Below are 56,937 nucleotides of genomic sequence, written 5' to 3'. Positions count from 1 at the left end.
TACAGGGCGCCGGTTACGGGGCAGCGCCACAGGCGCCCTCCCCCGGCTGCGGCCTGAGATTGGTCCTCCCGAACTAGGGCGGCGTCATTGTGTGCGGGCCCATTGGCCGAGTCCTCCTCCACGGGGACGAGAGGCTCGCCGGCCCGCCCCACCCAAGCAATGCGGCGGGCTGGAACGCCGGCGACCAGTGCGTGCGCGGGCACATCCCTGGTGACGACCGCGCCGGCGGCCACGGTGGCCCACGCCCCGATGCGCACCGGCGCCACACACACGGCGCGCGCTCCGATCGAGGCGCCGTCCTGAACCGTGACTCCCACCGGCTCCCAATCGGAGGCGGACTTCAGCGTGCCGTCGGGGTTGACGGCACGGGGGAAGTGATCGTTGGTGAAGGTGACGGCGGGGCCGACGAACACGCCATCGCCAAGACGGGCAGGCTCATAGACCAGCGCATAGTTCTGCACCTTGCAGTTACGCCCCATGTGCACGCCCTCACCGATGTAGGCGCCCCGACCGATGATGCAGCCCTCGCCGAGCACCGCGCGCTCGCGGACCTGGGCCAGATGCCAGATTGATGAGCCGTCGCCGATGGTCGCATCGGGCGAGACGTCGGCTGAGGGGGCTATCCGGGTGGGACCGGCCTGAGTCATGGAGGCTCCTCACTGGCCTGCGGCATGCTGACGGGCGCCACCCTGCCGGGCGCCATCTCACTGCCATCCTAAGCCAGGCTTGTGCGAGAATGCGGTGATGGCATCCACTGGAGGCTCCCAAGATCAGCCGCACATTCCGGTTGACCCGATAACGGACGCCTGGCTCGTTGTGCCCCTTTACAACGAGGCCTTGGTGGTCCGTGGTGTCATTGAGGAGGCCCGGCGGGTCTTCCCTCTGGTCGTGGCCGTCGACGACGGCTCCAAAGACGACTCTGCCGCGCAGGCCCAGGCGGGTGGCGCCGTCGTAGTCCGTCATCCGCTGAACCTGGGACAGGGGGCGGCGCTGCAGACCGGCATCACCTACGTGCTCGAGCGCACCACCGCTGATTATCTGGTCACCTTCGACGCCGACGGTCAGCACTCCGCCGGCGACGCCGCCGCCATGGTACGCGCGGCACAGCAGGAGAATCTGGCCTTCGTGTTGGGTTCCCGCTTCTTGGCGGGGCCCTCCCCTGTGGGCCGGCTCAAGCGGATCGTGCTGAAAACCGCGGCGGCGGCGGCCTCGCATACCACCGGCATGCATCTGACCGACGCACATAACGGCCTGCGGGTCATCCGTCGCGACGCGGCTGAGCAGTTGGAGCTGCGGCAGAATCGGATGGCGCACGCCTCCGAGATCATCCGCCAACTCGGTGCCACCGGGTTGCCGTGGCGCGAGTTCCCCGTACGTATCGCCTACACCGAGTATTCCAAGAGTAAGGGCCAATCCCTGTGGAACTCGATCAACATCCTGGTCGATCTGCTGTTCTCGTAGGCGAGCGGTCATACTTGATGTCATGAGCTCACAGATCATCATCCAGGTTCTCCTCATTGCCGCAGTTGCGGCCATGGGATGGATGATGCTGCGGTCTCCGGGCGGTGCGCGTCATCAGGCGGGTCGTCGGCTCCTGACCCTGGCCTTCGTCGTCTTCGCCATCGCCGCGATTCTGGCACCATCGCTGCTGACCCGCTTGGCGCACCTGGTGGGGGTGGGCCGCGGCACCGACCTGCTGCTGTACGCACTGGTGGTGGCATTCCTGTTCCAGATTCTGTCCTCCTTCCGCCGCAATGCCGCCCGTGAGCGGCAGATCACCCGGTTGGCGCGGCGGGTGGCGCTGGACGACGCCCCGCCGCCGGCGCTCTGAGGCCCGGAGCACATGTGGGGCTAGAGGAGCACATACGTGGCCAACCTCGGCCACGGCAGCGTCCTTCCCGATTCGGGTTCAACCCCGCCGGACGGCGCGCACCGCGATCTCCTCACGGGCCCTGAGCCCCGCCGACACCGCCCAGCGCACGGGCGCCTGCCACAGGGCCGGATGGCTCGAGTTCACGTAGCGACGCGCCGAGGCGTGGTGGGCGCGAATCATGCGCTCGGGCCGGCTCTTCCAACTGGCCCCCTGCGTGTGGACGACGACGGCGTCAGGAACCTGCAGGTTCAGCCAGCCGGCCCGGCCCACGCGCGCCCCGAGGTCGACGTCCTCGAAGAACATGAAATAGTCCTCGTCGAAACCGCCCAGTCGCCTCCAGGCGGCGGCGGGCAGCAGAATGCAGGCGCCGGACAGCCAACCGACCGCATGGGTCGCATCCTCGTTGGTGCCGTGGTAGGCGGCCGAGAAGGGGTTCCCGGGCCACACCCTCCCGAGTACGGCGTGTCCGGCCCCGCCGAGCAGCGACGGCAGGGCGCGTCCTGACGGGTAGACGCTGCCGTCCGGGTTCAGAAGCCGCGGTCCCAGGCAGCCGGCGTGAGGCTCGGCGCAGCCCGCCGCGATCAGCTCATCCAGGCTCCCCGGGCGCCAGACGATGTCCGGATTGGCGACCACGAGCCAGTCCTCAGCCAGGTCACGAGCGGCGAGGTTGGCACCCGCCCCATAGCCCCGGTTGGTGCCGTCACCGACCACGCGCGCCCCATAGCGCTCGGCGAGCCGGTTCACCCGTTCGTGCTCGGTGCCGTTGTCGGCGATGACGACGACCGGCGTCCTGGCGGTAGCACTACTCAGGGACTCAAGGAAGGTGTCGAGTTCCTCACCGGGGTTGTAGGCGACCGTGACGACGCGCACCGTTCCCGGCGGCGTGCCGGCGGAGTTGCTGGACGGGGTGAGTTCTGTATCGGTCACGCGTGGGAGACTACACGCGCCGCCCCTCCGAGGCTGCGCGCGCCCGGCGTCAAGATGGCTTAAGGTGGGGCGACGACAATCGTCTGAGATCCCTCCGTGCGGAGGATGAAGGATCGCAGCTTCTCACAGACGGGTTCTTTATGATCATGGCCGTGTCATCCCACGCCAAAACCAAGTCGCGCGCCCGCCACTCCGCCAAGGATCTCTCGCGGCGGGCCGCGCGCAGATCTCTGCTGGCCGGGTTCGCCGTGGTGCTGTTTCTTGTCTCCGGCGTCGTGATCGCCTGGCACGACCTTCAATCCCAGGTGAACACGATCAACATCGATGGCTTCCTCGACGAGGATCGCGCCCGGCGGGTGACGGACAGCTACGAGGGCAAGCCTGTCAACATCCTCATCCTGGGGACCGACTCCCGCGTGGGCGCGAATAACGTCGATGGTTCCGAAGGCAGCGAGGAGGTGGCGGTGGCCCGTTCGGACACGGCCATGCTCCTCCACCTGCCGGCGGACCGCTCCCGCATCGAAATCATCTCGATCCCACGCGACCTGCTGGTGGACATCCCTTCCTGCAAGACCGCCGACGGCGGCAGCACCGAGGCCATGTCCGACACCCCGTTCAACACCGCCTTCGCCAACGGGGCCGGCGCCGACGCGGACGCCGCCGCAGTGGCCGCGGGTGTGGCCTGCACCATCGCCACCGTGGAGGACCTCACGGGGCTGTACATAGACGAACACCTGGTGGTGGACTTCAACGGTCTGACCACGACGGTGGACGCACTCGGCGGCGTGACCCTCTACGTGGATGAGGACATAGACGATACCGAGTTCACCGGCCTGGTGCTGAGCCAGGGCTGCCAGCACCTGAATGGCACCGCCGCCTTGCAGTACGCGCGTGTGCGCCACGGCGTCGGCGATGGCTCGGACCGCCAGCGCATACCGCGTCAACAGAATCTGGTATCCGCCATGCTGCGGACCGCCAAGTCGAAGAACTATCTGACCGATGCCGACGCCCTGTACAGCTTCGCGCGTGCCGCCCTGGGCTCCCTGACGGCGTCCCCGGGACTCGGCGACCTCACCAAGCTGTCCGGGCTGGCGCTATCAATCGGCAACGTCAGCGCCGAGCAGACGACCCTGATCACCATGCCCAACCAGGAGGCGCCCTGGGACCTGAACCGAGCGATCCCCACTGACGCGGCCAATGATGTATGGGAGGCGATCAAGAACGACACCCCCATTGCAGAGGTCATGCAGAATGCGGCCACCCAGGAGGAGACCGACGCGACCTCCGGGTCCAGCACGGACGGTGCCGAGAACCAGGCGCTAGACGACCAGCCGCAGTCCGGGAGTGACCAGCCCGATGCCGCCTCCGGCGATAAGACACCCACCATGCAGGCGACCACGGAGGATCCCGCCGCCCAGTGTCGTTGAGACGAGCACAACGCGTAGACCGAGTAAACGGACAGGAGGCCAGACACCGGTGAGCCCCGCGAACGACGGCGATCTCCCCCCGTCATTCAATCCCGGCGATGGCAGGCGCGATCGCCGCGCCGGCGCCCAGAGCGGCGCGACGCCGCGGCCCCCGATACCGCCGCGACCGGCCTCCGCGGCATCCAGCGGTCGATCCGCCGGTCATCCACCCGCTGCCACCCCCGCCGGCAGTGCCAAGCCCCGCGCGCACGGCACCGGCCCGAAGAGCCGTGCGCGCGCAGGCTCCTCGGCGGTTCCATTGGCCTCCGGCAGGCCCCGACCTGTTCGCAATCCCGACGCTACACGGGTCATGCCCTCCGGCGCCGCCCCTTCGGCGCGCAGCCGCAACGTGTCGCGCCCACACACGGCGGCCAGGTCGTTCCGATACTCTCCCTCGCCGTCGTTGAATCGGCACACGCAGCCCTCGCCGCCATCGCCCCCCAAGCGCGAGAGGCGCCGTCACCCGCTGCGCTGGCTCGCTGCGGCGCTGGCGATCCTGCTGGCGCTGGCGGGCGCACGGGTGGTGTGGCTCGTCAACGACGTCAATTCCAAGCTCCAGCGCGTTGAGGCGCTCTCCGGAGCGGAGGACACGCCCGGTGAGACCTGGTTGATCGTCGGCTCCGACTCCCGGGCGGACGGCGCCGTCGCTGATGACACCGAGGGGGCCCGTTCCGACTCGATCATGCTGCTGCATCGCGCCCCCGGCGGACAGGCGTCCCTGACGTCGCTACCCCGCGACACCTATGTGGAGATCCCCGGCTACGGCGGTAACAAGATCAACGCCGCCTACTCCTACGGCGGCCCAACCCTGCTGGTTTCCACGGTGGAGCAGCTGACCGGCCTGACCGTTGACCATTACGTCGAGGTCGGCATGGGCGGGGTGTCATCCCTGGTGGACGCCGTCGGCGGCATCAACCTATGCCTGGATTACGACGTCGACGACGCCGACTCGGGACTGGTTTGGAACACCTCCCAGGGAGTGTGCCAGGAGGTCGATGGCACCAAGGCACTGGCGTACTCGCGTATGCGCAAGTCCGACCCTACTGGCGATATCGGACGCGCCCTGCGGCAACGAGCGGTGATCTCCGCCGTCGTGTCCAAGGCGGTGTCCCCCTCCACGCTGCTGAATCTCTCGCAGCAGAACCTGCTCGTCGACGCCGGCACGCAGGCACTGACCGTCGACGAAGACGCCTCCATGTTCGACCTGGGGAAGATGCTGTTCGCCTTCCGCTCCGCGTCTAGGGCCGGCCTGACCGGGGCGCCGCCGATCGCAAGCCTGGATTACGAACCGGGCGGCATCGGTGCGGCCGTCCTACTCGAGGAGACGACCGCCCCCGGCTTCTTCACCAAACTGCGCGACGGCACGCTTTCCACCACCGACTTCGACCAGCCCTGATTGCGTTACGCCCCGCGCCATCCCGGGGTCGGGAAGGCGCGGGGCGTAACGCGCCTGCCAGGCAGGCGCTGAGGACACTCCGGGATCACCGGAAGTGGGGCCGGTCGGGGTCCGCCTGCCAGGCGGAGAAGGAGGAGGCGACGATGTCATCCAGGTCGTACTCGGCCTCCCAGCCCAGCACCTCGCGGATACGGGTGGCGTCACCGATAAGCTGCGGCGGGTCACCGGGGCGGCGGCCGAGTTCCTCCGGCTGCACCTCGCGGCCCGTGGCGGCGGCGACCGCGGTAATGACCCTGGAAACCACCTCGCGCACCGAGGAGCCGGTACCGGTGCCAACGTTGAAAACGTGCTGCTCCAACTCCTCCGGTCCCGACAGGCGATCAAGGGCGGCGATGTGGGCGCCGGCCAGGTCGCGCACATGGATGTAGTCGCGGATGCAGGTTCCGTCCGGGGTCGGATAGTCGGTGCCGAAGATCTTCGGCGACTCCCCTCGTGCCAGTCGGTCCAGCACCATGGGAATGAGGTTCAAGGTGGCCATGTCCCCCAGGTCGTCCCAACCCGCGCCGGCGACGTTGAAGTACCGCAGACCCGCCCAACGCAGTCCCCAGGCGCGCTCGCAGTCGGCCATCATCCACTCGCCGATCAGCTTGGTCTCCCCGTAGGGATTGATCGGGCGGCAGTCGATGTCCTCGGGCACGACTTCCACCGGAGGCATGCCGTAAACCGCCGCGGAGGAGGAGAAGATCATCTGCTCCACGCGGGCGTTCTCCATGGCCGCCAGCATGTTGGCCAGGCCACCCACATTCTGCTGGTAGTACCAGGCTGGACGAGCCACGGACTCCCCCACCTGCTTCCGAGCAGCGAAGTGGATGACGGCCTTGACATCCCTCCGCTCCATCAGATCGGTTAAGACTTCGGTGGCGCGCGCGGCGGCGACGTCGAGCTCAACAAGCTCTGCGCCCTCCACGCGCCCAGGGGTGCCGTAGGACAGGTCGTCCACAACGACGACCTCGTCTCCACGCTCTAGCAGCAGACGAACAACATGGGCGCCGATGTATCCGGCGCCGCCCGCAACGAGGATGCTCATGCCGCGATCGTACCGGCGAGCACACACACCTGGATATACCCATCCGGATGGGACCTGAGGCAGCGCCGGCACGCGAATGCGGGCTCGACGCAGCGGACCACCGAACAGACGGGGCCGCCGCCGAGATCACGGCCGGGCGGCGAACTCCCGCCGCAGGACCTCCCCCTTGGCGCGGGCCGTTTCAGCCAGGTCGACCTGGAAGGACCGCATGCCGGCACGCAGCCGCTCGGCCTCGTCCCCCTCCCCTGCACCGAGGATACGGGCGGCCAGCAGACCGGCATTTCGGGCACCGCCGACGGACACGGTGGCCACCGGCACACCGGCGGGCATCTGCACGATCGACAGCAGTGAATCCATGCCGTCCAGGTACTTGAGCGGCACCGGCACACCGATCACCGGAAGTTCAGTGACCGCGGCGAGCATGCCCGGCAGATGGGCGGCGCCGCCGGCACCGGCAATGATGACCCGCAGACCGCGCCCGGCAGCGGCGCGCCCGTAGGCGAGCATCTCGTCGGGCATACGATGGGCGGAGACGACGTCGATCTCATAGACGACCCCGAGCGCATCCAGGGCATCTGCGGCTGCACGCATGGTCGGCCAGTCCGAGTCCGACCCCATGACGATACCGACGACTGGCTGTTGACCCTGCTGGTTGCTCATGGGGCTGCTCCTACGTTGAATCGGCCACTTGATCCGCCGCCGTTCACGACAATCGCCACGCGGCCGGCGGCGCAAGCCTATGTCCTCCGCATTTTCTCTGTCTTCCCTCTGACAGCGCAACGGCCCGGAACGACGCGCCGCCGGCTTGCTCACGCCTCATCACGCAGAACGGCTACGACGCCGCGCGCCCGCTCGCGCGCAACGGCGATCCCCTCAGGATCCGTGGCCGCAGTCGTCAGGTTGACGTGCCCGAGTTTGCGACCGGGCCGCCACTGCTTGCCATACAGGTGGATACGGGCCTCCGGCTCGAGGGCGAGGGCACGGGCCACGGCGTCGTCGGCCGGGCTCCGGTCCCCGCCCAGGTAGTTGACCATGACGGTTGTGGGGGCGGTCGGCAGAGTCGCCCCCAGCGGCAGGTCGAGAACGGCGCGCAGGTGCTGGGCGAACTGACTGGTGATGGCGCCGTCCTGAGTCCAGTGACCCGAGTTGTGCGGGCGCATTGCCAGTTCATTGATGAACAGACGCGTGCCTTCAGGGCCTTCGACTGCGAACAACTCCACGGCCAGAACTCCGGTTACGTCCGTCCGTTCGGCGATGGTGCGGCCGATGTCCTCGGCCCTTCGGGCGGCGACCGGATCCAGCCCTGGCGCCGGAGCCACGGTCTCCACGCAGATGCCGCCGGACTGCACGGACTCGATCACCGGCCAGGCGGCGACCTGACCGGAGGGGCTGCGCGCCAGCAGCACGGCGAGTTCACGGGTGAAGGGCACCGCCTCCTCAACCAGCAGACTGGTCACAGCACCGCCGCCCAGGCTGCCTCCGCCGCCAGCACCCGTGGTGGCGCATCCGGCGCGGGCGGCCGCGGTGGCCTCCAACCAGGCCTCGGCCTCGCCGCCCTCCAAGTCAGCGGCAGAGCGGGCCATAAGCACACCGTGCCCGTCGTAGCCGCCGCGGGGCGTCTTGAGCACCACGGGCCAGCCGCGCTCGGCGGCGAAATCACGCACTTGCACACGCATATCCCGAGCACTCCCCGAGATCTCCGCCCAGGCCGGCTGCGGCAGTCCGGCGGCGTCCATGGCGCGACGCATGGCGAGCTTGTCGCGCGCCAGCAGCAGCGCCTCGGGGGCGGGACGCACCGGGATGCCCTCGGAGCGCAACTGACTCAGCAACGCCGAGTCCTGATGCTCATGCTCGAAAGTGACCGCCGCGGCCCCCGCCACCAGGGCACGTACGGCGTCGGCGTCGTCGGCACTCCCCACCGGAGCGTCAACGGTCACCTGAGCGGCCGAGCCGTCTGCCGCCTCGACGAGAGTGCGCAGGTGGATGTCCAGGGCGGAAGCCTCCTCCTGCATCATCCGGGCCAGTTGGCCCCCTCCAATAACGGCTAGAACAGGTGCGCTCACGCCTCCAGCCTAACGGCGCCTCCGGCGGATCGCGGCGCCGGTCCGGCTACCGGTCGGCTGAGGCTCCGTCGGGGCACCACCATGGCGACCGGTCTCGATGCGCTAAAAGTGCCGGTCTCGGCGTGTAACAAGTGGCGGTCTCGGTGCGGTTGGGCGGCCGTGCCCTTACGCTGGCTCCGTGTCTGAGCCCACCGCCCCCCGCGCGTCCGCGTCCGTACCGGCCGGCGATCCGCGCCCGCCCACCGCCGGCTCCCACCACCCCGGCACACGACCCGGCCCCCTGCCGCACTGGGCCGCAGTGCTGTTGGTGTGGCTCGCGGCGACACTGGCGTCACTACTGATCCTGCGCCTGGGGGCGCGCGACACCGGGGCGACGGTCTGGGCGCCGGCGTCGCCGTCTTGGATGCAGCAGGCGTCCTTCTGGGACTCCGGCTGGTACAACACGATCGCGCGCGAGGGATACCCGATACAGCTGCCGACCGACGCCAACGGCACCGTGCAGCAGAATGCCTGGGCATTCATGCCGTTGCTGCCGGCCCTGGCCTCGGCCCTGGCTTGGACGGGATGGTCCTTCTATGCGCGCGCCACACTCGTGTCCCTGGTGGCTTCGGCTCTGTCCGCACTGGTACTGGACCGCTGGCTGGCCTCGCGCGTCGATCCGCGAACCTCCCTGTGGGCGGTGGCACTGGTCTGGTGCTCTCCTTGCGCCGTCGTGCTGCAGCTGCCCTACGCGGAGTCACTCGGCCTGTTGGCGGTGGCACTGGTCCTCCTGCTGGCCGAACGTGGCCGGTTCCTGGCGGCCATACCGGCCGCGATCGCCGCGGCCTTCGCCCGCCCACTCGGTGTGCCGCTGACGGCGGCATTGGGACTGTGGTGGCTGTGGGAGATGCGGCGTGCCCGTCCCGGAGCAGCCCCGGAGACGGGCGCCTCCCCGGTCCGCGGCGAACGCCTGCATCTGCTGGGACTGACGGCGGTGGCCGCCGCCGGTGCCCTGGCCTGGCCAGCACTCGCCTGGGCGGTCACCGGCCGGGCCGATGCCTACACCGCCACCGAGACCTCATGGCGGGGCGGCGAACTGACGCCACTGCTGCCCTGGCTGACGCGCAGCGGGTGGTGGGTGGGCGACCACCTGGGCCCACTGCTGTTGGCCGGAGTCCTGGCGACCGGCGCCCTGGCCCTGTCGGCCCCGGCGCTGCGCCGACTCGGCGCACCCGCGTGGCTTTGGTGTGTCGGGTACGCCCTGTACCTTTTGGCCTTCTTCGACCCGACGACGTCGGTGCTGCGTCTGCTGCTGCCCCTCGCCCCGGCGGCATGGGCACTGGCAGCCCGAACCACGCCGCGCCAGCGAATGATGCTGCTCGCGGCCGGGATCGTAGGTCAGGTGTTCTGGATCAGCTGGGTGTGGGACGGTCACGCCCCGATCACCTGGGTGCCGTAGCCCGCATGTCCCACACCCGCCACCAACCGAGTGATGCCAGACACGTTGTCAGTGAGCATCCAGAAGCGGCTCCTATGATCACGCCTGTGACAGAAGCGAGTTCTGAGGTTTCGGCCGGCCGTGCACACACTCCCGTGGAAGAGCCCGCCGATACCGCACAGACTCTCGGGGAGCGACTGCTCGCCTGGCTGCGGGAGCTGACGCAGTTCGGACTGGTGGGCGCCCTGGCGTACGTCATCGACTCCGGTCTTTTCAATCTGCTTCAGCACGGCCCCACGGGGGTGCTCTCCGGGCATCCCAATACCGCCAACATCATCTCCGCCTGTGTGGCCACCTGCTTCTCCTGGGTGGCGAATCGTTCTTGGACCTATCGGGACCGTACCCGTGAGAGCATCGCCCGGGAGGCCTTCCTGTTCGCCTTCGCGAATGCCGGCGGCATTCTGATCACCCAGTTCTGTCTACTGTTCACCCACCACATCCTGGGGCTGAGCGGCACCCTGGCGGACAACATCTCCGCATACGTGGTCGGCTTCGGTCTGGGCACGGCCTTCCGTTTCCTGTTCTACCACTACGTGGTATTCACCGGCGACGCCGCTTCCCGCTCCCACTGAGCGACCCCGGCCGCGGGAGTCATCACGCACCCTCGCCAGCAGCCCGGCTCACATACACGTGCCCGATTCCACAGCCCAGATGCGGCGCTCGTCTCGGCGGCCACCCCCGGTTTGTTCCTACGCTGAGGTCGTGACTGCACTGATCCCGGTTGCCGCTTTGCCCCCCTCCGCGTCCGCAGCGGCGCTGCCCGTCATGCCCGCCCCCGGACTCGGCCCCGAATGGCTCGATGCCGCCAACCTCATCACCAAGATCGTCGAGTGGTTCGGCCCCTGGGCCATCGTCGGGGTGATGCTCGTCATCTTCGCCGAGACCGGACTACTGGTCGGCTTCTTCCTGCCGGGCGACTCCCTGCTATTCACGCTGGGATTGTTCGTGGCCACCGACGCTGTGGGCGTACACATCTGGGTGGCCGCCCCACTGCTGTGGGTCGCCGCCGTCGTCGGCAATCAGACTGGCTACATCATCGGCCGCAAGGCGGGCCCGGCGATCTTCAAGCGGGAGGACTCGCGCCTGTTCAAGCAGGAGTACGTCGAACGCACCTCCGCCTTCTTCGCCAAGCACGGCGGCAAGGCGATCACGCTCGCCCAGTTCGTGCCGATCGTGCGCACCTTCACCCCGGTGATGGCCGGTGTTGGCAGGATGCGCTACACCCACTTCCTCGCCTTCAACATGTTGGGGGCCACCTTCTGGGCCTTCGGCATCACCTGGCTCGGATATTTCCTCGGATCCATCAAGTGGATTCAGGAGAACATCGACGTGATGATCCTGGGCATCGTCTTCGTGTCGGTGCTCCCCATGCTGATCACCGCCCTGCGCAACAAGCTCGGTGCGAACAAGAAGGACGAGTCCGCCGAGCCGATCGCCGTCGAGGCCGCCGAGTAAGCCGCAAGGACCGCCGGACGGCTGGTTTCCCGGGGAAGCGGGTGACAATGCCGTCCTTGGGTTTGGGATGCCAGCGGCTGGTCTGGTTCTCGGCACACGCCTTCATTAACGAGTACAAGGCGGCCCCGACCACCACAACGACCGTTTCCGAACCAGCTGGAGGGGGATGCTCGGCCCCATAACGGCCCGGCAAAAAGTGGTCAGAACCGGCTCTTCCAGTGTTTGTGGGTGTGCTGGTTTCAGCCAGGGTTGCGGTGTGGGCGGGCTGCGGTCGGGGCGTTCGAGGTCGGTGTCGGGCTGATTAGGTCGTTCTCGCCGTCGGCCGGGCGACGTCCCCACCCACCCAAAACCTTGCCTGCCCGAGCACGACCCCACCGACCCGATACCGACCTCACCACCCCAACCACGACCACCGCGAACACCGCAGCCCAGGCCGAAGCCACCACGTCACAACCACCACACCCTCAAACCGGAAGAGCCCTTGTTCCACCTCACCTTCCAAAACGGTCAAAGGGTAGTTTCGGGCAAATTCGGTTCCGGGCAAGAGTTTCGGGCGGCCACGACACAGCGTGTCGCACCCTCACGGTGAGCGCTCCGTAAACGATCGACTTCGGCATTACACCTCTATCGATCTAGGCGTAGGAGTCGGCTCAGAGCCGGCGGCGGCGCCCCACACTCACCAACGCGCCACGGGGCAGCACATTATTGGGGTCTAGCGACTTGGGGACCGCGTTGAGCAGGATCGAGAAGATCGCGGGCTTGCGCTGGGACAACTCAATGCGACCGCCGTCGGCCTCCACCAGGTCTTTGGCCAAGGCCAACCCCACGCCGGTAGAGCCGTGCCCGGACACGCTGCGCTCGAAGACGCTCGGGGCGAGATCCTCCGCCACACCCTTGCCCTCATCGGCGACATCGATGAAGACACCGTGCCCGCCATTCGCGGTGCGCACGGACACGCTGGTGGCACCGTCCCCGTAGCGCAGCGAGTTCTCAATGACAGTCGCCAGTACCTGCGCCAGCGAGCCGGGGGTCGCGAGCACCGGCATGCCGACCTCATCGGTGAATGAGATCGTGCGCCCCGCATCGTGGAATGCCGGTTCCCACTCCTCGCGCTGCTGATCGAACACGTCGCGCAGATGGAGCGCCTCGGTAGTGCCACCGCCGGTGCGCCGTGAGATGCGCAGCAGATCCTCCACCACCCCGGTAAGTCGATCCACCTGCTCAATGCATGCACGGGCCTCCTCACGCACCTCCTCCTGAGAGGACAGCAGCTCGATCTCCTCCAGCCGCAGGTTCAGGGAGGTCAGGGGCGTACGCAGTTGGTGGGAGGCGTCTGAGGCGAACTGACGCTCGGCCGCAATGCGTCCGGCCACACGCTCGGCGCTGCGCACCAGTTCCGCCTGGACCAGGTCAATCTCCTCAATGCCGCTGGAACGCAGGCGGGGCCGCACCTGCCCGGAGCCCAGCTGTTCGGCCTCGGCTGCCAGGTAGATCAGGGGCGCGCTGATGCGTCGCGATGCCCGCGTAGCAACGACATAGGCGGCCACCAGGGCCACCGCGGCCAGGCCGACGGTGGTCAGCACCACGATCAGGATCACCCGCAGGTGATCCTCACCGTCGGAAGAGGCACGGGAGGCTACGGCGATCCAGGCCCCGCTCAGCGGCACCCCCAGCAGCACGACGGCAACGGACACCGCCGCCATGGTCATCTGCATAGCTCGGCGTTGCATCGCTCTGCCCTCTTAGACGGTCGGCTTCAATCGTGACCGGTAGCAGGCCCGGTCAGACCGCCAGCCGGTAGCCGCCTTCATCGGCCAGCAACAGCGCCGGGACATCGGCATCGTCGCCCAGCTTGCGGCGCAGCCAGGTGATGTGCATGGACAGGGTGTGCTCCGTTCCGGTCGGATCCTCGCCCCACACCTCCTTGAGAATGTCCTCGGTGGACAGCGCCTGGCCGCCACCGCGTACCAGCACGCGCAACAGCTCGAACTCCCGTGTGGTCAACGTCAACTCCTCCGCGCCGACGAAGGCGCGGTGGGCGGCCACGTCCACACGGATGCTGCCACCGACCAGTTCATCCTCAATGGCCTCCCCGGAGGCGCGCCGCACCTGCGCACGCACGCGAGCAAGCAGCTCCGCCAGGCGGAAAGGCTTGGTGACGTAGTCGTCCGCGCCGGCGTCAAGGCCGACCACCAGGTCGGTGTCCTCGCTGCGGGCGGTGAGCATGAGGATCGGGATGGTCAGCCCCTGAGCACGAACCTGCCGGGCCACATCCAGGCCGTCGATGTCCGGCAGGCCGAGGTCGAGGACAATGATGTCCGCTCCATCCAGGTCTCCAAGGGCGCCCTTGCCCGTGCCATGCGCGTGAACCTCATAGCCCTCACGGCCGAAGGCGCGGGCGAGGGGCTCGGAGATGGCGGGGTCGTCCTCAACGAGAAGCACAGTCGTCATATCGTGGATCGTATGCGACCAGAGCGGTAGGCGTCATCCTCCCTCGGCAGGAGGCGACTTGCGCCAGGCGAGGCGCGCTGCTCCGGTACCGACGGACGTCAGGCGAGGGCGAGCGCCCAGGGGGTGACATTTCCGAGCCCCTTGGCGACCACGTCATGGCAGGGGTGGACCGTGTACCTGTGCGCGTCCGGCCCGTTGATGATCTCCATCGCTGTGGCCTCATCCATGCGTATGCCTCCGGGCTCGGCGGTGTCCACCAGCCGAGAGGCGAGATTCACCGGCGGTCCGAACACGTCGCCGGAGCGGGAGACGACCCGCCCCTGGACCAGGCTGGCGCGCACCCGCATCATCTCCGGTCCGGACTGGAGTTCGTCGACCAGCGCGGTGACCACGTCGGCCGCGGTAGTCAGGTCGTCGGCGATGTACATCACGGCGTCCCCAATGGTCTTGACCACGCGGGCGCCACGAGAAGTCACCACATCGCGTGCGGTCGACTCGAAGTCCTCGAGCATCGCCGACAGCTCCAGGCGCCCCATGGTCTGAGCCCGCTGAGTGAAGGAGACAATGTCCACAAATCCCAGGGAGCGGATCAGCGGATAGTAGTCGGGTCCGGCATCCTCACGGCCACGGCGGGACACCTCCGAGTCCGTACGGTCCAGGAGCGAGGCGAGGTGACGGCGCCACACGTAGATCAGCTGCCCGGACAGGGAGTCGATCATCTCGTCGATGTGGTCCAGGGCCACCAGGCGGGCGGCGGTGTCGTCCAGGTGGAGGCGCTGGGAGATATCGGCGACGAGTGTCTCCAATTGCCAGAGCACCAGTCGGTCCATCGTGTAGGACTGGGCTCGCAGCAGCTCCAGGACACTGCTGGCGGCGAGACCGCCCCCGGGGGCGTGCGTCGAGGGCAGACCGTCGTCGACTTCGTCGATCAGATCTGCGACGGTGCGCAGGGCGGCGGCGTCCTGGGCGGTGAAACGGATCTCGTCGGGGTCCACGTCGGCGAAGCCCATGGCGCGCCAGAAGCGACGGGCCAGGTCCATCCCGGTGCCGGCACGGTCGGCGATGTCGCGCATACTGAGGTGAGGCGTCCCCCGCAACAGTCGCCGCTCGTGACCGCGCACCGTGCCCAAGGCCTCATCCCTGGGCACCTGCGCCGCTAAGGCGGCGTCACCGGCATCCGGGTGTCCGGCGGGGGTGCGCGAGTCGTGCGTCTGCGGTTCGGTCACCGCGCAAGAGTAGCGCACATCACACGCACGTGATCAATCCTGAGGGAGACCTTTGCGCCTGATGACCGAACCATTCCCTTCTCCGGCGCAGTCGAGGCCATGGGGATCGGTGCCGGCCTCTGCCGCACGCACATGCTCCACGTCCCCGGCGCCGAGGACCACGCGGCGCCGTACCCCATCGTCGCTCGTTTGCAGCACCAGGCCGGGGTTCAAGTCGACCGCCGTGCCGATCAGCTCACCGCCCACCCCCGCCACGCGCACGAAGCGTCCGAGAGTGGCACAGCCGCGGCGCAGTTCGCTCCCCAGTGCGCCGTCACCGGCGTCGGGGTCGCCGGCGCCGGCCTCCCAGGCCGCCAACAGGTCGCCGAGCTGCTGCCCGCAGTCGTCCAGGACCGCGGCCGGCGCCTCGGCACTCACGGCGAGGCCGAGTGAGGTCAGCGAGGCCGCCCAGGGGACGGGCAGGTCGCGGGCGGGCTGGGACAGGTTGATCCCGATGCCGACGACGACGGCAGCGGCCTGCGCACGGTCGGCCGGGACGCCGGCGCGCGGATCGGTTGTGAGCTTCCCAGTGTCGACGCCGAAACCGGCGGGCGGGATCAGTTCAGTGAGGATACCGGCGAGTTTGCGGCCGCATCCCCAGCCGGCAACCGATGGTGGAGCCGGTGTCGCCGGTAGCGGCAGGGCGATGACGTCGTTGGGCCATTTGGTCGCCGCGTACCAGCCGGCAGGCTCCAGCCGGGCGGTGAGCGCGCGGACGACGGCGAGTCCCGCCAGCAGCGGCAGCCACGCCAGGCGGTTCGCGGGCACCAGGGGGCGCAGCACAATCGAAGCGGTCAGCGCACCTGTGGGCGGTGTGGTCCAGACATGGTCGGCACGCCCCCGGCCGGCGGTCTGAGTGACGGCTCGGAGAGCGGAGAGGTGCGGCCAGTCATCCGCCGAATTCGGGTCGAGTACACCACCGGGGCCCAACAGCGCCCGCCGCAGGTCGGTGTTGGTCGAAGCGGTGCGGGCCACGACCTCCAGGCGGCTGAACGGTGAGTGGGCGCTCATGCCGACAGCCTACGGGAACACTTCCGGCGTAGTCCCGCCCGCCGTCCCCTGCGGCGCACACATTAGGCTTGGAGGCGTGCTTGTTCTGGCGTCAAAGTCCACCGGTCGGCTGGCCACCCTGCGCGCGGCCGGAATCCAACCGCGGGTGCAGGTCTCCGATGTCGACGAGTCCCGAGTCCTGACGGATCTCGCCGCCTCCCACTGCGCCGCGGGCGCGGCGGCCCCCACCCCTTCCCAGCAGGTGCAGGCACTGGCATGCGCCAAGGCGCTCGCCGTCGCCGGCGCCCTGCCGCCGGCCGCCGCGGCGGCCGATCCGGCCCTGGTGGTGGTCGGCTGCGACTCCATGCTGGAGTTCGACGGCACGGTGGTCGGTAAGCCGGAGACGGCTACCCGAGCCCGTGAGCGCTGGCAGGCGATGCGCGGCCGCAGCGGCACCCTGCACACCGGCCACTGCTTGGTGCGCGCCGCCGACGCCGCCACCGCCGAGGGCGTGTCCTCCACCGTCGTGCACTTCGGCAAGCCGACCGACGCCGAGATCGACGCCTACGTCGCCTCCGGGGAGCCGCTGTGGTGCGCGGGTGCCTTCACCATCGACGGCCTGGGCGGGGCCTTCATTGACGGCGTCGAAGGGGACCCGCACGGCGTGGTGGGCATCTCCCTGCCGCTGCTGCGTCGGCTGCTGGCGCGTCTGGGAGTTGTCTGGACCGACCTGTGGTCGACGTCGACGCGTTGACGCGACTCAGCGGCGCACCACCACGGTGCGCCCAGCCCGGGACAGACCGCCGTCGGCCAGTGCCCGGAGGACTGCAGCCCCACCCGGCCGCAGCGGGACGGCCCCGGTGAAGCGCAGGTCGACGCCGCCGACGGCGGGGAGCAGTGCCAAGCTGAGGGCTCCCAGAAGCAATCCGTGAGCGACGATGTCCTCCTCCCCCACGGACAGTCCGGAGCCCCGGGCCGCGCCGGGACGGCGATGGATCGGATTGTGGTCGCCGGTGGCATGCGCCCAGGCACGCACATCCCCGGCCGTCAGCGTGAACACCGTAGGGGCCACGGCGGCGGTCCGGGGATTCCGGTCGACCGGACTGCTCGTCTGCGCCTCCGTGCGCCGAGCCACGTCATGGATGACTCGAACGCCTGTGGGCCAGGCGGCTCCGGCGTCATGCACCAGGACCGTCGCACACGTCAGCTCCCAGCCGCCACGAATGGTACGGGTCAGATCGGCGTTACCTTCGCTCATCCCCGAAACCACGGGAGCGTCTGTCGACGTATCCAGGTCGATCGGCGCGATGCGGCAGCGGCGGTGTATGAGCCCGGTCGATCCGATCGGTTCTAGGGTCTCCCCGCGAACCATCGCATCGGTTACACGCTCGAGCGCCACCACCGCGGGCAGAATCGTTTGCGCGGCACCAACGGCGTCGAGGCGGCCGGCCCGCGGCGAGCGGTCGAGCACGGCGGCGAGGACGGAGGCCATGTCATCGACAGCTCCGCCGCATCGGCCACCCGCCGATTCATCGATCGGACGAGAGATACAGCGAGGCCCCGACGACCTGGCGTCGTCGGGGCCTGTGAAGGCGCTGAGCACCACCCCGCTCAGCGGGTCTCGCGGTGCTCCGTGTGCTTGCGGCAACGGCGGCAGTACTTCGACAGAGACAGCCGGTCAGGGGTGTTCCGGCGGTTCTTCTTGGTGATGTAGTTGCGCTCCTTGCACTCCGAGCATGCCAGAGTGATCTTGGGGCGAACGTCGCTGGTCTTGGCCACGTTCCTCTCCTCTCGCTGATCCTCGAGCAGCCCGCTGGGTGCCATGCTCGAACTTGCGTAGCGGGGGAGGGACTCGAACCCTCGACCTCACGATTATGAGTCGTGCGCTCTAACCAGCTGAGCTACCTCGCCAGATGACACGGCAGGGGCCCTTGGGCCCCCGCAGCATCCGAGCCCCGAAAGGGAATCGAACCCTTGACCTTCTCCTTACCATGGAGACGCTCTGCCGACTGAGCTATCGGGGCAACGAGCGGAACTCTAGGCAGATCGGAATCGCCCGCGCAACTCCGCTCCCCGTGGCCTCGCTCACCGCGGTCCCGCCCTGGCGAGCGGGTTCTGGCTACGGGCGCGCATGCGCCGTAACCATGGTGGCGGGTGAGGGATTCGAACCCCCGTAGCATACTGCGGCTGATTTACAGTCAGCTCCCATTGGCCGCTCGGGCAACCCGCCGGGCTCCTCGCTCAGCGGGGGCGGCAATCCCGTCCCACGTCTTCGCTCGGTGCCGTGGAAGGATAGCAAGCCGACGACGACGCACGCCAATCGTCGCAGTAGGACTCTGCTCACAACGCCGATGAGGTCGTCACCTCCGGCTCCTTGCTGACACGAGAGACTCTAGAGTTGTTGCCATGTCGCAACCCCAGCCTCCTTACGGACCCGGCCAGCGGCCCGGCGCTCGGCCACCATACGGCTCACAGGGTCCGTATGGTTGGCCGCAGCCCGGGATGCCGGCACAGGTGCCGGTCCCGGGTACCCCCATGCCGCAACCCGGGCCCACCCGTAAGAACCGGCGCATGCTCACTCTGGTGATGGCGGTGCTGGTGATCACAGTGGTCGGCGCAGGCATCGGCATCGGTGCCATCGTCGTCGGACTCGCACGCAACCGACCGCTCCCGGCTACCCAAGCCAGCAGAGGTCAGTGCATCCAAGACCCCGAGGGCAAGGAGGCCGACAAGGTTTACATGGCCGATTGCGAGTCCGCGAACGCCGCTTACATGGTCACCGCCGAGGCCGGCACCGACTGCAAAACCGTCGAGGGCACAACCACCACCTTCCAGGGACTGTGCCTAATCGGCCTGGACGAGGAGCCGAGCCGCTCGCTGGTCGCCGTGCAGGCAGGAGATTGCCTAAGCATTGAAACGACCTCCGAGGAGGCCACCGTATCGGAGTGCACCAGCGGAACTTATCCGGTGCTCCTGGTCCTCAATAACGTCAGCTACTTCGACTTAAGCACGTTGGCCGGCATGCGCCCCGAGGGCGACGCCTGCAGCGCCGCTCAGTAGCCGGCCATCTGCTCCAGGCGAGCGATGCGCTGCGCCATCGGCGGGTGGGTGGCGAACAGGTTTTTCACGCCACCGAAGGGGTTGGCGATCATCATGGCGCTGACCGGCTCCAAACGCGGGTCCTGCGGCATGGGGGCCGCCGCCACACCCGTCTCCAGCTTGCGCAGCGCGGAGGCGAGGGCCAGCGGATCGTTGGTGAGCACCGCGCCGTCATGATCGGCGTCGTACTCCCGGGTGCGGGAGATGGCGAACTGGGTGAGGCCGGCGGCCAGCGGGGCGAGCAGGGCCAGCAGTAGCAGGACGAGCGCGTTGCCGTCGCGCCGGTCCCGGCCCCCGCCGAACCACATGATGCCGGTGGCGATCGAGGAAATCACCCCGGCGATTCCGGCGGCGACGGAGCCGGTGAGGATGTCCCGGTTGTACACGTGTGACAGCTCGTGGCCGAGCACACCGCGCAGTTCCCGCCGGTTGAGCAGCTGGAGGATGCCCTGCGTACAGCACACGGCGGCATGCTGCGGGTTGCGACCGGTAGCGAAGGCGTTGGGACTCATGGTGGGAGCCACGTACAGCCGCGGCATCGGCTGCCCGGCGGCAGCCGACAGTTCCCGCACGACGGCGTACATGACCGGCTGCTGCGCCTCACTCACCTCAATGGCGCCCATGGAACGCACTGCCAGACGGTCCGAATTCCAGTAGGTGTAGACCGTCTGGGCAACCCCGATCACCGGCATGATAAGCAGCCAGATGCTCGAGCCGGTGCCGCGGGCAAGCAGCCAGCCGATCAGCAGCAGCAGGCCCCACAGTCCTCCCATGAGCACCGCCGTCTTGAGCCCGTTGTGGTGGTTCGTGCCTGTCATGGCGATGAGTGTATGGACATTCGCTGGGCAGCCACTGGGAACGTGGCGGAGGGGCTCAGGCCAGTAGCGTGGCGACGTCTGCTACCTCAAGGCCCAGGGCCCGCCCGACGCCGGTCGTGTACAGGGCGCCGGCGTGGGTGGCCAGACCGCGGGCGAGGTCCGCACGCCCCCGACAGGCATCACGCCAACCGTGGTCGGCTAACACGACCGCGTAGGGCAGCGTCGCGTTCGTCAGCGCATAGGTGGAGGTGTAGGACACGGCCCCGGGCATGTTGCCCACCGCATAGAAGATCTTGCCGTCAACCTGGTAGGTGGGCTCGGAGTGGGTGGTAACACGGGAGTCCTCGAAGCAGCCGCCCTGGTCGATGGCGATGTCTACCAGCACCGAGCCTGGCCGCATAGTCTGGACCATCTCATGGGTCACCAGCCTGGGAGTACGGCCCCCGGGCACGAGCGCGGCTCCGATGACCAGGTCGGCATCAGCCACGGCCCCGGCCACATCCAGCGGGGTGGAGAAGCGAGTGCGGACCACCCCTCCCGTGAGTTCATCGATCTGGCGCATCCTGGCGGGGTTGATGTCCATGATGGTGACATCCGCACCCATGCCCGCTGCCACCCGCGCGGCGGAAAGCCCCGCCGTGCCCCCGCCCAGCACGACCACGCTGCCACGGCGCACGCCGGCGGCACCGCCCAGCAGCACGCCGGAGCCGCCCGGGGCGAGCAGGGCGTTCGCACCGACCTGGGTGCCGAGCCGCCCCGCAATCTCGGACATGGGTGCCAGCAGCGGCAGACCGCCGTCGTCGGTGGCGACCGTCTCATAGGCGACGGCGGTCACTCGGCGCTCCAGCAGAGTCTCAGTAAGACCGCGGTCGGCGGCCAGGTGCAGGTAGGTGAACAGCAGCAGGTCCTCACGCAGGTATCCGAACTCGGCGGGGACCGGTTCCTTCACCTTGAGTACCATCTCGGCGTCGCCCCACACGGAGGCGGCATCGACGGCGATGGTCGCACCGGCGTCGAGGTACCGCTCGTCGGTTATGCCGGCCCCCAGGCCGGCCCCGGCCTGCACGGTCACCTCGTGCCCGTTGCCCACGAGGGTGTCCACCCCGGCGGGGGTGAGGGCGACTCGGTACTCGTGGTCCTTGACCTCGGTGGGTACGCCAATGCGCATGGGGCTGCCTTTCTACGGTTGAGCTGTCGGCGGCCCAGCCTACCGCCCCGCCCGCCGGTCAGTCCTGCAATCGGTGGGCGACCCGCGCGGGCACGCGTTCGGGCTCCGGCTCGCCAATGAGGTCGCCCGGGACCTCGGTGCTGCGGGAGATGGCGGTCATGGCCTCGCGGGCAACCACCTTGACGCGCTCACGCGGCTTGGACTTCCCCCCGGTGACCGTCACCTCTCCGAACTCATCCCCCAGGCGGCGCTCGTAGGCGTCCAGCAGTTCCCACCCCTCCCAGGTGGTGTAGGGCACCTCACGGGTCTCAAGCAGGGCGAGCAGGGCGTCGTGACCGACCTGGGAGGCGTCGTCGGTGGTGGCGTGCAGCAGCCCTGCCTGGGCGTCGGAGACCAGGTTGGTGATCGTCTCCTGGGCGTCGGACTTGGTGGATCCGATCAGGCCGACGGGGCCCCGCCGGATCCAGCCGGTGGCGTAGATGCCGGTCAGCGGCTCGCCGTCATCCCCGAGCACCCTGCCGCCGGCATTGGGGATCACATGCCGCTCGGCGTCGAAGGGAAGTCCCGCAATGGGGCTGCCCGCATAGCCGACCGCCCGGTAGACGGCCTGAACCGGCCATTCCTTGAACTCCCCCGTGCCGGAGACGGTGCCGTCGCCGTTCAGCCGGGTGCGCTCGGTGCGCAGAGCGCGCACATGCCCGGCAGCATCGGTGAGGATCGCCGACGGTGCCTGGAACAGGTGTATGTGAATGGTGCGCGAGGCCGTCAGGTCCTCGGGCTCCTGCATGGCGTAGCCCTCCAACGCCTTGACCACCTGCCGCTGCTGGTTCGAGGCGGCCAGGGCCTGGCGAGAGCCCTCGTCGTACTCGAAGTCCTCCTCGTCGACGGTGACGTCGACATCGGGCTGCTTACCCAGTTCTCGCAGTTCCAGGGGGGTGAACTTCACCTGGGCGGGACCGCGACGACCGAAGACGTGCACGTCAGTGACCGGGGATTGCGCCAGGATCTCGGCCACATTCGCCGGGATCTCCGTGGTCATCAGGTCCCGGGCGTGCTTGGCCAGGACGCGGGAGATGTCCAGGGCGACATTGCCGACGCCGATCACGGCGACCTCTTTGGCCTCCAGCGGCCAGGTGCGCGGGTGGTCGGGATGCCCGTCGTACCAGGAGACGAAGTCGGCGCCGCCGAAGGACCCAGGGGCGTCGATGCCGGGAATGTCCAGGGGAGCGTCGGTGTCGGCGCCGGTGGAGAAGATCAGAGCGTCGTAGTGCTCGTGCAGCTCCTCCACGCTAATGTCACGACCTACCTCCACGTTGCCGATCAAGCGGATGTCACCGCGTTGGAGGATCTTGTACAGGGCCACGATGATCTGCTTGATGCGCGGATGATCGGGGGCAACGCCGTAACGCACCAGCCCATAGGGGGCGGGAAGGCGCTCGAACAGGTCGATGTTCACGTCCAGGCCCGACTTCGACAGGATGTCCGAGGCGTAGATGCCGGCGGGGCCCGCTCCGATGACGGCTACGTTTAAGGGGCGTGGGTTCACTGCTCTTCGTTTCTGGCGACTACGGATGGATGGCCCCGCACGCCGACGGGCGGCGCTAAGGCCCGCCCAAGTGTATGCGGCCAGTCCGGGCGCGCGATGTGGCGTGCATCCCGCCCCACCTACTGTACTTCGCCCTCCTCGCCGAGACCGGCACTTATTACGTGCCGGGATGGTGAGATGTTCGGGGCGCTTCGTGTTTTGAGCTGTGGTGATGGTGCCGTACCCGGCTGAGGCACGGCGGGCCCCGCCCATCCGCCACCACACCCGAAAAACACGAAGGGCCCCCTTCCCACAGCCCCTACGGCCACGACCTGCCATCGGAGCGGACTGGTCAATAGCCGTGACCGCCTGGGATTGCATGCGGCCAAGGATTCTGCCCCGTCGCCCGCAGCCATAGCAACCGACCTGGGCACGTAAGGTCAACCGACCTCAATGCGCTCAGTCTTCAGGCGGCGCGGTCCACGAGGAGGTGGGCGAACTGCACCATGCCGTCACGTACTAGAGCCACGCGATGCTGAGCGTCAGCAAAAGCGGACTCACGCTCCTGCCCAGTGATCCCGTAGGTGTTCAGGCGCTCGACGGTACCTGCCAGGACCGCGTCCTCCAGGCCGTCGAGCACCGCCACCGCCTCATCCGCCCAGTCCTTCGCCATCTCGCGGGTACGCGCGAGCACCGGGTGGATGCGCAGTTGAGCAACGACATCCGCCAGCACCCGGTCATCGGTCAGGTCTGCGCCCGAAAGCGTGGCCAGGATCGACTGCCCGGCGGCGTCGAGTTCACCTGCCGCCAGCGCCTGACGCAGCAGCAGCACCGGCATGGTGTCCACGCCCTCCCGCAGGTCGGTGCCGGGGGTCTTACCAGTGGTAGCGGCATCGCTGGTCAGATCGATGCAGTCGTCAGCAAGTTGGAAGGCCACCCCGATCTTCTCCCCGAAGGCCTCCACGATCCCTTCGGTCGCTTCCCCTGCACGGGAGAGCATGGCACCATACGCGGCGGAAACGGCGATCAGAGAACCCGTTTTGTCAGACAGCACTTGTAGGTAGTGCTGCACCGGGTCCGTGCCCGTAGGCCGGGGCAGGGTCTCATGCAGCTGCCCCATACACAGTCGTTCGAAGGTCTTGGCGTGAGCCAGGACGGCACGTGGCCCGAGGGCGGCCACCAGTTGTGACGCACGGGCCACCAGCACATCGCCAGTGAGGATCGCCGCAGAGTTTCCCCATACGGTCTGGGCGCTCGGCGCACCCCGGCGCAAGGGAGCCTCATCCATGACGTCATCGTGGTAGAGCGTGGCGATGTGGGTCAGTTCTACCGCCACTCCGGCATCTCTAACCGGCTCACTGTCCGCCAGCTCGGGGTCGCCGAGCTGTGCGGTCAGCAGCGTGAGCACCGGCCGCAGGCGCTTACCACCCGCCTCGGCCAAGTGGGAGGTCGGCGGGTTGATGGTCTCGTCGGCATTGGAGACGACCTCCAGCAGGCGACTCTCAACCGAGTCGAGGGCCGGGATGATCCGGCCCTCGAGCTGCGGCAGGTTGAGGGGCAACGTTCCAATCACAGTAGGAGCATAGCGGCGTTGGCCAATCCACTTATGACGGCCTGCGGCAGGATGCCGATCAGCACCGTGGCGGCAGCGGCCAGGCCGATCGTCAAGGCGGTCGGTCCCATGGAGGAGACGACGGTCACCCGTTCACCCTCCGGCTCCCGGAAGAACATGAGCACTATCAGCCGCATGTAGAAGAATGCGGTTGCCACCGAGCTGATCACGGCGACTATCACCAGCCAGGTCGCCCCGCCGGCCACACCGGCGATGAATACCTCGAACTTCGCAATGAACCCGGCGGTCAGCGGGATACCGGCAAAGGACAGCAGGAACACGGTCATGGCCCCGGCGAGCCAGGGACTGCGGCGGCCCAGGCCGGCGAAGGCATCCAGATCTGTGGCCTCGGCTCCGGGAGCGCCTTCGTGGCTTGTGCGCACCAGGGTGATCACACCGAAGGCACCGACAGTAGACACACCATAGGTGAGGGCGTACAACAGCAGGGCGAGGACCGCCAGTCCGTTCCCGGCGATGATGCCGATGAGCATGTAACCGGCGTGGGCGATGGCCGAATAGGCCAGCATGCGCTTTACATCCTTCTGGATGACACCGACTACGGTTCCCACCGCCATGGTCAGGACGGCGACGGCCGACAGGAATGGGACCAGATCCCAGCCGAGTTGACCGGCGACGGCGTAGTAGAAGCGCACCAGCGCGAGGAAGGCGGTGGCTTTCACACCTGCCGCCATGAAGCCGGTCACCGGGGTGGGAGCCCCCTGGTAAACGTCCGGACTCCAGGCGTGGAACGGGGCGGCGGCGGTCTTGAACAGCAGACCGACGGTGACCAGGCCGATGCCGGCCAGGACCAGCCAGTCCATACCCTCCGCTCCCCCAGTGGAGATCGTGAAGGCTATCGCCGAATAAGACACGGAGCCCGACACACCGTACAGAAGCGCGGCCCCCATGAGCAGGAAGGCCGAGGAGAAGGCCCCCAGAACGAAGTACTTCAAGGCCGCCTCCTGGCTGAGAAGCCGCCGGTGGCGGGCCATTGCCGCCATGATGTACAGCGGCAGCGACACCAGTTCGAGGGCTACGAAGAGCATGATCATGCCGCCAGCCAATGGGAACAGCATCATGCCGCCCAGCGAGAGCAGGGTCAGCGGGAATATCTCGGTTGAGATCCAGCCGGCGTGGATGGACTCGGCCTCCTCGGCGCTGCCGGGCCGATCGGCCGCCTGGGCGGCGAAGGCGCCGTCGTCGGCGGTCGTGCGATCAGCCATGACCAGGATGGCCAGCAGACCTATCGTCAGCAGAACCGCCTGGGCGGCGACGCCGAAGGGGTCCTCCATGATTCCGGCGGTCAGTTCCCGGCCGGTGCCGGAGGTGACGACCTCCCAGCGACCCGCCAGGGCGACGGCGGAACCCAGAACCGCCATGACGCTCAGCAGCGTCTGGACGGCCGGTCGGACGCTGCGGGGCACGAAGGCCTCCACGAGGACGCCGATAACGCCCGCAGTCAGGATGATCAGTACAGGGGTGAGGCCGGCCCATTCGATGACCGGGGCGGTGAGGCTCACTTGGTGTTCCCTTCTGCGATCATAAAGGCGACGTCGGAACCGGCCGGGACGGTGGACTGCCCGGCCTGAGCCGGGGGCGCGCCGTCCTCGTCCAGCACGGAGGCGACCTGGAAGGCGACGTCCTCAAAGGCGTTGGTCAGGGTGGCAGGTGCCAGCCCGACTACGAACATCGCGGCGATGATCGGCACCAAGACGAGTCGCTCCCGCCCATCGAGGTCGGCGCTGCCCACCCGCTCACGGGCGGGAGAGCCGGTGAAGACCCGCTGGTAGGGCAGCAGCACGTAGACGGCGGCTATGACGACGCCGCATACGGAGACCACGCCCAGCGGCACTGACTTCGAGAAGGTGCCGGTAAGCACCATCCACTCCGGCACGAACCCGCTCAGACCCGGCAGGGCGATGGAGGCGAGGCCTGAGATGAGGAAGGTGCCGGCAATCAACGGCATGATCCGCTGGATGCCGCCGAGTTCGCTGATGTTGACGGTGCCGGTGCGGCGGGCGAGGAATCCGGTAACCAGGTACAGGCCGGCGATCGACAGCCCATGGGCCACCATGTACACCATCGCTCCGGTGGCCGCTATCTGGCTGCCTATGAACAGGCCCAGCACCATGAAGCCGAAGTGACTGATCGACGTGTAGGAGATCAGTCGGAACAGGTTGTCCTGGGCGATGGCGGCCAGGCCGCCGTAAATGATGCCGATAACCGCCAACGCTAGTACCACTGGGGCGGCCCAGGCGGACTCACGCGGGAATAGGGGCAGCACCAGTGCGGCCATGCCGAAGGTACCGATCTTGTCCAACACCCCGATCAGCAGCACCGAGGTGCCCGGGGTGGCCTGTTCGGCGGTGTCCGGCAGCCACGTGTGCAACGGCACCATGGGGGCCTTGATGGCGAAGGCGACGAAGAAGGACAAGAAGATCCAACGCGACGCCCCGGGCGAGGCCACAATCTGTCCGACGAGGTTGTCGATCAGGTAGGCGCCCTCACCACGGGGTCCGTAAACGTACAGGGCCACCACGCCCAGGAGCATGATCAGGCCGCCGGCCAACGAGTACAGCAGGAATTTGAGCGCGGCACGACGGCGGCGCGCACCCCCGAAGCGACCGATGAGGAAGTACACCGGCACGAGCATGGCCTCGAAGCAGATGTAGAACAGGAAGACATCACGGGCGGAGAAAATCACCACGACGAAGGCCTCGAGGGTCAGAACCAGACCGCTGAACAGGGCCTGCCGGTCCGCGGGCACCTCTCCCCAGCCGGCCAGTAGCACCAGCGGCACCAGGAAGACGGTCAATGCCAGCATGGCCAGACCAAGACCGTTGACTCCCAGCGCCCAGGACACGCCCATGGTGGGAATCCAGGGGCGGGTCTCGGCCAGTTGGACGGTGCCGGCACGGGTGAAGTCGAAGGCGGTCAGCGCCCAGACGCCGACGCCGAGCGTGGCCAGGGAGAAGAGCAGGCCGAGGACCCGTCCCTGGTGCCGCAGCGGCGGCAGGAGCCACAGCAGCAAGGCCCCGGTAAGCGGGACGATGGCCATGACGGACAGTACGGGGAGCGTTGTGTTCATGGGCTTGCTTGTCCTCTCAGAACCTGCCGACCAGGACGGCTATGAGTGCGAGAACTGTCCCGCCGAGCATGTAGCCGGCATAAGAGCGGACGCTGCCGGACTCGGTGCGGGCCGTCAGCCGGCCGAGGGCCGCGGTTCCCTTGGCGAGCCCCTCGACGGCGCCGTCGACGACATAGCGGTCCGAGGCGCCGGCGGCTAGGACGAGCCCCTGGCCGGGCCGCATGGCTACGGCCTCGTTGATGGTGTCCTGGTACATGTCATGGCGTGCGGCCTCCACCAGGGCGTTAGCGCGCTGCACCACCGTGGGCACATCCCGGCGCACGTACATGGCCCAGGCGACGCCGACGCCGATGATCACCAGGACGAGGGTGGCGGCCATGATGGCCGTGGCCGGCAGGACTGGCTCACCGTGTGCCGCATGGTCCACGTGACCGGTGACCGGCTCGAGCCAGGTGACGAAGGCATCGCCGACACTCAACGCCCCACCCAGGCCGAGGGAGAAGACCGAAAGGACGAGCAGTGGGAGGGTCATCAACCATCCCGACTCGTGGGGGTGCACTTCGCCCTCAACGTCCTTGGCGGTGGTCCAACGGGGACGTCCGTGGAAGATCATGAAGAACAGCCGCGACATGTAGAAAGCAGTCAGTCCCGCACCCAGCAGGGCGATTGTGCCCAGTATCCAGGGGCGGGCGCCGTCGCCTACGAAGGCGGCCTCGATGATCCGGTCCTTGGACCAGAATCCGGACAATGGCGGGATGCCGAGGATCGCCAGCCAGGCGATGCCCATGGTGATCCAGGTGAGCTTCATCGCGCGGCGCAGGCCGCCGAAGCGACGCATGTTCACCTGATCGCTCATGGCGTGCATGACGCTGCCGGCGCCCAGGAACAGCTGCGCCTTGAAGAAGCCGTGTGTGAGCAGGTGGAAGATGGCGAAGGCGTAGCCGATCGGCCCCAGGCCGGCACCGAGCATCATGTAACCGATCTGGCTCATGGTGGAGGCGGCCAGCACCTTCTTCATATCGTCCTTGGCGCATCCGACAATCGCCCCGAATGCCAGGGTGATCGCGCCGACGACGGCGACTGCCAACTGCGCATCGGGAGCGCCTTCGAAGACGGCGCCGGAGCGGACGATCAGGTAGACGCCGGCGGTGACCATGGTGGCGGCGTGGATGAGGGCCGATACGGGGGTCGGGCCGGCCATGGCGTCACCCAGCCAGGCCTGCAGCGGGAACTGGGCGGACTTGCCGCAGGCCGCCAGCAGCAGCAGGAGGCCGATGGCGGTGAGCCACCCGGCGGGGATGGCCCCCTCCTGCGCGGCCGGTAGCACCGCGTCGTAGGCCACCGAGCCGACCTGGGCAATGCAGGCCATCATGGCCAGCAGCAGGCCGACGTCGCCGATCCGGTTCATGACGAAGGCCTTCTTGGCGGCGGCCGCGTTCTCCCGACTGGTGAACCGCTCCGCCTGTGGGGCGTCGGCGGCGGCGGTGTTCCAGAATCCGATTAGCAGGTAGGAGGCCAGGCCCACACCCTCCCAGCCGATGAACAGGGCGATGTAGGAGTCACCGAGCACCAGGGTGAGCATGGCGGCGATGAATAGGTTCAGGTAGGCGAAGAAGCGGCGCCGGTCACGGTCGTGGGCCATATAGGCCACCGAGTAAACGTGGATGAGGAAGCCGACACAGGTCACCAGCACCACGAAGGTCAGTGACAACGGGTCCAAGCGCAGCCCCAGACGCACGTCGAGGTCACCGGCCCCGAACCAGCGCCACAGTTGCACGCCCAGGACCCTTCCGTGGGCGGGCAGCCCGAGCACTTGGGCGAGGATCATCAGGCCGAGGCAGGCGCTGAACAGCGAGGCCGCCACGCCCAGCCAGTGTCCCCAGGCGTCGGCTGCGCGTCCGACCAGCAAAAGGAGTGCCGCGGAGGCGGCCGGGACGGCAATCAGCAGCCATGCGAGTGAGGCGGTGCCGGTTGCCGGGGTGGCTGCCCCGACGACGGACTGGGCGGCGAGCAGGCCGGAGGAGAGCGCGAGAGTGGATGCGGTCATGGTCTCGGCTCCTTCAGTGCTTGAGCAGGTTCAGGTCGTCGACGGACGTGGACCTGCGCGTGCGGAAGATGGACACGACGATGCTCAGCCCCACAACGACCTCGGCGGCGGCAACCACCATCACGAAGAAGGCGAATACCTGCCCGGTCAGGTTGCCATGCATGCGGGAGAAGGCGACCAGGACCAGGTTGACGGCGTTAAGCATGAGTTCAACACCCATCAGTTCGATGATGGCGTTGCGGCGCAGCAGCACGGTGAGGGCGCCGAGAGTGAACAGCACCGCGGCGAGCATGACGTAGGCGGTGATGGGGATGCTCACTTGCGGTCCTCCTTTCCGGCCGGGGCGGGCGGCGCGGCCTGGTCGCCGACGGCGTCGGTCGATGCGGCCGCCGCGGCTCCGGGGGCGACGGGCTGGGTGACGGCGGGGGCGGGCGCTCCGGGCATGGCCGGCATGCCGGAACGGCCGACGGAGGCGTTCTCCCGGTCGGTGATGCGACCGGAGCGCTGGGCTGCGCCCATTTCCGGAGACACCTCGGACAGCTCCAGGTCCTGGCCGCGCACCCGCAGCACGCGGGGGACGGATTCCTCCACGGCCTGCCCGGAGGCGGCCAGGGCGGGAGCGGCCACGGTGTTGGTGGCGGCGTAGACGCCGGGCATGGGCTTCTGACCGGGATGCGCGCCCGTTTCAGCGTAGGCGCGCATCTTGGCCTCGACCCGGTCGCGCTGGGTCATCCGCGGCCGTACCCGCTGGCGGTGGGTAAGCGTCAGCGCGCCGACGGCGGCGATGATCAGCAGTAGACCGGCCAGTTCCATGGTGACCACCAGGTCGCCGAACAGGACCATGGCCAGTGTCTGCGGGGTGGCGCCGGCTCCGTCAGCCAGACCGGCGGCCGCCGGGAAGGCGCTGCGCCACACGACAGCGGCGAGCACAGCGATCAGTCCGGCTCCGAACAGGGCGGCCAGCGCCTTAGTGGCGGCGGACCGAGCGGCTATCGGTTCGTCCCCACCGACGCCGACCATCATGATGACGAACAGCACCAGGGTCATCACCGCGCCGGTGTAGACGACCACCTGGGTGATGCCGAGGAAGGGCGCCTCGTTGGCGATGTACAGCACGGCCAGGCCGAGCATGATCATGATCATGTTCACGGCGGCAATCACCGCGCGTTTGGCGGTCAGCAGGCCGATGCCGCAGGCAACCGTGACCACGGCGACGACGGCGAACAGTACGGCCTCGCCTCCGGAGACGGTGCCGTCCGCCGTAAGCGCGGCGGGCAGGGGTAGGGCCGCTATGGAGGGCGTCATGAGTGCACCGTCTCCTTCCGGGCAGCGCCCCGCGGAGCCGGAACCGGCCGGGCGGTGGCGAGGGTCGGATCTTCGGGGCGTCGCTCGTGCACCCAGTCGATCTGTGTCTGGGTGGCTCCGGTCACGGCGCCGCGATAGTAGTCGCCGTCCTCCGTGCCCTCGACCATGGGGTGAGGGGCGGCCAGGGCGCCATCGGGCACGGGTGCCAGCAGATCCGGCTTGTCATAGATCAGGCCGGTGCGGGTGGGGCCGACGAGCTCATCGATCTCGTGGGTCATGGTCAGGGCCCGCGTGGGGCACGCCTCTATACACATGCCGCAGAAGATGCAGCGCAGGTAGTTGATCTGATAGACGCGCCCGTAGCGCTCACCGGGCGAGTACTGTGCCTCGGGAGTGTTGGGGGCGGCCTCCACGTAGATGGCGTCGGCGGGGCACGCCCAGGCGCACAGTTCGCAGCCGATGCACTTCTCCAGGCCGTCGTCGTACCGGTTGAGCTGGTGGCGCCCGTGGTAGCGGGGCATGAGCACCGGCTTCTCGAAGGGGTAGAGCTCGGTGACCGTGGGGCGGAAGATGGAGGAGAGCGTAACTCCATAGCCGGCGACGGGGGCGAATACGCGTCCGAGAGCGCCCGGTTCGTCCCGCAGCCACTGGTCGTGGTCGGTTCCCTCCCGGCCCTGCGGGCTGGGGGACTGCGTTGAGTCAGTCATCGGTTTCCTCCTGAACGGTGGCGTCGGAGTCGGCCCCGTCGGACACGCCCGCCTCGGCGACGGCGAGGGACACCTCGCTGGCGGCGTCGATCACCGGGGCGGTGCCCCGGGCGCGGCGAGCGCGCGGGGACGGGGGAAGCTGCTGGCCGGGCAGCGGCGGGACGGGGAAGCCGCCGGCGAAGGCGTCCAGATCCTCACCCGGAGTCGAGACAGCCGCATCCGGTTGACCCTCCTGGGCGTGGGCGGGCGCCTCCTCGTCCTCGCCCTCGGGAAGAACCAGCAGGATGATCATGGCCACTAGGAAGATGGCGGCCAGTACTAGCAGCAGCCCCTGCGTGGAACCTCCGGAGAATGCCCGGTAGCCCTGCACTATGGCCACCAGGACGAACCAGACCAGGGAGACGGGGATGAGGAACTTCCAGCCGAGCTTCATGAAGTGGTCGTAGCGGATACGCACCAGCGTGCCGCGGGTCCAGATCATGAATAACATGACGCACCAGACCTTGATGATGAACCACAGCATCGGCCACCAGCCGGAGTTGGCGCCCTCCCAGAAACTCGCCAGGATGAAGGAGCGCCAGCCGCCGAGGAACAGGGTCGTGCACACGGCGGAGACGTTGAACATGTTCAGGTACTCACCCAGGTAGTACCAGGCGAACTTCATGGAGGAGTACTCCACCATGTGTCCGGCGACGAGTTCCCCCTCCGCTTCGGGCAGGTCGAAGGGCAGCCGGTTCACCTCGCCGACCATTGAGACCACATAGATCAGGAAGCTGGGGATCATGGCCACGCCCCACCACAGCCGTTCCTGGGCGGAGACGATCCCGGAGGTGGACATGGTCCCCGAGGCCAGGAAGACCGTCAGGATAGACAGGCTCATGCTCAGCTCGTAGGAGATGACCTGGGCGGCCGAGCGGACGGCGCCCAGCAGCGGATAGGTGGAGTGAGTGGACCAACCGCCCAGGATGATGCCATACACGCCGAAGCCGGTGATACCGAGCACGTACAGGATGGCGACGGGGAAGTCCGTCAACTGCAGCGGCGTGGAGTGGCCGAATATGCTCACCTGCGGCCCGAAGGGGATGACCGCGTAGATCATGAAGGCGGTGAAGGCAGCGATGACCGGACCCAGGATGTAGATGAGCCGCTCGGCCCCCTTGAGCCAGAAGTCCTCCTTCATGATCAGCTTGGCGGCGTCGGCGATGAGCTGGGGCAGGCCGAGTGGACCGTTGACATTCGGGCCCGGACGGGTCTGAATGCGGCCGAGGACGCGCCGCTCCGCCCAGATGCCGACGATGACGCTGACGATGAGGAAGACGACGATGAAGACGGCCTTGATGAGGGTGAGCCACCAGGTCTCTTCGGAGAAGTCGGCGACCACACCCCCCTGGGCCGCGACGACCGCAGGCAGGGCGGCAGGGACGACGGGACTAAACGGATTCACCGGGCCACCTCCGGGATGCTAGAAGCGGTGAGCGAGAGGGAGACGTGGGTGCCCTGTCCGCCCCCCAGGCTCTGGCGGACCGTAGATCCGGGCGAGCACTCGGGCAGCCAGACCGTCCCGTCGGGGACACCGCCGACGGCGGCCGGCAGCGTGATCGTGCCGGTGGGTGTGGACACGTCGACGTCCTCTCCGCCCAGCAGATGCAGCCGGGAGGCCAGGTCGGCGCCGACTCGGGCGACGGGGCGCAGGGCCGTGGCGGCCAGGAACGGTTCGCCGTCCTGGAGCCGACCGGCGTCGAGCATGGGCTTGTGGGTGGCCAGGACGGCATCCAGGCCGGAGACGGTGGAACGTCCGGACCGGCTGCTGTCCGTATTCCCCGTATCCCCCGTATCCGGCGCATCCGCCGGGACGGCACCTTCCGGGGCAGGGGTGAAGGCGACGCGCGGCCGGGGGCCGGCCCATAGCCCCAGGGCTTCGATCTGCGCGTGCACGTCCTCAAGGGTGTCGACGTCCAGGTCGGCGCCCATCTCGGCGGCCAGGGCGGCCAGCACCTGCCGGTCGGTGCGGGCACGGGACACGTGGGCCTGCCCGAAGGGGCGCACGCGTCCCTCCCAGTTGACGAAGGTGCCGTTCTTCTCCACCGGCGGCGCCACCGGCAGGACGACGTCGGCGTGCTCGCTGACCTCGCTGCGGCGCACCTCCAATTGCACGGTGAATCCCGAGTACGCCAGGGCGGTGCGAGCCAGGCCCGGATCGGGGAAGTCCCGCAGGTCCACGCCGCCGATCACCAGCCCGCCGAGCTCGCCGTCGACGATGGCATCCAGGATGGCGGTGGTGTCCCGACCCGGCTGTGCGGGCAGCGGATCGGTGCCGGCCGGACCACCGCGTACCGCCCACAGCTGCCCCACCTCGGCCCGGGCGGCCGCGTCGACCACGGGGCGCCCGCCGGGCAGGAGGTGAGGCAGCAGCCCGGCCTCAATACCGCCGCGCTCACCGGCACGGCGCGGAACCCAGGCCAGATGGGCGCCGGTGGCAGTGGCGAGGGCGTCGACGACGGACAACAGGCCGGGGACGGCCGCGGCCCGCTCCCCCACCAGGATGGTGGCGCCGTCCCCACCCAGGGCCCGGGTCAGCTCGGGATGGGTCTGGGACAGCAGGGCAACGGTGCGCGCCTCGGTTCCCGGGGCGGCGAGGATGACATCGGCGTCCAGCTTGCGCGAGCCCGCCGAGGTGACGTTGGCGAGCGCGGTGACCTTGACGCCGCCGGCGCGCACGCCCTTGCGCAGCCGCAGGAACAGGGAGCCGCACTCGTCCTCGGGCTCCAGAGCGATCAGCAGCACCTGGCCGGCGCTCTCCAGCGAACGGTAGGTGACGGCACCCAGGCCGGTTCCGGCTACGCGGGCGGCCAGGAAGGTCTCCTCCTCCGGGCAGTGGTCGCGCACACGCTGGTCGATGTCGTTGGTGCGCAGCACGGTGCGGGCGAACCGGGACCACGCCCAGCCGTCCTCCAGGGTCAGACGGGCGCCGGGCAGCAGCCCCACGCCGCCCTCGGTGCGGGCGGCGATCAGGCCACGGGCGGCCACGTCCAGGGCGTCGGACCAGGAGGTCCGAACCAGCTCGCCACTGGTCTGGTCACGCACGAGGGGAACGTCCAGGCGGTCGTCCAGTCCGGACCAGGGGTAGGCGAAACGGTCTTTGTCGGTGATCCACTCCTCGTTGACCTCCGGGTCGTTACCGGCCAGGCGCCGCAGCACCACGCCGCGGCGCATGTCCACGCGCAGGGCGGAGCCGGAGGCGTCGTGCTCGGTGATGGTGTCGGTGGACACCAGATCCATGGGACGGGCCCGGAACCGGTAACGTGCGCTGGTCAGCGCACCCACGGGGCAGATCTGGATGATGTTGCCGGAGAAGTAGGAGGCGAAGGGACGACCGGAGACATCCAGCTCCTCCGCACCGCCGAGCGTGCCGGGCCCGTATGCCGTGCCGTCGACCACGGCGGGCTCGCCGCCGGGGCCGGACAGATCCTCCTCGGGCACTAAGTACTCCCCGCCGCGCACGGTCTGCGTGGTCTGGGAGGCGAGGGCATCGGGATCATGGAAGTCCAGGACGCCGGAGTCGAAGCGGCCGATCTGCTCGGAGTAGAGGCCGCCGGTGATCTCGCCTCCGGCGTGACCGGCGCCGCGTCCCTGCAGGGTGATGAAACGGTCGCCGGCGATCTGGTCGGCGAAGCGCACACAGCGCTGGCACAGGATGCAGCGATCGCGGTCGAGCAGGATATTGCTGGTCAGGCGCAGTGGTTTGGGGAAGGTGCGCTTGACGTCGGTGAAGCGTGTGGCGGCCTGGGCGCCCGTGGACATGAGTTCCAGGGCCTGGTTCTGCAACGGGCACTCTCCGCCCTTGTCACACACCGGGCAGTCCAGGGGGTGGTTGATCAGGAGGAACTCCATGGTGCCGGCCTGGGCCTTGGCGGCCACCTGGCTGGTGGCCTGGGTGGAGACCTCCATGCCCTCCGAGGCGGTCATGGCGCAGGCGGGCTGCGGCTTGGGCATGGGCCGGACCACGCCGTCGCGTCCGGGCATGGCCACCTCCACCAGGCATTGGCGGCAGTTGGCCGACGGCGCCAGCAGGGGGTGGTCGCAGAACCGCGGGATGCGTACGCCGGCCTGCTCGGCCGCGCGGATCAGCAGCATCCCCTTGTCCACCTCGACGTTCATGCCGTCGATCGTGATGTTGACAGTGTCGGTCATGTAGTCACCGTCCGCTCTCAGCCGTGCTGTTGACAATGGAGGCCGCAGGGGGGAACAGCTCGGACGCGGGAGTGGTGTAACCCGCCTCGAACTCGGTACGGAATCGCTTGATTCCCGACTGGATCGGCGTGGCGGCCGCATCTCCGAGGGCGCAGAAGGAGCGTCCGAAGATGTTGGCGGCGATGTCCTCCAGCTTCTCCACATCGCCACTTTCGCCCCGCCCGGCCTCCAGCCGGGTCATGATCTGCCGCATCCAGTAGGTTCCCTCGCGGCAGGGCGTGCACTTGCCGCAGGACTCGTGCTGGTAGAACTCCGTCCACCTGGCCACGACGCGCACCACCGAGACGGTGTCGTCGAAGACCTGCAGGGCGCGGGTACCGAGCAGCGAACCGGCACCGACCACCGACTCGTAGTCGAGCGGAATGTCCAGTTCCTCGGGGCCGAAGATCGGGGTTGAGGAGCCGCCCGGCACCCAGAACTTCAGTTCGTGGCCAGGTCGGATGCCGCCGGCTAGTTCGATCAGTTCCCGCATGGTGATGCCGAAGGGGGCCTCGAACTGGCCGGGGCTGACCACATGCCCGGTCACGGAGAACAGGCCGTGCCCCTTGGAGCGTTCGGTGCCCATCGCCGAGTACCAGGCGGCGCCACGGGCCAGCACCCCGGGGACGGAGGCGATCGTCTCGACGTTGTTGATGACGGTGGGACGGGCGTACAGGCCCTGCACCGCCGGGAAGGGCGGACGCAGGCGGGGGTGCCCGCGGCGGCCCTCCAAGGAGTCCAGCAGCGCCGTCTCTTCACCGCAGATGTAGGCTCCGGCCCCCGCGTGGGCGACGATCTTGAGCGGCTGACGGCCGTCCAGACCGAAGCCTTCGTCCAGCAGCCCGGCGTCGGTGGCGTCGTGGATTGCGTGCAGCAGACGCCGATAGGCGTGGGCGACCTCGCCGCGCACGTACACGAAGGCGCGGTCGGCGCCGATGGCGCGGGAGGTGATGGCCACCCCCTCCACCAGGGCGTGCGGGTTGGCCATCAGCGTGGGCATGTCCTTGCAGGTGCCCGGCTCGGACTCGTCGGCGTTGACCACCAAGTAGCGGGGCAGGCCGTCGGGTGCGGGCAGGAAGGACCACTTCAGCCCGGTGGGAAAGCCTGCGCCGCCGCGGCCGCGGAGGTTGGAGGCCTTGACGAGGTTGACCAGTTCCTCCGAAGTCATGGTCTTGGCGCGGGCCAGGCCCCGGTAGCCGCCGCAGGCCCGGTAGGCGTCCAGCGTCCAGGAGCGCTCCTTGTCCCACATGTCGGTGACGACAGGGGTCAGGGTGCCCGGGGCGGTGAAGGTCGGCTCCGCCGAGCCGATAGTCTGCTCGCTCACTTATCCTCCTCCTGGGCGGGTGCCTCGTGACCGGGCACGGCGTCGCTGGCCGGCGATTGCTCAAGGGGAGCGGTCCAGGCGTGCTCGCGGGCCAGTCGCAGGCCGCGCAGGCTGGACTCGCCGGCGGCGACGCCCTCGTCCGCACGACCGTCCTCGAAACCGGCCAGTAACCGCTCGTTCTCCCGGAAAGTCGGCACTGTCTGCGGACCTCGGGTGGGGGTTACGTCCTCGCCGCGTTCGAGCCGTTCAATCAGGTCCACGGCGGAGGCCGGAGTCTGGTTGTCGAAGAACTCCCAGTTGACCATCACCACGGGTGCGTAGTCGCAGGCGGCGTTGCACTCCACGCGCTCCAGGCTGATGCGGCCGTCGTCACTGGTCTCGTCACTGCCCAGGCCGGTGTGCTCGCTAACGGCCCGCCATACCTCGTCCCCGCCCATGACGGCGCACAGGGCATTGGTGCACACCCCCACGTGGTAGGTGCCGGCGGGGTGGCGACGGAACTGGCTGTAGAAGGTGGCCACGGCGGAGACCTCGGAACGGGTCAACCCCAGCTTCTGCGCCACCAGGGCGATACCCGCGGGCGAGACATAACCGTCCACGCTCTGCATCAGGTGCAGCATCGGGATGATCGCGCTGCGCTCATACCCGGCCGGGTAGCGGCTCATAATCTCGGCGATATCGGCGTCCAGCCGGGCCGCCACCTCGGGGCTGTAGCCGAAGGCGGTGCCGACGGCGTCGGCCGGGGCGGAGAGGTTCTCAGAAGTAGTGCTCATTAGCGGTCCACGCCTCCCAGGACGGGGTCGATCGAGGACAATGACGCGACGACGTCGGCGATCATGCCGCCCTCGCACATCATGGCCAGCGATTGCAGGTTGGAGTAGGAGGGGTCGCGGAAGTGGACCCGGTAGGGGCGGGTACCGCCGTCGGAGACCGCCTGAATGCCGAGCACACCCTTGGCGTGCTCCACCGTCTGGTACACCTGCCCGGCCGGCACCCGGAAGCCCTGGGTGACGAGCTTGAAGTGGTGGATCAGGGACTCCATGGAACTGCCCATGATCTCCTTGACGTGCTCCAGGGATTGGCCCTGCCCGTCGGTGGCGATGGCCATGCGTGCCGGCCAGGCGATGGTCGGGTCGGCGACCATGGTCGTGTTGGAGGGGTCCTCGCCCCGGGCGGCGATCTCGTCGAGCCGGTCCAGGGCCTGGGAGACGATCTTCAAGGATTGGTAGCACTCGTCGAAACGCACTCGCAGGCGGTTGTAACAGTCGGAGTTGTCGTAGACGGGGATCTCGAAGTCGTAGGTCTCATAACCGCAGTAGGGCCGCAGCTTGCGCATGTCCAACGGATAGCCCGCCGCTCGCACGCACGGCCCGGTCAGGCCCATCGCCATGGCCGCGGCGAGGCTCATCTCGCCTATGCCGACGAATCGGGATTTCAGGATCGGGTTCGCCATCAGCAGCGACTCCAACTCCCCGACGTCGTTCTTGATGTTCGGCATGACCGAGCGGACGAAGTCGGTGAAGCCCTCCGGCAGGTCCTGGGCCAGGCCGCCGGGGCGCACATAGGCGTGGTTCATGCGCAGCCCGGAGGCCATTTCGAAGGCGCGCAGAATGTTCTCCCGGCAGCGGAAGGAGATGGTCATCAGCGTGGTGCCGCCCATCTCGTTGCCCGCCGAGCCGATGGCCACCACGTGGCTGGCAATCCGGTTGAGTTCCATGAGGAGCACCCGGGCGACGGTCGCCTTCTCAGGGATGTCGTCGGTGATGCCGAGCAGTTTCTCCACCGCCAGGGCGTAGCCGACCTCCTGGAAAAAGGGGGCCACATAGTCCATGCGGGTCACGAAGGTCTCGCCCTGAACCCAGGTGCGGTACTCCATGTTCTTCTCAATGCCGGTGTGGAGGAAGCCCGTGCCGGCACGCAGCTCGGTGACGGTCTCCCCGTCGGTCTCCAGCACCAGACGGAGCACACCGTGTGTGGAGGGGTGGATCGGGCCCATGTTGACCACGACGCGGTCGCGCTGGAGCCGATCGATTTCATCGCGGGCGGCGATCTGGGCGGCGATGTCATCCCAGTCGCCGCCGTTGGCGGTGAACTGGGGGGCGCCGGCGGTCAGATCGTCGGTGGCGGGGCCGGTGGCGTGCATGTTGCTCATCAGCGGTAGGACCTCCGGGTGTCGGCCGTGGCGGTTGAGGCGCCCTTGTACTCGACGGGGATGCCGCCGAGCGGGTAGTCCTTGCGTTGGGGGTGCCCGACCCAGTCGTCGGGCATGGCCGAGCGCGTCAGGTTGGGGTGGCCGTCGAAGACGATGCCCATCAGGTCCCACGCCTCGCGTTCGTGCCAGTCGTTCCCGGGGTAGACGGGCACGAGCGAGGGCACGTGCGGATCCGTTTGCGCAAGGGCGACCTCCAGGCGCAGGGCGCGGGCGCCGTGAGTCAGGGAGATCAGCTCGTAGCAGGCGTGCAACTCGCGGCCGTGGTCGTGCGGGTAGTGCACGCCGGTCACGCCCAGGCACAGTTCGAAGCGCAGGTCCTGATCGTCCCGCAGGGGCCGGGCCACGTCCAGCAGGTGCTCGCGCGCGATGAACAGGGTCAACTCGCCCCGGTCCACCACGACCTTCTCAATGGCTGCGGCCGGGTCTACGTCCGCCTCGGCGAGGTCCTCGATGAGGGCGTCGACGACGGCGTCGAACCATTCCCCGTAGGGACGGGTGGCCGCCGGGGCGAGGGCGACCACGCCGACGGTGCCGCCGTAACCGGTGGTGTCGCCGGCGTCGGCGGCACCGAACTGGCCGGTGTGAGTATCTATGACCTCCAGGCGCAACGCCTCGGGCACCGGCCGACCGGCGACCTCCGGAACGGCGGTGGCGGTCTTGGCAACGGTGTCGGGGGCGGCGTGGTTCTCAGCAGTACCAGCGTTGGCGATCATGCGAGCAGTCCCTTCATCTCGGCTGTGGGGACGGCCTTGAGGGCGGCGGCCTCAACGGCGCGAGCGATCTCCTCACGGTGGGCGAAGATCGGCTTGCGCTCGATCTGGCGGGTCAGTTCGAGCATGGCGTTCAGGAGCATCTCCGGGCGCGGCGGGCAGCCGGGCAGGTAGATGTCCACGGGCACGATGTGGTCGGCGCCCTGAACCACGGCGTAGTTGTTGAACACGCCGCCGGAGGAGGCGCAGGCACCCATGGAGATGACCCACTTGGGCTCGGGCATGGAGTCGTAGACGTTGCGCACCACCGGCGCCATCTTGTGGGAGACGCGGCCGGAAACGATCATGACATCGGCATGGCGGGGCGAGGCGCGGAATACCTCCCATCCGAAGCGGGCCATGTCGAAGCGGGGCGTGCCGGTGGCCATCATCTCGATGGCGCAGCAGGCGAGCCCCATGGTCACCGGCCACAGCGAGCGCGCCTGGGCCAGGTCCGCCAGCTTGGCCACCGTGGTGAGCATGAAGCCGGGTCCCTCCACGCTCTCCAGCGCCTGCGCCTGCAGGTCATCCCGCTTGGAGGGGATGTGGAGCATCTTCTCGTTGTACTCGCGCATGTTCATGAGATCTGCTCCCTCACTCCCAGTCCAGTCCGCCACGACGCCACTCGAGGATGTAGGGCACCGTGATCAGGGCGATGAAGACGAGGGCCGCGCTCAGCCCGAAGAAGCCCAACTGCGCGAAGGCGGTGGCCCACGGGTAGAGGAAGACGACCTCGACATCGAAGATGATGAAGGTCATGCCCACCAGGTAGAAGGACACGGGGAACCGGCCCTGGTCGACATTGGTGGGGGTGGGGTCGATGCCGCATTCGTAGTTGGCGACCTTGACCCGGTTGCGCCGGTTGGGGCTCACAATGGCGGACAGGACCAGGCCACCGATGGCGATAACCATGGCGACCGCCGCCATGATGAGCAGGGAGACATAAGGGTTCATGCTGCCGGCACCATCCTTGTCAGAAGTTGGATGAAGTGGTCGATTCCGTCGCCGCCGCGACGCTCCCAGCCGTCGGACAGGAGCTTGGCGACGAGCCGCATGAGGCGTTTGCGGGGCAGCCCATAACGGGTGCACAGGCGCATCACCTCGGGATGCTCGATCAGGGCGACGAAGATGCGCCCAAGCGTGTAGTAACCGCCCATCTGCGCCTGAAGGGCCGCCGGGTACTGTGACAGGGCGAGTTCGCGGCCTGCGGCGGTGGAGCGGGCCGCCGCCTGGGCGGCGGCCTCTGCGGCCAGACGGCCGGAGGCGAGCGCCTGGGCGATACCCTCCCCGTTGAAGGGTGAGACCATGCCGCCGGCATCACCCAGCAGCATGAGCCCGTCGGCATAGTGGGGCTTGCGGTTGAAGGCCATGGGCAGGGCGGCGGAGCCGATGCGGCCGACCCGGTGCTCAGGGGTGAATTCCCAGGCTTCCGGCACATGGCCCAGCCAACGGTTGAACACGGCCCGGTAGTCGATGCCGCGGGCGGAGGCGGCCGCCGTCGTCGAGGACACCGCTCCCAGACCAACGTTGACCAGACCGTCGCCCACGCTCCAGATCCACCCGTATCCGGGCAGCAGGTCGGAGCGGCCCGCGGGTCCGTCCCACAGCTCCAGCCGGGACTCCATCCAGGCATCGTCGGCGCGGGGGGAACGGAAGTAGGCGCGCACGGCGACGCCCAGCGGCTTGCGCTCGTCCTTGCTGCGGCCGACGGCGGTGGCCAGGCGGGCCGATACGCCGCCGGCGTCCATGACCAGTGGCGCACGGACGGTGATCGGGGCCTGTATGCCCGGCTCGGGGACACGCGGAGTGGGGCGTGCCTGTACGCCTATCACCCGCCCGGAGGCGCTGGTGACCGGGGCGGTGACGGTAACGCCGGTCAGCAGATGAGCACCGGCGCCTACGGCGTGCTTGGCGAGGTCACGGTCCAAGTCGCTGCGCCGCCGGGCCAGGCCGTAGGCGGGCAGACTGGCCTGCTCGGGCCAGGGGATGTGCAGCTGGTGCCCGCCGCCGATGACGCGCAGCCCCTGGTTGCGCTGCCAGGTGGAGGTGTCCATCCCCATGGCGACCAGCTCGCGCACGGCCGTCGGCGTGAGGCCGTCACCGCAGACCTTGTCCCGGCCGAGTTCGTGGCGTTCCAGTAACAGCACGTCCAGGCCGAGGGTGGCCAGATGGTAGGCGGCCGCTGAGCCGGCGGGACCGGCACCCACGACGACGACATCGGCGCTCATATCGCCGGCGGCTGCTGCCATTGCTGCGCGCCTCCTTCGTGTGCGGCTCGTGCGGCTGGGAACGGCGACCACCGAGTCGGCGGCCATGGACCTGCTGACTGACGGGACCGCCGATGACACTACCGACTTGTCTCACATCACCGTCACTCGACTCCGCCCCGCCTTCGGGTGGTCCGTTTTTCTCCCGGCATTCCCAGGATAACGCGCGCCACGCGCACGTGGTGGCGACTGCGGCGGCGCGCAGTCAACCACTTATTTTGAGATACCTACCCTTGCGAATTCACGTCGGCGGGCATGCCCGCAGCGACGTGCGACGAGTTCCGGGATGAACCGAGCGGCTCAGTCCGACCGTGGGATCTGCGAGGATCTGACCATGAGTCGAGCCTCTCTCGCCAAGGACCCCCGCGAGGTCGCGGGCATGTTCGACGCCGTCGCGCGCCGATATGACTTGACCAATGACGTCATGAGTCTGTGGCAGGTGCGCATGTGGCGTGCGGTCACTCGCGCCGCTGTTTCCGCCGGTCCCGGCATGCGGGTGCTGGACCTGGCTGCAGGCACCGGCACCTCCAGCGTCGCCTACGCGGCCGACGGCGCGCAGGTGGTGGCCTGCGACCTGTCGGCGGGCATGGTCGCCGAGGGCAGACGGCGCCATCCCGAGATCGAGTTCGTGGTAGGTGATGCGACGGATCTGCCCTTCTCCGACGGCTTCTTCGACGTGGTCACCATCTCCTATGGGTTGCGCAACGTGCAGGACACCGACCGGGCGCTGGCGGAGATGGCGCGCGTGACTCGCCCCGGCGGGCGGATCGTAATCGCGGAGTTCTCCACCCCCGTGCACGCGACCTTCCGGCGCCTGTACCGCTTCTACCTGGGCACTGCCCTGCCCGCGGCCGGGAGACTGGTGTCCTCCAACGCGGATGCCTACGGCTATCTGGGCGAGTCGATCCTTTCCTGGCCGGATCAGGAGACCCTGGCGGCACTGATGCAGGGGGCCGGTTGGCGCGGGGTGGGTTACAAGAACCTGTCGGGTGGAATCGTGGCCATCCATCGCGCCGCCAAGCCGGAGCTCTCCGCGCATGGCAGCACCGACGACGTCGCGCCGACGGCCCCGGAGGCCTGAGGTGGGCGCTCCCGAGCCCGCCCCGGGTCCCTCGGCCCGCCCGGCGCCCACCGCACCGGTTGTGTCCGCATGGCGGGCCGCCACCGCCCCGATTCCTCTGTCCTTCCGCACCGTCGCCCTTCCGGTCGGCGTCATCACTGCGGAGGGCGGCGACGACGGCACGGGACTGCTCGACCTCCTGGCCAGGCGGGAGGATGTCGTCAGCTGGGTGCGCCGCGGGCACGGACTGGTCGGTTGGGGGCAGGCATTGCGGCTGGAGGCGCAGGGACCGGATCGGATTGAGGCGTTGCGGAGCGCCTGGCGCGCCACCGTGTACGCCTCCTGGTGGCGCGACGCACTGGTGCGCCCCGGTACCGGCCCGGTGGCCCTGGGCACCATCGCCTTCTCCCCCACCTCAGCCGCCGTCTCCGTACTGACCGTGCCGCGAGTGCTCGTGGGGCTGGATGACTCCGGGGCGTGGCTGACCACCGCCGTGGTCGAGGGCGAGGCCCACCCGGAGGTGGCGGAGGTCCTGGCGCGGCTGCGCCCGCCGGCGTCCGCCCCGCCGGATGTCCCCTCCCCCGACGTCTGCGTGGTGGCGGCCGGGGCACTGCCCGAGGCCGAGTACCTGGCCGCCGTCGCGCAGGTGCGGCGACGCATAGCCGCCGGCGAGGCCAGCAAGGTGGTGCTGGCGCGGGATCTGCTGGTGACACCCGCGGCACCCCTGGCTACGGGCGATCTACTGCGACACCTGGAGGCTAACTACCCGTCGTGCTGGACCTTCGCCGTGGATTCCACGGTGGGAGCGACCCCGGAGCTGCTCGTGCGGCTGGAGAACCGGCACCTTGCCAGCCGGGTACTGGCAGGCACGGCGCGCCGCCACCCGGGTGACGCAGCCGCCCGCGAGCGCGAGGCGGAGCGGCTGGGGCGGTGGCTGGCGGCATCGCCGAAGAACCGGGCCGAGCATGAGCTGGCGCGGGCCTCGGCGATTACCGCCCTGGAGCCCTTGTGCTCCGCGGTAGTGGCTAAGGCCCCGCGGGTGCTGACGCTGCCGAACGTGCTGCATCTGGCCACCGATATCACCGGGGTGGTTGCCGGGGACACGGGTGCGCTGGCGCTCGTGCGCGCCCTACATCCCACGGCGGCGGTGTGCGGCACGCCCACGGAGGCGGCCGCCCGCATCATCGCCGAGGTGGAAGGCATGGACCGGGGGCGGTATGCCGGCCCGGTGGGCTGGGTGGACTGGCATGGCGAGGGCGAATGGTGCATCGCACTGCGCAGTGCCGCGCTGCCGCCCGGCGGAGTCGGGCCGGAAGCGCCGGCAAGGATCTTCGGCGGAGGCGGGATCATGCCCGACTCGGTTCCCGTCGATGAACTCGCCGAAACGCAGGCGAAGATGCGCCCCATGCTCACCGCCCTGGGCGCGGACGTTTCACCACCCCTGCCTTAAAGCCTGCCATGTCGGGCCGCCTCTAGAGCCGCCAGTGAAGGGCCCACGCCCCGACCCCAACTCCCATCGCAGCAGCCACGGCGCAGCCGATCAGTACCGGCATCGCCGACGGTGGCGTGGTCATCCACGCCTGGGCCTGCATGGTCTCAAATACGTAGGTCGGCGGCCAGAAGCGGTCGAATGTCTGCACCGCACGGGGCAGGGTGGCGAGCGAGGAGAAGCCGCCCGAGGCGAAGAACGAGCCGGCGAAAGTGATCATGAGCAGTGGCTGCACGGTGCGGTAGTCCCGCAGCCAGGCGCCGATCGCGACGCCGAACCCGGCGCACGCCATTGAGGTCAATGCGGCCAGGGCCGCCAGCGCCGGTAAGCGCCCTACGGGAATGCGTACCCCGAAAACGGACACTGCGACCGCCAGCGTGACCAGGGTGCTGATGCCTCCGGCAATGACGGCGGCGACCAGTGTTCCGGCGGTGACATCGCCCAGGGGCCGGGGCGCGAGCCGAACCTCCTTGACGGTGCGGTGCTCCCATTCGCGCGCAACCATGATTGCAGCATTGAGGGCGGAGCCGACCATGACTGCGAGGATGACGGCGCTGTGACCGATGAAGGTGCGCCGCCACACGTCGTCGAGCCGGGTGGTGGTCTGGGTGACCGTCACGGGCGCGGCGCCGGGCGCCTGCGCGGCGTAGTCCTGTATTGCACGACTCAGCCGCAGGCGGGCGTTCTTCATCATGTCAGTGTTGATGTTGTAGGTCCTGGTGTGCAGTACCGGGGTCTGCCCCGCCTCGACGCGCTCATCGAAGTCGGCTGGGATGGTGACCACCAGGTGCAGGCGGCCGGCGGCCACCAACTGCTCGGCCCGCTCGGCGTCGGTGGTCACCACGCGGAAGTAGGGGCTGATGTTGCTGCGCAGGCCGCGAACCTCCGCCTCGAAGGCGGCCGCGCGAGGTCCCTCCCCCTCATTGACCAGTCCGATGTTCCACTCGTCTCCACCGAAGCCGAACAGGATGCCGCACAGGAACATCAGCACCAGCGGAATGAGCATGGGGCCGGCCAGGGCCTGTCGGTCGCGGGCCCACTGACGCAGGTCCTTGCGGGCAACGGCGCCCGCCCGGTCAAGGTGACGTGCGATTCGGTGCATCTGGCTGCTCTGCATCATGGTCTGTTCACTGTCCTCCGGTCAGATGGGTGTAGGCGCGGCGCAGCAACCATCCGGCCAGGGCCAGGATCGCCAATGTTGATACCAGCACGACGGCGAGGTTGCGGGCCAGATCCGAGGCGTCGCCGGTGAGGAAGATGGAGCGGGCGCTCATGAAGGCGTAGGTGGAGGGCAGCGTCCGGGACAGCTGCCACAGGGCGGTGATCGGCTGCCCCCAGGCGAGCCCGCGCATGGACTCCTCGTTGCCGGAGACCAGGAAGAGCGCCACCGCCAGGGTGATCAGGCCCGACGCCGTCGCCAGAGTCTTTTTGGAGACGACCCCGACCACCATGCCGATGCCTGCTCCCATGAGCAGCACCACTCCGACGATGCCCGCCATGGCCAGCAGGCTGCCGCTGGGTTGGAAGTCGAAGCCGATCATGAGTACGAGCAGAACCAGGGCCACGGACGCCAGTGACTGCCCCAGCCCGGCGATCACCTTCCCGGCCACTAGTGTGCCGCGGCCGAGTGGGGCGAGTAGTAGGTGCTTGACGGTGCGGTCGTTCCACTCGGCGGCGATCTGCAGGCCGGTGTTGATCATGGCGGCGTACAGGCAGCCGAACAGAAGCAGGCTGGTGGAGATGTAGCCTAGCATGGTGGGGTCGGTGGGCAACCAGCGGGTCTCCTGCACCTCCACTGCAGGGCCGGCCAGTTCCTCATTGAGCGCGCCTACCGCCGCATCCAGGCGTAGCCGCAGGTTCTTGGAGTAGTCGGAGTTGATGTTGTTCAGCTTCAGCTCCACCTGCGCGTCTCCGGCGGCGACCGCCTGGGAGAACCCGTCCGGAATGACCACGACGGCGAGCGCCTCGGAGTCCGCGAAGGACTTCAGGGCCGTGTCTGGATCAGTGGTGCGTACGTCGTAGTAGGGGCCCTCGTCGGAGTGGATGGTGCGTATGACCTCGCTCAGGTGCTCTGCGACGGGACCGCCGTCCAGGTCGGCGATCATGATCGGGTTGTTGTTGGATACGGGGATTACCAGCGAGTAGAAGAAGATGAACACCAGTGGGATGACGACGCTGATGACCATGAGGAAGGGCTGGCGCACGAACCTGGTCCAGTCCTTGACCGCGATGGCGAGCGCGGCACGGACGGGGGTCATGCCTCTCCCCCGTCGCGCAGTGCCTTGCCGGTCAGGTCCAGGAACACGTCGTTGAGATCGGGGCGGCGCACCCCCACCAGGGCGGATCCGGGATCGTGCTCGGCGAACCAGTCGAGGATGGCGCGGGTGGTGGCGGGCGACCCGTCCGCGGCCACCGCGGCGACGCCGTCGTGCCAGGCGACTCCCGTGACGCCGGCCAGATGCTCGATTCCGGGATCGGGGCGGCTGCAGCGCACGTCGATGAAGGTCTTGCCGAGGCGTCCGCGCAGTTGGTCCGGGGTGCCGGTGGCGATCAGCGCACCGTGGTCGAGGATGGCGAGGTTGTCCGCCAGCGCCTGTGCCTCCTCCATGTAGTTCGTGGTCAGCAGTACGGTGCCGCCTTCGGAGGCGATGCGTCGTACTCGTTCCCACAGGGCGGCGCGGGACTGGACGTCGACCCCGAGGGTGGGCTCGTCCAGGACCACCACGCGCGGCTCGGTCAGTAGAGCGCGAGCCAGGGCGAGGCGGCGCTGCATCCCTCCGGAGTAGGTGCCCACCCGGTCGCCGCGGCGCACGGCCAGCCCGACCAGTTCGAGTACCTCGCTGATGCGGGTGCGGCGTTCGGCCCGCGGCACGCCGTACAGGCGGGCGTGGAAGGAGAGGTTCTCGTCTGCGCTCAGGTCGTTGTACAGGGCGGTCTCCTGGGGGACGACGCCCAGGCGTGTGCGCACCGCGGTGACGTCGTCACGCACGTCGATGCCCTCCACCAGCACGGTACCGCCGGTGGGGCGCAGCAGTCCGCATAGCAGGTTCACCGAGGTGGTCTTCCCGGAGCCGTTGGGCCCGAGCAGGCCGAAGACCTGGCCGGGGGCCACGTCGAGGGTGAGTGAGTCGAGCGCGACCAGGGGCCGGGATCGGCGGCGTCGAAACTCCATGCGCAGTTCGCGGAAACTGATGGCGGGGGCTTCCGAGGGGCTGATGGCGCGGGCTTCCGAAGGACTCATGCTTGCCAGGAGACTCCTGCGCCCACCATGATTTCTACTGTGGTGAATAAACGGCGGGGGCGCCCTTCTGGCCCCTCGGACACCCGCGAACGAATCCTGGCCGCCGCACGGAAGCGCTTCGAACAGGCCGGCTACGCCGGCACGTCGTTACGGTCAATTGCGGCCCAAGCCGACGTGGACCACTCCCTGATCACCTACTACTTCGGTTCCAAGGAGGGACTTTTCCGTGCGGTCGCGGAGCTGGCGCTGAGCCCGGCGCGTGGCTTCGACATTGTTTCCGCCAAGGTCGCGCCGGAGCACCTGGCGCCGGCGCTGCTGCGCTCGGCGCTGTCCGCATGGGACCGCCCCGGCTACCGCGACGGGCTCGCCCGCCTGTTCGCCGATGCCCTCACTTCCGAGGCGGCGCTGCGGGTGTTGCGGGAATATCTGCACACGGAGATGGTCGGGCGCCTGACCGAGCACATAGGCGGCGTACATGCCGAGCAGCGGGCGGCCACGGCAGCAACGATCTTCTCCGGGCTGTTCCTGACCCGCTACCTGCTACGGCTGGAGCCGGTCGCCTCACTGTCGGCCGACGACGTCGTGGCCCAACTGGCCCCCACGCTGCGATCGGCTCTGGAACCGCGCGATCCAAGCACTACCAGGGCCAGTCCGAGGTGAGGTAGGCCTCAATGGCACGGTGCCGGAAGCGGTAGGGGCGGCCACGGTGGATTATGCGCCAGGTGAGATCCAGGTGCTGCGCCGTCGGACCGGCCTCGGTTCCCTTCTCGTATCCGACGGCGCAGGCGATGTTGGTCAGGGTGCGGTCCTCGGGCGCAAAATCAGCCATGGCCTCGAGGAACTGCCGTTCGCGCGGGGTGAGTCGGTCCAGGATGCGCTGTACGTGTGCTTCGGCCTCCGGCGCGGCATCACGCCACCCGGTTCGCACCTGCGCGGCGGTGATGAGCTTGTCGGTACCCGCGCACCAGGCACGTTCTCCGGCGAGTTGGAAGAGTAACGGCTCTCCGCGCGACAGCTCTACGATTGCCCGCTGCGCCGCGGGTTCCATGAACACCGGGTCGATACCGTCGGCGGCGGCGGTCGGCCAGCCCTCGGTAACAAAGGGCTGGAGCGCGGCCATGAGCGCGGTGTCATCGATGGCATCCAGCGTGATGGTGCGGAAGTGGCGGGCGAAGGTCGCACCTATACGCGTGCCCGCCACGTCTGCGAGTTGGGACGGTCCGGTCAGGTACACGGCGATCGGGAGGCCGCGATCGACCTGCACGCCGCGCGGGATGTCGACGGCCTCATCGTGCGCCAGGGCGCCGCCAAGCACGCTCAGCAGTTGTGAGCGGGCACCCTCATCGGTGATGTTCTGCACCTCGTCGATGTGGATCAGCACCATGACGTCCCGGCGCTGAACGGCGGCGCGGCCGATCTCGATCAGCAGGTCGGTCAGAACGGTGTACGGCTCCGGTCCCTCCAGCGCACTCACAGACGGGGAGGCGGCGGAGCCAGCGACGGCCTCGACCCTCCGCAGCAACTCGGATATGCGCTGCTCGCGGGCCGCGGCCAGCCCCGCGGCGGCAGCCAGCTCCAGCAGGGCCGCAGCCACCCGCTGGATGGGATCGGTTCCGGACGAGATGCGCAGCTGCGGGGTGACCCAGTCACCGGCGTCGGCAGCGTCCCGGGCGATCCGCCGCACCAGGGATGACCTTCCCGAACCCACCTCTCCTAGGATTATGCGGCCCCGCTCGTGGATGCCGGCCAGGCGTCGCGGGCGGAGCACGTCCCGCCAGTCGCCGAACTGGACGGCGCGGCCAGCCCACACCTCGGGCACGGTGTCCGAGCCCGGACTGAATGGCGAGTCAAGAGGAGCCCTCATGCAGGTAAGTTTACCAACAGTAGGTGGCCTTGATAAACTTATCAAGGCCACCTACTGCGCTCAGGAGTCCGCTCGCTCCTTGAGCGTTACCGGGATTTTCATCTCCTCGCCGTCCCGGATGACCGTGAGAGTCACCTCATCGCCCGCCGAGTACTGGCGTACGAAACCGGTCAGGGCGGCGGCCTGGCTAGTGGCCTTGTCGTTGATGGCCGTGATGACGTCACCCTCCTTGATGCCGGCCTCCCCCGCGGGCGATCCGGACTCGACGGTGCCGACCTCGGCGCCAGCGCGAGTGACGCCGTCCGCGGTGACGGCACCTCCGTTGCCGATCGCCACACCCAGGTAGGCGTGGGTGGCCTTACCCGCCTCTATGAGTTGAGCGGCGATCTTCTGCGCCAGATTAGAGGGGATAGCGAAGCCGATACCGATCGATCCCGATGAACCCCCGGCACCGTTGGGCATTGACGCTATCGAGCTAGTAATACCGATAACGGCGCCAGTCTCATCGAAGAGCGGGCCACCGGAGTTGCCGGGATTGATAGCTGCATCGATCTGAATGGCGTTGGTGTAAACCTGTGTTGCGTTGGTCTGAGACTGGCCCAGCAGCCCACTTAGAGCGTCCGGAAGCGAAGAAGACTGGTCTGACTCGGGTGTCGGCTCCTCCTGCGTGGTAACCACGGGTCGGTCCAGGGCAGAGATGATGCCGGTGGTAACCGTGGAGGACAACCCCAGAGGATTTCCGATGGCCATGACATCCTGACCGGTTACCAGGTCATTGGAGTCACCGAACCGGGCGACCGTGAGGTCGTTCGGCGCGTTCTTCAGCCGTATCACTGCAAGGTCAGTTGCAGGATCAGTGCCGGTCACCTCCGCCTCATAGATTCGCCCATCCGCCAGCGTTACCTGAATCCGGGAGGCACCAGCCACCACATGGTTGTTGGTAATGATATGCCCGTCGGCATCATGAATGACGCCGGAGCCGACAGCTGTACCGTCATTCACCGATACGGTAATGGCGACCACAGAATTGGCTACGGCTGCCGTGACCGCCTTCCAATCCGGAGCATTTCCGGTCGAGGTGACCGTCTGGGTGGTGGCGCCGGTGGCAATCGCGGTCGGCGCAGCAGAGGAGCCTGCGGTCTCGTTGCTGCCGCCCAGGAAATTGACGGCCGCAACCGCCCCGCCGGATGCGAGCAGCGCGGTAACCAGCGAGGTGACGATGACGCCGCCCCAACCCGGTCCGCGGCGACGACCTCCCGTCTCGGGACCGGAGGGGGTCAGAGAATCATATGGGGGCAGCCCCCCGCCCGCACCGCCGGAACTCTGAACACTGGGAGGCTGATAGGAGCCTTGGTAGTCGGTCCCACCGGCGGCCAGGTCCGCCGAGTGACCGTAGGCGGCCTGCTGGGAGGGGGAGGCTCCGGAGGTCGAGGCGGAGCTGCGGCCGAAATTGTATCCTGCCGGCGGCTTGGGTGCGGAGGTGTAGGGCGATGAGCCGGCACCGGCGTATCCCACGCCGCCACTGCCGTAACCTGCGCTCGCGCCGGAACCGCCGTAGCCGTGATCCGCGCGGTGGGACGTCGCGCCACCGGGCAAGGGTTCAGTGGCGTCACCTGAGGACTGCTCGGCGTCACCCAACGGGCCGAAGGGGTCGTTCGAACTCATATCTCTCCTCCTCGGGCCCTAGGCCCGCTCGCTAGATGCATCTCACCCAATACTTCTGACCTGGGCCATCTCCGACACTAGTCTGAAACTTGCCTGTGAGCGATGCCGTAGCTCTCGGATGCGCGTAACTGACCCGCCATCCGCTGTCATTCACCGAGATTGCAGGTTCTCTGGGGTGAACTATGGAACACTGCTGAGCCACCGCGGCCGCGGTCAACGTGCCGCCCTCTGGTCCGAGGCCGTCGGTATGCGTATGTGCACCATGCTGACTCCTCGTACCGGTGCGGCGAGAAGTGCCCGCAGGGCGGCCAGATCGGGCGGCCGGTGGACGGTTGCGCCCAGGGCAGCGGCAAGGGCGCCCGGGTCGACGGCCTGAGGCGTGGTGAAGTATCGGGCCAGGTCCGCCCGGGGGGTGACTGCCGGGTACTCCAGGGTGGAGAAGATGGCGCCTCCGCCGTCGTCCACGACCACAACCTGCAGATCGGGCTCGACCTCCATGCCGCCGCGCAACAGGCTCATGGCGTCGTGCAGGAAGGTCAGGTCGCCGACGACGGCGCGTACGGGCCCGGCAGTGATGGCGGCGCCGAGCGCAGTGGCGAGAGTGCCGTCGATACCGGCCAGACCCCGGTTGGCGATCGCAGCCGGTGCCGGGCCGACGGCGGGTGTCGCCAGCCGGTCCAGACGGCGGATGGTCAGGGAGGAGCCAACCACGAGCAGAGGCGCACAGTCGCAGTCCCGACTCGCCTCCCATACGGCGGCCACGGCGGTATCCGCGTCCAGCCGGTTCCGGGCCAGCGGGGAGGGCAGGGAGGCGACGGCGTCCCGCCACGCCCGCGCCCAGCCCGGCGGGCCCCCTCCGAATCCGAGGGTGGCGGCCAGGTCGGCGGGTGGAGGCAGCAGCCCCGTATCGGGATGGGTCGATATCGCGGCGGGCGCACCGAGCGGAACTATGCGGGCGGCGGTGCCGGCGACGTCGGTCCAGCGGGCGGTGGTGGTGAGCACGTCGATAGGCAGGTCGCCGCGAGCCAGTAGGGCGCCGACCTGGCGGGTCAGGCTCGGATGTCCGGTGACTACGATGCGCTCCACCTGGTCGGCAAGGCGGGTGCCGGCGGGACTTGCCAGCAGTTCGGCGTAGCGGGTCAGGGCCTGGGGGCCGCCACGCGCTCCGGAGGTCGGTTCGGCCAGCAGCGGCCAGTCCAGTTGTTCGGCGAGGGCGCGCGCGTACCGGCCAGCGGTTTCGAGGCCGTCTCCGGCGATGACAACACCGCGTTCGTCCTCGTGTCGGGGCCGGTATCGCGATGCTGCCCCTCCCCCGGCGGCAGGCGGGCTCAGGGCGGATGGGGCGGCCGAAACCGGCGCAGCGGGGACCGGGATTGGATCCTGCACGACCCCGGACCGGTGGTCCATACCGGCGGCGGGCGCAAGCGGCGGACGGAAACGGACATTGAGTTGGGCCGGCCCAGGGTCGTTATTCGTGCGGCCGGTGGCGGCGTCCACCAGTCTGCGCACCTGGCCGGCGATGGCGTGGGAGGCCGCGGTCTCACCCAGGTCGGCGGTGATGTCCGCGGGCAGGTCGATCACCGCACGGGGAGCCGCCCCGAAGATGCGGGTCTGCTCAGTGGTCTGGTTGGCGCCGGTGCCGACCGCCTCGTGGGGCCGGTCGGCGGTCACCAGAATCAGCGGTACACCGGCGGCGTCGGCCTCGGCGACGGCCGGGTGCAGGTTGGCCACGGCGGTGCCGGAGGTGGTGACGACGGCCGCCGGGCACCGACTTCCTGCCCGCAGCTCGGCACGGGAACAACCCAGGGCCATGTAGGCGGCACTGCGTTCGTCGATGGCGACACGCACCCGCAGCCGTCCCTCCCGCTCGGCGGCGGCCAGCGCCGGGATCAGGGGCGCGGAACGGGAGCCGGGTGCGAGAATCACCTGCCGCACGCCGCCGCGGATCAGGGCGGCGACGACGGCGTGTGCGGCCAGAAGCGACGGCGGGCGTGCGGGGACCGTCACCGAAGCGGTGCCGGGGGCGGCGGGATCGGTGATGCTCATAGGCGCAGCCCCGCCACGGCGCGAGTGGGATCGGCGGTCTCCTGCCTGCGTCTGCGTTCCAGGGCCTCGGTGATATGCGCCAACCGCACCTGCCAGTGGCCGGTGACCTCGGCGCCGGCGGAGGCCGTGCGCAGCAGGGCGCGGGAGACGTGCACGGGATGTACGGGGAGTGCGCCGTCGGCTGGAACCGCGGAGGGGACGGCGACGTCGCGGGCCAGCAGTCGAACGGTGCCCAACCCACAGGCGTGCTCGAGTTCTGGGAGGGCGGCCGCGAGTGCGAGGCCGGCGCCAATTCCGACGCTGGTGTCCAAGGCTGAGGAGACGACGGCGGGCAGGCCCAGGCGTTCGGCCAGGTTCAGGGCGCGGCGCACGCCGCCCAGCGGCGCGACTTTGACAATGGCCACGTCGGCGGCCTCTAGGCGCGCGACGGCCAGCGGATCGGCGGACAGGCGAATCGACTCGTCGGCGGCGATGGGAATATTCACCAGGCGGCGCAATTCGGCCAGCGCCTGGACGGAGCCGCAGGGCTGCTCGACGTATTCCAGGCCCTGGGCGGCGGTGTCCAGTAGCGGCAGGATCTTTCGGGCGGTTTCCGGGTCCCAGGCGCCGTTGACGTCGATGCGGATACGCCCCCGCGGGCCGATGGCGTCGCGGACGGCCTCAATGCGTGCCATGTCGGCGGCCAGGGCGTGGCGCTCTAGGATGCGGGCGCCGCTGACCTTGATCTTGACGGTCACGGGGACGGCGTCGGACCGGCGGGAGGCACTGCGTGTGGGGCCGGTGGCGGTGCCCGCGCCGGCCTCGGCTATGAGGGCGCGCGCCCGGTCGGGGGCGACGGCGGGAACGGTGATGTTGACGGGGACGGTATTGCGGCGGCGGGGTAGGTCTGAGCTTCCACCGGTGGCCTGTTCGAGGGCGGATGCCAGCCAGGGGGCGCAGGCGTCGGCGTCATAGTCCCAGAAGGGGGCGAACTCGCCCCAACCCGCGGGGCCGTGCAGGAGCACGCCGTCGCGGCGGGTCAGACCGCGGAAGGGTGTGCGCAGCGCTACGTCCCAGACGACTGCCCGGTCAATGTCAGCCAGCAACCGCCCGCCTGCACTGGTGCGCAGCGCGTCCAGGTCGAGTTCACCGCGCGCGCGGGCTGAGGCGGACGCCGGGCCGCGGTTGGGGATGGTCACCCGGACAGGATAGCCAGGCGGCCGGGGCCTGGTGGCCGGGCGTGATGATCAGTCCCCAATGGCAACGATTCCGCCGTCAGTCCTGGTCCATGCCGTAGAACATCTTGCTGGCGGAATCGACGGCATGGTCCTCCCGGCTGATGGTCTCCAGGCCCGTCAAACGCTGGGTTTGGGAGGCGTCGACGCTCGTCAGCGCCAGCAGTGGCGGCTCGTAAGATGTGAGTTCACCACTGAGTTCGGCAACGGCGGCATCCACGGGCACGGTCACAATCGCATCGGCGCCGATCGGCTCGGGCAGCGCGTAGGAGGCGCGCAGAACCACGCCATCAACGGCGCCGGATACCTATCCTCCCTCCGGGCCGACAGCCAGAGACGTGAAGGCGCCGGCATCCACCTGGACGTCGATGACGGCCCCAGCCGGAATCGGTGACGGTCCGACGGAGTGGATGGCGACGACGTCCGGCTTCCACAGGTGGTAGCCGTCGCCCCAGCGGAACGCGCTCCACGTGACGCCGATGGTCGCACCCCACCGCAGGTCGGTGCTCGCGCCCGTGTCGGCCGGTTCCTGGGTGACCTGCTGGTCCCCGTCCGGGAGCGCCAGGGTGATGGCGGTGGCCGCGGGTGGGGCAATGACGTCGTCGGGGTAGGTCAGGGCGCGAACCGAGCCCAGGGCCAGGGTGTAGACGCCCTCAGGCAGCTCGGCACCCAGCACCACTGTGACGACGCCCGTCGTGCCGTCGTCAGATGGAGTGTCCTGGAAGAAGCACTCGAAGGCCTCGGCACCACGGGTCAGTGACGGCGCCTCCTCGGCGGCATACAGGGCGGAGGCCCAGGTGACGGTGATGCCAGTCCCCGATGGAAGGCTGCCGCCGGCCACCGTCAGGGTTCCACCGAGCAGCACCGGCACGATCACGGTCGTGCCGTCGGTCGTGGCTATGTCCATGGTCTCGTCCCCGGGGCTGACAGTGACTTCAGCCCCGGCGGCCCGCGCCGCAGGACTAACGGAGATGAGGACGGCGGCACCGGCTCCGATGCTGAATCCGGACAGCAGGCTCCGGCGGGACATGCGCATGGGAAGGCTAGGGCGAGGGACGGACCTCTGGTTCATGATGATTCCTGTTCGAGTAGGAGCAACGTAGCGGGATGAACAAAAAGGCGGCGTTAGGGATGATGGCGGCACTGACAACGTCGTTGGGAACTACCAGGGCGGCGGGCCCGCGAAGAACGGCAGTAACCAGCGGTCCCACGTTGCCGCCAGCAACACCATCCCCACCAAGTACACAGCCGTCGGGCACAGACAACGCCCCACAGAGGGATCCGATCCGCGAAGCACGCCATCACCGCCAGAGTCAACAAACCGGCAAAGAAAGGTGCCGCCAGTGCAATTAAGTCCCACGGGTTCGGCCAGCATCACGGGTAGGCGCAGGTTCCGTACTCACCACTTACGGAAAGGATACGGATAAGCAGAGCCATACACAAAGCGCAGAACAATGCAATGACGATTGTCAGCGAATCATAGCAGCCCCTTGGGCGCCACTTCGGAATAAGAAAGAAACCAGCTGCCGCTCCCAATGTGGACCGCCACCAAACAAAGGCAAACACCCCACCACCTTCTATGAGACGAGACGCCATCGACCTATCAAGCGGGCTAATAGGACTGATTTGTGAGAGCCCAGAAGCTTGCACAGCCCATTGCACCCCCCATAGCAACAGCACAAAGCCAGCTAACACCGTAACAGGAGGGTTATTCATGGGGTGTATGTGAAGGTGAGGGCGAGTACGGTGGTGATGGT

At 68.5% G+C, this 56,937-nt stretch carries 51 protein-coding genes and 3 tRNA genes (1 of these 54 only partly in view); 12 read left to right on the top strand and 42 right to left on the bottom strand.

Annotated features, from left to right (window positions below; translation table 11 throughout):
• Nucleotides 1-647: the 5' portion of an acyltransferase gene (locus tag Q4A20_RS01710; protein WP_303119489.1), read on the bottom strand. The gene continues 58 nt to the left of window position 1, outside the view; the window shows 647 of its 705 coding nt (coding positions 1-647); it begins with the start codon at nt 645-647; the stop codon falls past the left edge of the window.
• Nucleotides 648-744: 97 nt separating this feature from the next.
• On the opposite strand from Q4A20_RS01710, the gene Q4A20_RS01705 reads away from it, so the two are divergent.
• Entirely contained in the window at nt 745-1,461 is a 717-nt protein-coding gene (locus tag Q4A20_RS01705; RefSeq protein ID WP_303119486.1) for a glycosyltransferase family 2 protein, read from the top strand.
• A 22-nt stretch (nt 1,462-1,483) separates the two neighbouring features.
• Entirely contained in the window at nt 1,484-1,831 is a 348-nt protein-coding gene (locus Q4A20_RS01700) for a DUF2304 domain-containing protein (protein WP_303119484.1), read from the top strand.
• Nucleotides 1,832-1,909: 78 nt separating this feature from the next.
• Here the strand turns inward: Q4A20_RS01700 and Q4A20_RS01695 are convergent, their stop codons facing one another.
• On the bottom strand, nt 1,910-2,800 hold the full coding sequence (locus Q4A20_RS01695) for a glycosyltransferase family 2 protein (RefSeq protein WP_303119482.1): 891 nt from the start codon (nt 2,798-2,800) through the stop codon (nt 1,910-1,912).
• 146 nt (nt 2,801-2,946) lie between these two features.
• Here Q4A20_RS01695 and Q4A20_RS01690 point away from each other — a divergent pair, with 146 nt between their 5' ends.
• A complete protein-coding gene (locus tag Q4A20_RS01690; protein ID WP_303119479.1) occupies nt 2,947-4,227 on the top strand; it encodes an LCP family protein in 1,281 nt (426 codons plus the stop codon).
• 442 nt (nt 4,228-4,669) lie between these two features.
• Nucleotides 4,670-5,662: an LCP family protein gene (locus Q4A20_RS01685; protein ID WP_303119477.1), complete on the top strand. Its 993-nt coding sequence runs from the start codon at nt 4,670-4,672 to the stop codon at nt 5,660-5,662.
• Between the two features lie 85 nt (nt 5,663-5,747).
• Here Q4A20_RS01685 and galE read toward each other — a convergent pair whose 3' ends face one another.
• The 3 genes from galE to Q4A20_RS01670 all read right to left on the bottom strand — a co-directional run bounded on the left by galE (nt 5,748) and on the right by Q4A20_RS01670 (nt 8,812).
• Complete coding sequence (gene galE / locus Q4A20_RS01680; protein WP_303119475.1) at nt 5,748-6,749, bottom strand: UDP-glucose 4-epimerase GalE; 1,002 nt, start codon at nt 6,747-6,749, stop codon at nt 5,748-5,750.
• A gap of 126 nt (nt 6,750-6,875) precedes the next feature.
• Complete coding sequence (purE, locus tag Q4A20_RS01675; RefSeq protein ID WP_303119472.1) at nt 6,876-7,409, bottom strand: 5-(carboxyamino)imidazole ribonucleotide mutase; 534 nt, start codon at nt 7,407-7,409, stop codon at nt 6,876-6,878.
• Nucleotides 7,410-7,558: 149 nt separating this feature from the next.
• Nucleotides 7,559-8,812 (bottom strand): 5-(carboxyamino)imidazole ribonucleotide synthase, encoded by a 1,254-nt coding sequence (locus Q4A20_RS01670; RefSeq protein ID WP_303119469.1) that lies wholly within the window; start codon nt 8,810-8,812, stop codon nt 7,559-7,561.
• A gap of 280 nt (nt 8,813-9,092) precedes the next feature.
• On the opposite strand from Q4A20_RS01670, the gene Q4A20_RS01665 reads away from it, so the two are divergent.
• From Q4A20_RS01665 to Q4A20_RS01655, 3 genes are all read left to right on the top strand, one after another.
• Nucleotides 9,093-10,250 (top strand): hypothetical protein, encoded by a 1,158-nt coding sequence (locus Q4A20_RS01665; RefSeq protein ID WP_303119666.1) that lies wholly within the window; start codon nt 9,093-9,095, stop codon nt 10,248-10,250.
• Between the two features lie 134 nt (nt 10,251-10,384).
• Nucleotides 10,385-10,861: a GtrA family protein gene (locus Q4A20_RS01660; RefSeq protein ID WP_303119664.1), complete on the top strand. Its 477-nt coding sequence runs from the start codon at nt 10,385-10,387 to the stop codon at nt 10,859-10,861.
• A gap of 193 nt (nt 10,862-11,054) precedes the next feature.
• Nucleotides 11,055-11,744, top strand: coding sequence for a VTT domain-containing protein (locus tag Q4A20_RS01655; protein WP_303119662.1), 690 nt, complete (start codon nt 11,055-11,057; stop codon nt 11,742-11,744).
• A gap of 650 nt (nt 11,745-12,394) precedes the next feature.
• Here the strand turns inward: Q4A20_RS01655 and Q4A20_RS01650 are convergent.
• The 4 genes from Q4A20_RS01650 to Q4A20_RS01635 form a co-directional block, all read right to left on the bottom strand.
• Nucleotides 12,395-13,474: a sensor histidine kinase KdpD gene (locus Q4A20_RS01650; protein ID WP_303119466.1), complete on the bottom strand. Its 1,080-nt coding sequence runs from the start codon at nt 13,472-13,474 to the stop codon at nt 12,395-12,397.
• 52 nt (nt 13,475-13,526) lie between these two features.
• Nucleotides 13,527-14,195 carry a response regulator transcription factor gene (locus Q4A20_RS01645; RefSeq protein ID WP_303119463.1) on the bottom strand — a complete coding sequence of 223 codons (669 nt, stop codon included), beginning with the start codon at nt 14,193-14,195 and terminating at the stop codon, nt 13,527-13,529.
• A 98-nt stretch (nt 14,196-14,293) separates the two neighbouring features.
• On the bottom strand, nt 14,294-15,343 hold the full coding sequence (locus Q4A20_RS01640; protein ID WP_303119660.1) for an adenylate/guanylate cyclase domain-containing protein: 1,050 nt from the start codon (nt 15,341-15,343) through the stop codon (nt 14,294-14,296).
• 111 nt (nt 15,344-15,454) lie between these two features.
• Nucleotides 15,455-16,471, bottom strand: a complete 1,017-nt coding sequence (locus Q4A20_RS01635; protein ID WP_303119460.1) for a biotin--[acetyl-CoA-carboxylase] ligase — start codon at nt 16,469-16,471, stop codon at nt 15,455-15,457.
• 76 nt (nt 16,472-16,547) lie between these two features.
• Between Q4A20_RS01635 and Q4A20_RS01630 the strand changes: the two genes are divergently transcribed.
• The gene (locus Q4A20_RS01630) at nt 16,548-17,204 is read left to right on the top strand and encodes a nucleoside triphosphate pyrophosphatase (RefSeq protein WP_303119458.1); all 657 of its coding nucleotides are present in this window, start codon (nt 16,548-16,550) and stop codon (nt 17,202-17,204) included.
• 6 nt (nt 17,205-17,210) lie between these two features.
• On the opposite strand, the gene Q4A20_RS01625 is transcribed toward Q4A20_RS01630, so the two are convergent.
• From Q4A20_RS01625 to Q4A20_RS01605, 5 genes are all read right to left on the bottom strand, one after another.
• Entirely contained in the window at nt 17,211-17,942 is a 732-nt protein-coding gene (locus Q4A20_RS01625; protein ID WP_303119456.1) for a MaoC/PaaZ C-terminal domain-containing protein, read from the bottom strand.
• Between the two features lie 119 nt (nt 17,943-18,061).
• Nucleotides 18,062-18,229 (bottom strand): 50S ribosomal protein L33, encoded by a 168-nt coding sequence (gene rpmG, locus Q4A20_RS01620; protein ID WP_303119658.1) that lies wholly within the window; start codon nt 18,227-18,229, stop codon nt 18,062-18,064.
• Nucleotides 18,230-18,287: 58 nt separating this feature from the next.
• A tRNA-Met gene (locus tag Q4A20_RS01615) sits at nt 18,288-18,361 on the bottom strand.
• Nucleotides 18,362-18,401: 40 nt separating this feature from the next.
• A tRNA-Thr gene (locus Q4A20_RS01610) sits at nt 18,402-18,474 on the bottom strand.
• Nucleotides 18,475-18,595: 121 nt separating this feature from the next.
• A tRNA-Tyr gene (locus tag Q4A20_RS01605) sits at nt 18,596-18,680 on the bottom strand.
• 341 nt (nt 18,681-19,021) lie between these two features.
• Here Q4A20_RS01605 and Q4A20_RS01600 point away from each other — a divergent pair.
• Complete coding sequence (locus Q4A20_RS01600) at nt 19,022-19,510, top strand: hypothetical protein (protein ID WP_303119455.1); 489 nt, start codon at nt 19,022-19,024, stop codon at nt 19,508-19,510.
• On the opposite strand, the gene htpX is transcribed toward Q4A20_RS01600, so the two are convergent.
• From htpX to Q4A20_RS01505, 19 genes are all read right to left on the bottom strand, one after another.
• On the bottom strand, nt 19,504-20,367 hold the full coding sequence (gene htpX, locus Q4A20_RS01595; RefSeq protein WP_303119452.1) for a zinc metalloprotease HtpX: 864 nt from the start codon (nt 20,365-20,367) through the stop codon (nt 19,504-19,506). The genes Q4A20_RS01600 and htpX overlap by 7 nt on opposite strands.
• A gap of 55 nt (nt 20,368-20,422) precedes the next feature.
• Nucleotides 20,423-21,535: an alanine dehydrogenase gene (ald, locus tag Q4A20_RS01590; protein ID WP_303119450.1), complete on the bottom strand. Its 1,113-nt coding sequence runs from the start codon at nt 21,533-21,535 to the stop codon at nt 20,423-20,425.
• A 58-nt stretch (nt 21,536-21,593) separates the two neighbouring features.
• Nucleotides 21,594-23,081: an FAD-dependent oxidoreductase gene (locus Q4A20_RS01585; protein WP_303119447.1), complete on the bottom strand. Its 1,488-nt coding sequence runs from the start codon at nt 23,079-23,081 to the stop codon at nt 21,594-21,596.
• A 445-nt stretch (nt 23,082-23,526) separates the two neighbouring features.
• Nucleotides 23,527-24,633 carry a polyprenyl synthetase family protein gene (locus tag Q4A20_RS01580; protein ID WP_303119445.1) on the bottom strand — a complete coding sequence of 369 codons (1,107 nt, stop codon included), beginning with the start codon at nt 24,631-24,633 and terminating at the stop codon, nt 23,527-23,529.
• A complete protein-coding gene (nuoN, locus tag Q4A20_RS01575) occupies nt 24,630-26,192 on the bottom strand; it encodes an NADH-quinone oxidoreductase subunit NuoN (protein ID WP_303119443.1) in 1,563 nt (520 codons plus the stop codon). Before nuoN ends, Q4A20_RS01580 begins: the two co-directional genes overlap by 4 nt.
• Complete coding sequence (locus tag Q4A20_RS01570) at nt 26,189-27,760, bottom strand: NADH-quinone oxidoreductase subunit M (protein WP_303119439.1); 1,572 nt, start codon at nt 27,758-27,760, stop codon at nt 26,189-26,191. Before Q4A20_RS01570 ends, nuoN begins: the two co-directional genes overlap by 4 nt.
• Nucleotides 27,761-27,776: 16 nt before the next feature.
• Entirely contained in the window at nt 27,777-29,807 is a 2,031-nt protein-coding gene (gene nuoL, locus Q4A20_RS01565) for an NADH-quinone oxidoreductase subunit L (RefSeq protein ID WP_303119437.1), read from the bottom strand.
• 13 nt (nt 29,808-29,820) lie between these two features.
• Complete coding sequence (nuoK, locus tag Q4A20_RS01560; RefSeq protein WP_303119435.1) at nt 29,821-30,126, bottom strand: NADH-quinone oxidoreductase subunit NuoK; 306 nt, start codon at nt 30,124-30,126, stop codon at nt 29,821-29,823.
• Complete coding sequence (locus Q4A20_RS01555; protein ID WP_303119433.1) at nt 30,123-31,112, bottom strand: NADH-quinone oxidoreductase subunit J; 990 nt, start codon at nt 31,110-31,112, stop codon at nt 30,123-30,125. Before Q4A20_RS01555 ends, nuoK begins: the two co-directional genes overlap by 4 nt.
• Nucleotides 31,109-31,819: an NADH-quinone oxidoreductase subunit NuoI gene (nuoI, locus tag Q4A20_RS01550; RefSeq protein WP_303119430.1), complete on the bottom strand. Its 711-nt coding sequence runs from the start codon at nt 31,817-31,819 to the stop codon at nt 31,109-31,111. The genes Q4A20_RS01555 and nuoI overlap by 4 nt, the downstream gene beginning before the upstream one ends.
• Nucleotides 31,812-33,263, bottom strand: a complete 1,452-nt coding sequence (gene nuoH / locus Q4A20_RS01545; RefSeq protein WP_303119427.1) for an NADH-quinone oxidoreductase subunit NuoH — start codon at nt 33,261-33,263, stop codon at nt 31,812-31,814. Before nuoH ends, nuoI begins: the two co-directional genes overlap by 8 nt.
• Complete coding sequence (locus tag Q4A20_RS01540) at nt 33,260-36,010, bottom strand: NADH-quinone oxidoreductase subunit G (protein ID WP_303119424.1); 2,751 nt, start codon at nt 36,008-36,010, stop codon at nt 33,260-33,262. The genes nuoH and Q4A20_RS01540 overlap by 4 nt, the downstream gene beginning before the upstream one ends.
• Before the next feature lie 4 nt (nt 36,011-36,014).
• On the bottom strand, nt 36,015-37,298 hold the full coding sequence (gene nuoF / locus Q4A20_RS01535; RefSeq protein ID WP_303119656.1) for an NADH-quinone oxidoreductase subunit NuoF: 1,284 nt from the start codon (nt 37,296-37,298) through the stop codon (nt 36,015-36,017).
• A 71-nt stretch (nt 37,299-37,369) separates the two neighbouring features.
• Nucleotides 37,370-38,146: an NADH-quinone oxidoreductase subunit NuoE gene (gene nuoE / locus Q4A20_RS01530; RefSeq protein ID WP_303119421.1), complete on the bottom strand. Its 777-nt coding sequence runs from the start codon at nt 38,144-38,146 to the stop codon at nt 37,370-37,372.
• The gene (locus Q4A20_RS01525) at nt 38,146-39,525 is read right to left on the bottom strand and encodes an NADH-quinone oxidoreductase subunit D (RefSeq protein ID WP_303119419.1); all 1,380 of its coding nucleotides are present in this window, start codon (nt 39,523-39,525) and stop codon (nt 38,146-38,148) included. The genes nuoE and Q4A20_RS01525 overlap by 1 nt, the downstream gene beginning before the upstream one ends.
• The gene (locus Q4A20_RS01520) at nt 39,525-40,298 is read right to left on the bottom strand and encodes an NADH-quinone oxidoreductase subunit C (protein WP_303119416.1); all 774 of its coding nucleotides are present in this window, start codon (nt 40,296-40,298) and stop codon (nt 39,525-39,527) included. The genes Q4A20_RS01525 and Q4A20_RS01520 overlap by 1 nt, the downstream gene beginning before the upstream one ends.
• Nucleotides 40,295-40,915: an NADH-quinone oxidoreductase subunit B gene (locus Q4A20_RS01515; RefSeq protein ID WP_303119414.1), complete on the bottom strand. Its 621-nt coding sequence runs from the start codon at nt 40,913-40,915 to the stop codon at nt 40,295-40,297. The genes Q4A20_RS01520 and Q4A20_RS01515 overlap by 4 nt, the downstream gene beginning before the upstream one ends.
• Nucleotides 40,916-40,928: 13 nt before the next feature.
• Nucleotides 40,929-41,288, bottom strand: a complete 360-nt coding sequence (gene ndhC, locus Q4A20_RS01510) for an NADH-quinone oxidoreductase subunit A (protein WP_303119411.1) — start codon at nt 41,286-41,288, stop codon at nt 40,929-40,931.
• Nucleotides 41,285-42,583: a geranylgeranyl reductase family protein gene (locus tag Q4A20_RS01505; RefSeq protein ID WP_303119409.1), complete on the bottom strand. Its 1,299-nt coding sequence runs from the start codon at nt 42,581-42,583 to the stop codon at nt 41,285-41,287. Before Q4A20_RS01505 ends, ndhC begins: the two co-directional genes overlap by 4 nt.
• Before the next feature lie 352 nt (nt 42,584-42,935).
• On the opposite strand from Q4A20_RS01505, the gene Q4A20_RS01500 reads away from it, so the two are divergent.
• Together Q4A20_RS01500 and Q4A20_RS01495 are read left to right on the top strand one after the other, a co-directional pair.
• Nucleotides 42,936-43,682, top strand: coding sequence for a demethylmenaquinone methyltransferase (locus tag Q4A20_RS01500; protein ID WP_303119407.1), 747 nt, complete (start codon nt 42,936-42,938; stop codon nt 43,680-43,682).
• 97 nt (nt 43,683-43,779) lie between these two features.
• The gene (locus Q4A20_RS01495) at nt 43,780-45,111 is read left to right on the top strand and encodes an isochorismate synthase MenF (RefSeq protein ID WP_303119653.1); all 1,332 of its coding nucleotides are present in this window, start codon (nt 43,780-43,782) and stop codon (nt 45,109-45,111) included.
• 22 nt (nt 45,112-45,133) lie between these two features.
• Here Q4A20_RS01495 and Q4A20_RS01490 read toward each other — a convergent pair whose 3' ends face one another.
• From Q4A20_RS01490 to Q4A20_RS01480, 3 genes are read right to left on the bottom strand one after another with little or no spacing between them, the layout of a single operon-like run.
• A complete protein-coding gene (locus Q4A20_RS01490; RefSeq protein ID WP_303119405.1) occupies nt 45,134-46,270 on the bottom strand; it encodes an ABC transporter permease in 1,137 nt (378 codons plus the stop codon).
• Nucleotides 46,271-46,277: 7 nt separating this feature from the next.
• Nucleotides 46,278-47,408: an ABC transporter permease gene (locus Q4A20_RS01485; RefSeq protein WP_303119402.1), complete on the bottom strand. Its 1,131-nt coding sequence runs from the start codon at nt 47,406-47,408 to the stop codon at nt 46,278-46,280.
• The gene (locus tag Q4A20_RS01480; RefSeq protein WP_303119400.1) at nt 47,405-48,391 is read right to left on the bottom strand and encodes an ABC transporter ATP-binding protein; all 987 of its coding nucleotides are present in this window, start codon (nt 48,389-48,391) and stop codon (nt 47,405-47,407) included. The genes Q4A20_RS01485 and Q4A20_RS01480 overlap by 4 nt, the downstream gene beginning before the upstream one ends.
• Nucleotides 48,392-48,418: 27 nt before the next feature.
• Between Q4A20_RS01480 and Q4A20_RS01475 the strand changes: the two genes are divergently transcribed.
• A complete protein-coding gene (locus Q4A20_RS01475; protein ID WP_303119397.1) occupies nt 48,419-49,051 on the top strand; it encodes a TetR family transcriptional regulator in 633 nt (210 codons plus the stop codon).
• On the opposite strand, the gene Q4A20_RS01470 is transcribed toward Q4A20_RS01475, so the two are convergent.
• From Q4A20_RS01470 to Q4A20_RS01445, 6 genes are all read right to left on the bottom strand, one after another.
• Entirely contained in the window at nt 49,029-50,255 is a 1,227-nt protein-coding gene (locus Q4A20_RS01470) for an ATP-binding protein (protein WP_303119394.1), read from the bottom strand. The two genes, Q4A20_RS01475 and Q4A20_RS01470, sit on opposite strands and share 23 nt — an antisense overlap.
• Before the next feature lie 60 nt (nt 50,256-50,315).
• Entirely contained in the window at nt 50,316-51,920 is a 1,605-nt protein-coding gene (locus tag Q4A20_RS01465) for a S1C family serine protease (protein ID WP_303119392.1), read from the bottom strand.
• Nucleotides 51,921-52,133: 213 nt separating this feature from the next.
• Nucleotides 52,134-53,966: a 2-succinyl-5-enolpyruvyl-6-hydroxy-3-cyclohexene-1-carboxylic-acid synthase gene (gene menD, locus Q4A20_RS01460; protein WP_303119391.1), complete on the bottom strand. Its 1,833-nt coding sequence runs from the start codon at nt 53,964-53,966 to the stop codon at nt 52,134-52,136.
• Nucleotides 53,963-55,144, bottom strand: a complete 1,182-nt coding sequence (locus Q4A20_RS01455; RefSeq protein WP_303119389.1) for an o-succinylbenzoate synthase — start codon at nt 55,142-55,144, stop codon at nt 53,963-53,965. Before Q4A20_RS01455 ends, menD begins: the two co-directional genes overlap by 4 nt.
• A gap of 76 nt (nt 55,145-55,220) precedes the next feature.
• Nucleotides 55,221-55,466 carry a hypothetical protein gene (locus Q4A20_RS01450; protein WP_303119386.1) on the bottom strand — a complete coding sequence of 82 codons (246 nt, stop codon included), beginning with the start codon at nt 55,464-55,466 and terminating at the stop codon, nt 55,221-55,223.
• 21 nt (nt 55,467-55,487) lie between these two features.
• Entirely contained in the window at nt 55,488-56,210 is a 723-nt protein-coding gene (locus Q4A20_RS01445; RefSeq protein ID WP_303119384.1) for a hypothetical protein, read from the bottom strand.
• Between the last annotated feature and the right edge of the window lie 727 nt (nt 56,211-56,937).

The sequence above is a fragment of the Actinomyces sp. genome (assembly GCF_030530635.1).
Lineage (GTDB): Bacteria > Actinomycetota > Actinomycetes > Actinomycetales > Actinomycetaceae > Actinomyces.
The sequence above is the reverse complement of the archived record's forward strand: the minus strand, read 5'-3'. Positions and strand labels throughout refer to the sequence as shown.

Excerpts from the sequence above, each read along its gene's own strand:
- Q4A20_RS01705 (WP_303119486.1), top strand. The coding sequence starts at position 745 with ATGGCATCCACTGGAGGCTCCCAAGATCAGCCGCACATTCCGGTTGAC.
- Q4A20_RS01700 (WP_303119484.1), top strand. The coding sequence starts at position 1,484 with ATGAGCTCACAGATCATCATCCAGGTTCTCCTCATTGCCGCAGTTGCG.
- Q4A20_RS01690 (WP_303119479.1), top strand. The coding sequence starts at position 2,947 with ATGGCCGTGTCATCCCACGCCAAAACCAAGTCGCGCGCCCGCCACTCC.
- galE (WP_303119475.1), bottom strand. The coding sequence starts at position 6,749 with ATGAGCATCCTCGTTGCGGGCGGCGCCGGATACATCGGCGCCCATGTT.
- purE (WP_303119472.1), bottom strand. The coding sequence starts at position 7,409 with ATGAGCAACCAGCAGGGTCAACAGCCAGTCGTCGGTATCGTCATGGGG.
- Q4A20_RS01655 (WP_303119662.1), top strand. The coding sequence starts at position 11,055 with ATGCCCGCCCCCGGACTCGGCCCCGAATGGCTCGATGCCGCCAACCTC.
- Q4A20_RS01650 (WP_303119466.1), bottom strand. The coding sequence starts at position 13,474 with ATGCAACGCCGAGCTATGCAGATGACCATGGCGGCGGTGTCCGTTGCC.
- Q4A20_RS01645 (WP_303119463.1), bottom strand. The coding sequence starts at position 14,195 with ATGACGACTGTGCTTCTCGTTGAGGACGACCCCGCCATCTCCGAGCCC.
- Q4A20_RS01635 (WP_303119460.1), bottom strand. The coding sequence starts at position 16,471 with ATGAGCGCCCACTCACCGTTCAGCCGCCTGGAGGTCGTGGCCCGCACC.
- Q4A20_RS01625 (WP_303119456.1), bottom strand. The coding sequence starts at position 17,942 with ATGGCCTCCGTCCTCGCCGCCGTGCTCGACCGCTCGCCGCGGGCCGGC.
- Q4A20_RS01600 (WP_303119455.1), top strand. The coding sequence starts at position 19,022 with ATGCTCACTCTGGTGATGGCGGTGCTGGTGATCACAGTGGTCGGCGCA.
- htpX (WP_303119452.1), bottom strand. The coding sequence starts at position 20,367 with ATGACAGGCACGAACCACCACAACGGGCTCAAGACGGCGGTGCTCATG.
- ald (WP_303119450.1), bottom strand. The coding sequence starts at position 21,535 with ATGCGCATTGGCGTACCCACCGAGGTCAAGGACCACGAGTACCGAGTC.
- Q4A20_RS01570 (WP_303119439.1), bottom strand. The coding sequence starts at position 27,760 with ATGAACACAACGCTCCCCGTACTGTCCGTCATGGCCATCGTCCCGCTT.
- nuoL (WP_303119437.1), bottom strand. The coding sequence starts at position 29,807 with ATGACCGCATCCACTCTCGCGCTCTCCTCCGGCCTGCTCGCCGCCCAG.
- Q4A20_RS01555 (WP_303119433.1), bottom strand. The coding sequence starts at position 31,112 with ATGACGCCCTCCATAGCGGCCCTACCCCTGCCCGCCGCGCTTACGGCG.
- nuoI (WP_303119430.1), bottom strand. The coding sequence starts at position 31,819 with ATGACTGACTCAACGCAGTCCCCCAGCCCGCAGGGCCGGGAGGGAACC.
- Q4A20_RS01540 (WP_303119424.1), bottom strand. The coding sequence starts at position 36,010 with ATGACCGACACTGTCAACATCACGATCGACGGCATGAACGTCGAGGTG.
- nuoF (WP_303119656.1), bottom strand. The coding sequence starts at position 37,298 with ATGTGGGACAAGGAGCGCTCCTGGACGCTGGACGCCTACCGGGCCTGC.
- nuoE (WP_303119421.1), bottom strand. The coding sequence starts at position 38,146 with ATGAGCACTACTTCTGAGAACCTCTCCGCCCCGGCCGACGCCGTCGGC.
- Q4A20_RS01525 (WP_303119419.1), bottom strand. The coding sequence starts at position 39,525 with ATGAGCAACATGCACGCCACCGGCCCCGCCACCGACGATCTGACCGCC.
- Q4A20_RS01520 (WP_303119416.1), bottom strand. The coding sequence starts at position 40,298 with ATGATCGCCAACGCTGGTACTGCTGAGAACCACGCCGCCCCCGACACC.
- Q4A20_RS01515 (WP_303119414.1), bottom strand. The coding sequence starts at position 40,915 with ATGAACATGCGCGAGTACAACGAGAAGATGCTCCACATCCCCTCCAAG.
- ndhC (WP_303119411.1), bottom strand. The coding sequence starts at position 41,288 with ATGAACCCTTATGTCTCCCTGCTCATCATGGCGGCGGTCGCCATGGTT.
- Q4A20_RS01505 (WP_303119409.1), bottom strand. The coding sequence starts at position 42,583 with ATGGCAGCAGCCGCCGGCGATATGAGCGCCGATGTCGTCGTCGTGGGT.
- Q4A20_RS01500 (WP_303119407.1), top strand. The coding sequence starts at position 42,936 with ATGAGTCGAGCCTCTCTCGCCAAGGACCCCCGCGAGGTCGCGGGCATG.
- Q4A20_RS01490 (WP_303119405.1), bottom strand. The coding sequence starts at position 46,270 with ATGATGCAGAGCAGCCAGATGCACCGAATCGCACGTCACCTTGACCGG.
- Q4A20_RS01485 (WP_303119402.1), bottom strand. The coding sequence starts at position 47,408 with ATGACCCCCGTCCGTGCCGCGCTCGCCATCGCGGTCAAGGACTGGACC.
- Q4A20_RS01480 (WP_303119400.1), bottom strand. The coding sequence starts at position 48,391 with ATGAGTCCTTCGGAAGCCCGCGCCATCAGCCCCTCGGAAGCCCCCGCC.
- Q4A20_RS01475 (WP_303119397.1), top strand. The coding sequence starts at position 48,419 with ATGATTTCTACTGTGGTGAATAAACGGCGGGGGCGCCCTTCTGGCCCC.
- Q4A20_RS01470 (WP_303119394.1), bottom strand. The coding sequence starts at position 50,255 with ATGAGGGCTCCTCTTGACTCGCCATTCAGTCCGGGCTCGGACACCGTG.
- Q4A20_RS01465 (WP_303119392.1), bottom strand. The coding sequence starts at position 51,920 with ATGAGTTCGAACGACCCCTTCGGCCCGTTGGGTGACGCCGAGCAGTCC.
- menD (WP_303119391.1), bottom strand. The coding sequence starts at position 53,966 with ATGAGCATCACCGATCCCGCCGCCCCCGGCACCGCTTCGGTGACGGTC.
- Q4A20_RS01445 (WP_303119384.1), bottom strand. The coding sequence starts at position 56,210 with ATGTCCCGCCGGAGCCTGCTGTCCGGATTCAGCATCGGAGCCGGTGCC.